Origin of the sequence: Rhodococcus sp. MS13 (assembly GCF_013277835.1) — a bacterium.
Taxonomy (GTDB): domain Bacteria; phylum Actinomycetota; class Actinomycetes; order Mycobacteriales; family Mycobacteriaceae; genus Rhodococcus_F; species Rhodococcus_F erythropolis.
Genome location: NZ_VBTL01000009.1, coordinates 1 through 56,566, shown reverse-complemented (window position 1 = coordinate 56,566; position 56,566 = coordinate 1). Strand labels below are relative to the sequence as shown.

The window sequence follows — 56,566 nt, the reverse complement described above, 5'->3', positions numbered from 1 at the left end:
ACGGCCCGGACGGGTCGATGCTCTCGCACGACGGCGCGGACTCGGTACTCGCCACTTCCGAAGCAACTCCCTCCACCGACTGGACCGTGATGTCCACCGGTGAATCGTTCGTTCTGACCGCGACCTCGAACGGCCGTCAACTGATCTCGCGAGATTTGATGCTCACGATGTCCGATCCCGGTGACGTTCCCGAATCTGCGTTCACGCTGATCCCGCGCGGTGGCTGCGCCGACTTCCCCGAAGCGGAGGTGGGCGCAAACGGCGTTCCAGCAGAAATCGGACCGAACGGTGAAGTCACCGGATTCATCGACACACACGTGCACATGAACGCTTCCGAGTTCATGGGCGGAAACCTGCACTGCGGCCGACCTTTCGACCCTCGGGGCGTCACCGCAGCGCTCGTCGACTGCCCGGACCATCAACCCGACGGGATACCTGCGCTCCTCGAAAACGTTCTGTCGTACGGCAATCCCTTCGAAACTCACGACACCACCGGCTGGCCGAGTTTCGCCGACTGGCCGGCGCACGATTCACTGACACACGAGCAGACGTACTACAAGTGGGTCGAGCGTGCCTGGCGTGGTGGTCTGCGAATCTTCACCAATCTCTTTGTCGCCAACCGTGTGCTGTGCGAGCTGTATCCGAGTAAGCGAAATCCCTGTGACGAGATGGAGACCGTCCGGATCCAGGCGCAGCAGACACGCGAACTCCAGGACTACATCGACGCCCAGTACGGCGGTCCCGGCCGGGGTTGGTTCCGCATCGTGAGCTCCCCTGAACAGGCCAGGCAGGTGGCCGCCGATGGAAAGCTGGCCGTCACCCTCGGGGTGGAGGTGTCCGAACCCTTCGGTTGCTCTGTGCGCAACGGTATTCCGCAGTGCACCGAGGACGACATCGACCGCGGCCTGGACGAGTTGTACGACCTCGGTGTTCGGCAGATGATCGTCACGCACAAGTTCGACAACGCCCTCGGCGGTGCCCGTTTCGACGGCGGCGTCACCGGAGTGGCCGTCAATATCGGCAACTACCTGGGCACCGGGGAGTTCTGGCAGTCGGAACCATGCACCGGCGTTGCCGAGGACAATGTGCTGCCCACCAAGGTCGACGGCGCACAGAATCTTCTCGCGGTACTCCCACCCGGAGTGACGCTTCCGGTGTACCCCTCTGGTCCGCAATGCAATTCGCACGGCCTGACCGACCTCGGCGCATACACGATCCGAGGTTTGATGGACCGAGGGATGATCGTGGACATCGATCACATGAGCGTCAAGACCGCCGAAGAAGCCCTCGGCATTCTCGAAGCAGCGAACTATTCCGGTGTTGTTTCCAGTCACAGCTGGAGCGACCCGAGCCTCTACAAGCGGATCTACGCGCTCGGCGGATTTGTCGCCCTGTACGCCGGGCAACTGGACGCATCGGACGACAAGCCCGAGGAGCGTGGGTTCATCGACCAGTGGCGCGACGCACGGGCAATGCGAAGCGAGAACTACTACTTCGGTTTCGGCTACGGCGCAGACACCAACGGCTTCGGGCCGCAGGCCGCACCGCGCGGTGACGCCGCCGAAAATCCGCTCCAATATCCGTACACCGCCTTCGACGGCACCGTCATGGACCAGCAGCGCGCCGGCACCAGGGTTTTCGACGTGAACACCGACGGCGTTGCCCAGTACGGGATGATTCCCGACTGGATCGCGGACATGCGTATTGCTGCGGGCGCCGACGGCGACACGATCATCGAGGACATGAGCCGTGGCGCCGAGGCTTACCTGCAGATGTGGGAGCGCGCGCGAAACTAGCTACGCTGGTGGACGGCTCCCGGGAGATCGGGGGCCGGTCCTAGATAGTCCGGCACCACCCGAAGGATTTTTTCGTGGCTGACTTCCAGTTCACCGTCGACAAGGCCCACGCCAAGTCGGTCAACGACACACTGGCCGACGTACGCCGCCTGCAGATTTCTGCGGTGATCTTCGCGATCGTCCTCGCCGCGGTCGGAGCCTGGCTGATCAGCATGGGTGAGGTGTGGTCCATCATCATCGGCGCGGTCCTCGCCATCGGTGCGGCCAGTTCACTGTGGGTCGCCTTGTGGGCACCTCGCAAGGTGGGAAGCGTCGAATCTCTGTATGCGGACAACCCACTGGTTCCCGCGATCGTCACCGAGGTTCACCCTCGAGCGGCGACCCTGACGGCACTGATCGACATCGCGAAGCCGGCGGCCGGAGCACCGAAGTACGCGCTCGTCAGCCGCAACGTTCGACTCAATCCGAAGTGGCGAGTCGGCGACCGCATTCCGTCGGTGGCACTGCGTTCGGATCGTTCCACCCGCAGCAAGGCTGACACGTGGCAGATGGTCAGCCCCATGCCGATCGAGTGGGGAACCAAGGACTCGGCAGTGCTGGCACGCGCGATCGCAGCTGTCAGTGCGAGCGAGTGGAACTTCCTGCAGAGCCGGATCCCCGACTCCGAAGAAGTTCGCACCCACCCCGATCGCCGGGTTCTGATCAACCCGGCCGATCTTCCTGACTCCCTGCGCTAGCCCTAACGGTTACGCAAGCGCGGGCAGCACTTCCTTCTCGAACATCTCGATTCCCGACGTGTCGTACGCGGCCTCGGGGAAGTAGAAGATTCCGTACTCGAGTCCCTGCGCCTTGAGCGCCGACAGGTTCTCGATGATCTGCTCGGGTGTACCTACGGCAGGCATTCCGCGGAACGCATCGAGCGACGCATCGGCGGCAGCTTCGCCGACCAACGGCGTCAGTCTGTCCTTCAGTGTCTCCAACCGCTGAGCCACCTCGGATTCCGTCGCGCCGATGGCCACGTTGTAGTTGGCCGAACGGACGATGGCATCGAAATCGGTACCGACGGTGTCGCAGTGCTTCTTCAGGATCTCGGACTTGTGCGCGAAGCCGGCCGGGGTGCCGTCGAAGTTTGTGTACTGCGCGTACTTGGCCGCGATTTTGAGTGTGACCTTCTCGCCGCCACCGGCAACCCAGATGGGAATTCCGCCCTCTTGCAACGGAAGTGGACGGCACAGCGCTCCGTCGACCTGGTAGTACTTGCCGTCGAGCGTCGAGCTGCCGGTCGACCACGCCTGCCGCATGATCTGGATTCCTTCGTCGAGGCGGCCCAGACGCTCACCGGCAGAGGGGAAACCGTAGCCGTACGCGCGCCACTCCTGCTCGTACCAACCGCCGCCGATGCCCATCTCGACGCGTCCACCCGTGATCAGGTCGGTGGTCGCGGCGACCTTGGCGAGGTACGCCGGGTTTCGGTAACTCATGGCGGTACACATCTGGCCCAGTCGGATACGCGAGGTCGACGCACCGAGTGCGGCCATCAACGTCCACGCCTCGTGAGTCGCTTCTTCCGTCGGTTGGGGAACGGTGTGAAAGTGGTCGTAGACCCACACCGACTCCCACGGCCCTGCCTCCGCGCGCAGCGTGAAATCTCGCATCACCTCCCACTGCTTCGCGGGGTCGATGCCGACCAGGTCCAGACGCCAGCCTTGAGGTACGAACAGTCCGAATCGCATGTAGCGAGCCTACCTACAGTTTCCCGACGCGCGACCGGGGTGAAACCCGCGGAGAATAGACCGGAATGAAGCGGAACATCATCGCCGCGCCGGCGAACGAAGTCGCGCCCAGTGCGGCAAATGCCCACCCGAGCGGGAACACCGCGGCGAGAAGACCGATCGCGAGCGGCCCACCGAACATGCCCGTGTCGTGCGTCAATCGCCATGCAGCGAGGAACTCGGCGCGCTCTTCGGGCGGAGCGATATCAGCACCGAGAGTCATGATCACGCCGTTGCCCAGTCCGTTGCCGATCCCCATCACGACAGCGACCACTGTCAATCCCACTGCGCCCGTCGAAAACGGCAACATCAGGTACGACACACCGATCACCGTCAGCGAAGGCACCGCGACCAGCCTGCGTCCGTATCGGTCCATGATGTGTCCGGCCGGATACGAGCACAGCAGGTCCACGGCCGCACCGATTCCGAAGATCACACTCACCTGGGCTGCATCCAACCCGAGGTGCAATGCCCACAATGGAAGAACGGCCTCGCGCGAAGCGCGGGCGGCGCCCATCAGAAGGGAGCCTGTCCCGAGCGTCGACAGAGCGGCACGATGACGGCGAAGGATCTCCGGGAGGGTGACGTGCCCGTGATCGCTGTTGCCCGCCTGCACCTTTCGTGGCGGGTCGGGAACGCGGGCCATCAGCGCCCCGGCGAGCACGACGCCCACCAACTGGACGAGGAATCCTCCGCGCGCTCCCACCAGGAGAATCACGCCGGCACCGATGAGCGGTCCCAGGAAGAAACCCAACCGCCACATCGCGGCGAACGACGACATTGCTCGGGCCCGAAGACCGAGTGGCACGGTCTCGGCGAGGTAGCTCTGCCGCGCAAGGCCCCACACCGCATTCGCCAGTCCGGTCAACAGTGCGCCGATACCGAGCATCCACGGAGTCTGTGCAAGCAGACAGATCACCACTCCTGTTGCACCCAAAGAACTTCCGCCGATGATCGATCTACGCTCACCGAAACGCGACACTATCCGGCCGGCAGGGAGGTCACCGAGTACGGCACCCAAGCCACCGAGCGCAACGATCAGGCCGGCGACGGCGACCGATGCACCCAGGTCGCGCGCGGTGACGGCCATGATGGGGGCAGCCGCACCCTGACCGACCCCGAAGATGGCCGCCGGCACGAAAACCGTTGTGACCAGTGGCTTGAGTCCGGCGATCGCCGGCTGTTCCTTGGGCAGTGTTTCCGTCACGCGCTCACTTCTGCCGCGTCAGCGGCCCGCGAGAACCGGTTCGCCGGACGATCGAGGCCGTAGTGGCCCCGCAGGGTCGATTCGGTGTACTCGGTTCGGAAGAGCCCACGCGCCTGCAGAATCGGCACGACCCGGTCGACGAACACCTCGAGCCCTCCGGGCAGATAGGGCGGCATGATGTTGAAGCCGTCCGCTGCGCCCTTGTCGAACCATTCGGTCAACTCGTCCGCGACCTGCTCCGGTGTCCCGGCAAATGTCCGATGCCCGCGGCCACCGCCGAGTTTGCCGATCAATTCACGGACGGTGAGGTTTTCGCTCTCTGCAAGATCTTTGACGAGCTGGTATCGACTCTTGTTCCCTTGGATGCGATCGATGTCCGGCAACGGTGGCAGCGGGGCATCCAGAGAATGCTCGGTGAGATCGACACCCACCATGTTCGAGAGCTGGCGCAGCGAATACTCCGGAGAGATCAGGTCCGTGAACGACTGCTCCAGAGCCTTCGCTTCTTCTTCCGTATCCGCGATGAAGGGCACGATGCCCGGCAGCACCTTGATCTCGTCGGGACTACGCCCGTACTTGATCAGCCTCGCTTTGAGATCGTTGTAGAAATCCTGCCCCTGCTCGAGGGTTCGTTGAGCGGTGAACACGGCTTCGGCATACCTCGCCGCGAAATCCTTACCGCTCTCGGAGGAACCGGCCTGTACAAGCAGCGGACGTCCCTGTGGAGACCTCGGCGAATTGAGCGGGCCAGCCACCGTGAATCGTTGACCGTCATGGTCGATGCGATGGACACGATCAGGATCGGCGAAGATTCCGGTCTCTTCGTCCAGGACAACTGCCCCCTCTTCCCAGCTGTCCCAGAGTCCGAGCGTCACGTCGAGAAACTCCTCGGCGCGCTCGTAACGACCGCTGTGCGTCGGTACCGCATCGAGGCCGAAGTTCGCGGCCTCGTCGGCGCCGGCCGACGTCACGATGTTCCACCCGCCTCGTCCGCCACTGATGTGATCGAGGGAAGCGAACTTCCTTGCAAGAGTGTACGGATCGCTGTAACTGGTCGACGCGGTTGCAATCAACCCCACCTTCTCGGTGGCCGCAGCGATCGCCGACAGCAAGGTGACGGGTTCGAAGATCGCCTGAGTGTTGTATTTGACCCGCGGGCCGACTGCTAGACCGTCGGCGAAGAACACCGAGTCCAGCTTGCCACGCTCGGCGATTCTCCCCAGTTCCTGGAAGTGCTTGACGTCCAGAAGGTTGGCCGCATTTGTGCGTGGGTGGCGCCACGCCGCCTCATGATGGCCGACGCCCATCAGGAAGGCGTTCAGATGAAATTGTCGTTCGGACATGAGTTCGCAGAATCTTTCCGTGAAAGTGTGGTCAGGTGGTGACGCGCCAGCGCGAGAGCCGACGTTCGATCAGGACCAGAATCGCGTTGATTGTCAGACCCAACAACGAGATCGCGACGATGCCCGCATACATGTTCGGGATCTGGAAGTTGAGTTGGGAAGCGGTGATCAGATACCCGAGACCGGCTTTGGCCCCGACCATTTCGGCGGCGATCAGCACGAGAATCGACGACGCGGCGGCCATGCGGATACCCGTGAAGATCGTGGGAACTGCGGCGGGCAGAACCACCTTCTGGAACAGCCGAATCGAGGAGAACCCCAGCGAGGCAGCGGACTTGATCAGCAGGGGGTCCACTGTTCGCACACCGGAGATCGTGTTGAGCAGAATCGGGAAGGTGCAGGCGTAGATCACCAGGGCGATCTTCGATTCCTCACCGATTCCGAGAATCAGCACGAAGACGGGAAGCAGAGCCAAGGCTGCTGTGTTGCGGAACAATTCGAGAATCGGGTTGAGGAAGTCGGAGACCGGGCGGTACCAGGCGATCGCGATTCCCAACGGAATCGCGATCGCAATGGCCACGAAGAATCCGGTCAGGGCACGCGTCAGACTGGCCGAAACATGCTCTTGCAATTGTCCGTTCTCGGCGAGAGTGAAGAATGCGGACACAACTTCGGTGAAAGGCGGGAGGAAGACCTTGTCCACCAGCCCGAGCCGAGGTGCCGCTTCCCAGATCCCGAGGAAGATCGCGATCGCAATCGACGGCTTGGCAATCCGCCAGGCGGTGGAACCAATGTAGCGCGCCGCCTTGCCGCCGGCCTGGCTCCGCTGCGCAATGTCAGGTGTTTTGTCGGGCAACGGTTTCGGGGTGGCGACCACCTCCGGCGTCGCCAATGCGCTAGACATGTGCAACCTCCTTGGCAGGATCGAGTTCGCCGGCCCGAGCGCGCTCGACTTCACCGTGCAGCAGCGTCCAGATCCGGTGCCGGAACACACGGAACTCCTCACCTGATCGCACGTCGTCGCCGGACCGGTCGATGTTGATGTCGACGATCGTCTTGACGCGCCCCGGCCTCGAAGTCAGTACTGCAACACGTTGCCCGAGGTAGATGGCCTCGTCGATTCCGTGGGTGATGAACAGGATGGTCTTGCCGGTGGCCTTCCAGATGCGCAGAAGCTCGTCCTGCAGCGACTCTCGCGTCTGTGCGTCCAGCGCTGCAAATGGTTCGTCCATCAGCAACACTTCGGGATCGAATGCCAAGCTGCGGGCGATCGCGACTCGCTGCTTCATTCCACCGGACAACTCGTGCGGATAGCGATCCGCGAAACCTTGCAGACCGACCAGTTCGAGGTAATGCTCGGCGAGCTCGCGCCGCTCGCTCTTCTTCACGCCCTTCGCTTCGAGTCCGAACTCGATATTGTGACGTGCAGTTCGCCATGGAAGTAGCGCGTATTGCTGGAAGACGATTCCCCGATCCAAGCCTGGGCCCGTGATCTGCTTGCCGTCCAGAAGGATTCGACCAGAAGTGGGCGAACTGAGTCCTCCGAGGAGGTCCAGCAGAGTCGACTTGCCGCAACCACTCGGCCCGACGAGGACCAGGAACTCCCCCGGCGCCACGTCGATGTTGATGTCCTCGACCGCGGTGAAAACTTCGTCGGTCCCACGAATGTCGAACTGTTTGGTGACGTGCTCGAGCCGTAGTTTCGGTTCTGTGCTCATTTTGCTGCCTCCAGTGCCTGTCCGTCAGCGCCGCTGTCGGGTGAATACGTTCCGTTGGCGTACGGGTTGAATTCGTTGGTGTAGATGTCCGACGGCTTCAACTTTCCTTCTTCGAGTTCACCGTTACGGGTGAGCCAGTCGATCCACGTGCTGATCTCGGTATCGGTGATCGTTCCGCCGGGACCGGCGACTCCTGGGCTCTTCCAGTAGCTGATGAGCTTGGTGTCCTCGTTGCGTCCGCGGCTGTTGATGATCGACGTCAGCTTCGCGATCACTTCTTCTCGTGGGTGCGTCTGGGTCCAGCGAATGGCCCGTGCTGTTCCCTGTACGAAATCGGCGACCGCCTCCTTGTTCTGCGCGATGTAGTCGTCACGGAACACCAACGTGCCGTAGGTGAACGAGCCGAACAGCGATTCGTCGGTGAACAGCTCGCGAAGACCACCGCGTTCGAGCGCTGAGTCACGGAAGACCGAGCCGAGGGTGGCGACATCGATCTGTCCCTGCCGCAGCGCCTGTTCCGTGTTGACCGGCGGAACGACGATCAATTCAACCTGCTTGATCTCGTCAGGCGTAAGTCCCTGCCGCGCAAGCCATTCACGGACGACGAACTCGTGGTGCGCACCGAGGGTGTTCATCCCGACCTTCTTGCCGATCAAGTCCTTCGCCGACTTGATCGGACTGTCGTCGAGTACGTAGTACCCGTTGAAGCTCTCCTTGTCGGAGCCGTAGTACCCGATGACCGAGGTGATCGGTGAACCGGCGGAAGCCAACTTCACCACCGCACCGTTGAACGCTCCACCGAACTCGGTTTGACCGGTCGCTGCGTTCTGAATGCTCTGAGGGCCGCTGGTCGTATCGCCGATCCAGTTGAGCTCCACGTCGTTGAAGTAGCCGAGGTCAGCGGCCAGTTCGGGGTAGATGACCTGTCCGGTGCTGCCCTCGTACCGCAGGACGGTCTTGCCGTCGGCGGTCTTGACGACTTCGTCGGAGGAGCCCGAGCAGGCAACGGCAAGGCTGGACAGAGTGACAAAGGCGACGGCCGCGGCTACCGAGCGCGCGAAACGAGGGCGAATCATGAAGTTGCTTCCTGTAGAAGATGATTGGTTCAGTTCTCGGCTACACCTGTCCGGAGCGCCGTGTGCGGCGCTCGGCACAGGCAGGTGTGGGGAATGTCAGTTCAACGACAACAGTTGAGCGACATGAGCGGGAAAGACCGAAACACGTGAGACTCCAATGAATGTGAAGACAGAATCGAGCCGTTAGTAGTGCCGAAACCATACGTCGGCACCCACTACCTGGGTCAACGGTTACATTCATGCCGGATTTAATGTGTGAGGTCCGTATCATGAGGGCATGCTTTCGCCGACGACTGCGCAGGACTTCGAGCAACACCGTGGCCACCTGACGTCGGTGGCCTACCGTCTCACCGGAAGTTTCAGCGACGCTCAGGATGCGGTGCAGGAGGCATGGATACGCTTGCAAGTCGCACAATCGAGACAAGGAAGCGACCTCGAGATCCGGGAGCTGCGCGGATGGCTCACCACTGTTGTCGGTCGGATCTGCCTCGATCATCTCAAATCGGCCGCAGTCAGAAGAGAAAGCTATGTCGGACAGTGGCTTCCGGAGCCGATCGTCACGCCCGTCGACGCCACCGCGGGCACACCCTCAGCGACACCCGATCCGCTGGAGTACGTCGTGACGCAGGAACAGAATCGTTTTGCGGCCCTCGTCGTCCTGGACACCCTTACTCCCGCTCAGCGCGTTGCCTTCGTCCTGCATGACGGCTTCGACGTGCCCTTCGCCGAGGTTGCGCGCATCCTCGACATCGAAGTAGCCACTGCCCGTCAGTTGGCCTCGCGGGCCCGTAAAGCCGCAGCGTCGGCGCCGGTCCCGGTCAGTAGCGAGGAGCATGCTGCCGCCGTCGAGCGATTGGTGACGGCTATCGCGAGTGGAGATCTGAACGCCGTGATCGATGCACTCGATCCCGATGCCGTCCTGATCGGTGACGCAGGCGGAACGACCCGCACGGCTGTCAACATTGTGCGCGGCAGCGATCGTGTGGCGCGGTTCTACCTGGGATTGGCCCGCAAGTACGGACCGGCAGCGGTGTTCTCGATGTCACCGGTTCTCGTCAACGGACGGCTCGGCGGTGTATTCGCCGGCTCACCAGGGGATGACCAGTACCCGAAGTTCGCCGCTCGCGTTGCCGGCTTCACTGTCCGCGACGGAGTTGTGTGCGCAGCCTACGACATTGCGAATCCAGCCAAGTTCAGCGCTGTGCCGATGCTCGATCACACCGAACCCGAACGCAAGTAACGAGACTCCCATTCCTCGAGGTGTGATCTGGACACCTGCGTTCCGAACCACAGTCGGTGCAGTACATCCGATCCCAGATGATGCAATTCGGTGTGCGTCCTCCACTGCTGCGACGCCCACTCGGGTTCGTTGTGGGCGGCGTCGATCCCGGCCATCGCGCTACCTCGCAGTTCGAAGTCCAGGTCCCGTCGAAGCTCCGAAAGCTCCGACCAATTCGCCTGTGGTGCATAGTGCCTCGCGCGGATTTCGGTCAGCAGCTTGAACAGGACGCTACTCGCCCGTTCGTCGACCCAGATCAGAGTGCGTCGATGCGCACCGCGCCCCACCGTCCACAGGACCACCAACGCCACGACGACGCCGATTGCAGTCTCGAGCATGCGGCTGAGGATCAGATGTTGGACGGTCCCGTGCGCACCACCGGCCGCGCCGAGGAGAATCGCGAGGGCGGTGATGAAGATGACGGCTATCCCGTAATTCCGCACCAGGAACAGCTCGATCCCGGCCATCAGGACTGCAAGTACCGCCACCAACCACAGACCGGTCGGACTCCAGGCGTAGATGGCACCCAACAGAATCAACCCGAGGACGGTTCCGCCGATGCGGTGAATTCCGCGATAGGTGCCCAGTATTCGATCCGGTCCTTGATGAAGGACCATCGCCGCGGCGATCACCGCCCAGTCTGGGCGATCGATGCCGAGCAGGACGGTGAGGGTTCCCGCGGCCATGCAGGCAATGGACAGCCGAAGTGCCGTGACCGACGCTCGGCTGGACGGATTGCAGGCGCGGAGGAACCGATATCGGATCGTCGGATCGGGCAGAGGCGGGTGAGCCCCGACCTCGTCGACGTCGAACGCGGGGTCCGCCATGAGCTCCGGATCGTGGTCGTCGGAGATCGCTCTGGCCATCGAGATCTGCGCTCGTTCGAGTTCACGGGTCAACGGATGGTCTTTCCCGACGATTGCGCCGCGGTAAAGGCACTGCCACGCGTCGTGCAGCCGAAGTGCTGCAGCGTGGCGTTTGTCTCGCGTGAGTTCGGGTGGGGCGTACGCCGCCTGAGCGTCCGTGTACTCCGCAACGGCCGATACGGCTGCCTGTACAGCGCTGCGTTCGACAGCTCTCGGTGCCCACAGGATTCCCGTCATCGAGACGACCACCGCGCTGATCCCACCGATTGCCGTCCACATCGCGACCTCGACCGGCGGCTGGCCGGGAGTGGCGATCACGGAGCTGATCTCGGTGGTGAGCAACAGAAAGAACGCGCCCGGTGGACCCAATCGAAGCGCGTCGACGGTGAAGGCGCAGGTCGACACCACGACGGCCATGATCAGCACGACAAAGACGAGCAGCACCGTCGGCGCTCCCTCGGCGATGGCTCGGTGGACGGGCTCACCCACTGATGCCCCGATGAAGGACAGGATCGTCAGCGCCGTCGCGGCGATACCGACTGCCTTCCACCTGCTCCGGTACGGACGACCCTCACCGTAGATCGATGCAAATGCACCGAGACCGACCAGGAGCGAAGCAGACCCGAATCCGAGCAGTGTGGCGATGGCCGCCGGAATCGCCAGGGCGAGGGCGACGCGAACCGCTCCGGGGTACCTGTTTCCCACCGGCGGCAATCCGAACAGGACGCTGCGCGCCGGCCGCGGAGCCGGGAGGTTGGACTCGTGACCCGCTGATGTTTCTTCGGGGTCCACTGCCCATCCTTCGCGCCGGCCTGTTCGTGTCTGTGTCCTCCCATTCTTGCGGGCGGCCGACGTGGAATTCGAGGCGGGTCCGGAGGTCGATTCGACTACCCCGTTATTGACACTCTGTCAACAGTGTGGATGATAGGTGGAGTCGGATCCGCTCGCGGGTCGCACTTCATCGATCGGGAGAATCACGATGACGCAAGGATCTACCGCAACCCGAACCACCGAACGCCGGTCCCCGTGGATGGACGACGAATTGGAGGCCGTGGCCGACCTGGCAAGGAACTTCTTCGCCAAACACGTCACACCGCATCAGAAACGCTTCGCGTCCCAGGGTTTTCCCGACAAATCCGCATATCGGGAACTCGGGACGCTCGGGCTCGCCGGCATGTCGATCCCCACCGAGTACGGCGGCGGAGGAGGAACGTTTGCGCACGACGCCGTGCTGTTCCACGAGCAGGTCATGGCGGGTGATCATTCACTCCAACTCGGCGTGCACTCGGGAATCGTGCCGCACTACCTCAATGCCTACGCCGATCACGAGCACAAACTGCGCTGGCTACCGAAGCTGGTGAGTGGCGAGTGGGTGGGCGCAATCGCCATGACCGAGCCCGGCACCGGATCCGACTTGCAGAACATCACCACCCGCGCCGTCCGCGACGGTGACGACTATCTGATCAGCGGCGCAAAGACATTCATCTCGAACGGTCGCAATTGTGATCTGGTGATCATTGCCGCCAAGACCGATCCCAGCCTCGGAGCGCGTGGAGTGTCGCTCATCGTGGCCGAGGTCGATGACAACACACCGGGTTTCGAGCGCGGGCGAATACTCGAGAAGGTCGGACAGAAGGGCCAGGACACCACCGAGCTGTTCTTCGACCGCTTGCGGGTGCCTGCAACAAACCTGCTCGGGGACCGCGAAGGCACAGGGTTTGCCCAGCTGATGCAGCAGCTACTGCCCGAACGATTGATCTGCGGAGTTGCAGCCACTGCGGCAATGGAGCGTGCCGTCGCCCTCACCGTCGAGTACACCAAATCCCGAAACATGTTCGGACAAACGCTCTTCGACCTGCAGAACACCCGCTTTGAACTTGCCGAGTGTGCGTCCATCGCTCGTATCTCACGAACGTTCATCGACGACTGCATCGTCAAATACCTTGCCGGGCAACTCGATGCGACTACCGCCGCGATGGCCAAGTACTGGCTCACCGATCAGCAGTGCGCCGTGATCGACCGCTGCGTGCAACTACACGGCGGGTACGGCTACATACTCGAATATCCCATCGCTCAGATGTACGCCGACGCTCGTATTCAGCGAATCTACGCCGGATCGAACGAAGTCATGAAAGACCTCGTGGCGAGATCACTCTGAGCAATCAGGAATCCGCCTCGCACGCCGGCAGAACGTCACGCACGATGGCGAGCAAACTGTGTACCAGCAGAAGGTGCACCTGTTCGCGGTCGAGCGCTCCCGTCACCAACCACTGCTTACTGGCGGCCTTGGCCAATCCTCCGTACGCCACGATCATCGAATGAACAGCAGCCTCGCTGCCTTCACTCGGTCGAATCTCGAGCGCATCCATCATGCGTCGCGCAGCAACGTCGTCAGCGTCCTGCAGGATCCGGTCCATCTCGGGGTCACGGCGGAGGTCGTCGGACATGACTGTCGAGATCCACATGTCGCGATGACGCCAGGCGACGTCGAGCCACCGATCGATCACGGCGCCGATCCGCTTCTCCTGGCTCGCCGATCGCGGAATGCGGTCCACCGCCACTTCGGGAATGAAGACGAATCGCCGCACGACGTCGAGGTACAACTCCCGCTTGGAGCCGAAGTAATGATTGAGCAGCGGACGACCGACCCCGGCCGCCTTGGCCAACTCGGTCATCGAGACGTCGGCAAAAGACTTCTCCTCGAAAACCTTTGCCGCGCTGACAATGATCTGCTCACGCCGGTCTTCAGGACCGAGACGCTTTCCGCCTGTGGCCGACGCGGACGTCATTCTTTTCTCGCGGGCGTGCTGTCGACCGTCGCCTGCGCTTCGACCATGAGCGAAATGTGTTCCACCAAACGCTTTCGAGAGATCTTGGAGGACGGGGTGTGCGCCTGATAGATGAACGCGAGGGCACCGAACAGCCCCACCGAATTGAGTTCGGAGTTCGCGGAGTCGGTTGCCTCGCCGCCGTACATCAGCTCGAGCGACGCGGAGATCGGATTGGTGAACTCCGCCATCAATTCTCGCCCTCGATCCCACAGCGCAGGTTCCGCCTGGGATTCGACGAACATGATGCGTCCACGGCGCGGATCCTTGAATACGTAGGTGGTGAAGGCCTTCACCACGTGACGGATCAGGGCCGACGGTTCGGAAGGCGCCGCCTCGAGAGCGTCCAGAATAGTGTCGCGTGCCCCGAGAACGACCTCGTCGAGCACGGCGACCAGCAGTTCGTCACGATTGGCGAAGCTCTCGTAGAAGTACCGTTCGGTCAGCGCAGCCTCGCGGCAGGTCGCACGCATGGTCGCGGCGGCCGCACCCTCGGTGCCCATGATCTGCAACCCGGCTTCGATCAGCTGTGCCCGGCGCGCGGCGCGGCGATCTTCTGGTTCCTGCCCACGCCACCTGCGCGGGCCGGTGCGCCGAGCCTCGGTATCCGTCATGTCCCCATGTTCTCACTGACCGGCAGTGCTCTCGACCTCAGGTTATCGCGGCGACCTCGGCAAGCGAACTGACATCGCACGATGTCAATCAATTCAATTCTGACATCAATCGCTGTTGACATCACTTGATGTCAGACTTACTCTTCGTTCAGTTGTTCACGCACCAATCAGGAGGCGTCACACATGGTCGACATCGACCCAACCTCGGGGCCATCGGCCGGTGACGAGGAAACTCGAACTCGCCGAACACGAGTCGTCGTCATCGGAGCCGGTTTCGGCGGCATCGGAACGGCTGTCCGCTTGAAGCAGTCCGGGATCGACGACTTCGTCGTTCTGGAACGTGCCGCGGAGCCCGGGGGGACCTGGCAGGTCAATACCTACCCCGGTGCACAGTGCGACATCCCGTCGATTCTGTACTCGTTCTCGTTTGCGCCCAATCCGAACTGGACGCGGCTGTATCCGCTACAGCCCGAGATCTACGACTATCTCCGGGATTGCGTCCATCGCTTCGGACTGGCCGGTCATTTCCACTGCAACCAGGACGTGACAGAAGCTTCGTGGGACGAGCAAGCCCAGATCTGGCGGATACACGCTGCGGAAACCGTCTGGGAGGCACAGTTCCTGGTCGCGGCCACCGGCCCGTTCAGTGCCCCCGCCACACCCGACCTTCCCGGGCTCGAATCGTTTCGTGGTCAGATGTTCCACACCGCGGACTGGAACCACGACCACGACCTTCGCGGTGAGCGGATAGCCGTGGTCGGCACCGGCGCCTCTGCGGTGCAGATCATCCCCAGACTGCAACCGCTCGCGGACACGTTGACCGTGTTCCAGCGGACACCGACGTGGATCCTGCCGCATCCGGATCAGCCGATGACCGGCTGGCCAAGCGCTCTCTTCGAGCGGGTGCCGCTCACCCAACGACTGGCACGCAAGGGACTCGACCTGCTTCAAGAAGCCCTGGTACCCGGATTCGTGTACAAGCCGTCACTGCTCAAAGGGCTGGCCGCACTCGGCCGAGCACACCTTCGCCGGCAGGTGCGGGACCCGGATCTTCGCGCAAAGCTGCTCCCCCACTACGCATTCGGATGCAAGCGTCCGACGTTCTCGAACACCTACTATCCCGCGCTGGCGTCACCCAATGTGGAGGTGGTGACGGACGGAATCGTCGAGGTGCAGGAGCGCGGAGTTCTCACCGCGGATGGCGCCTTCCGGGAAGTCGACACCATAGTCATGGGAACCGGCTTTCGGATGGGAGACAACCCGTCGTTCGACATCATCCGAGGCCAGGACGGCCGCAGCCTCGCACAGACGTGGAACGGCAGTGCCGAGGCCTTCCTCGGCACCACTATCAGCGGTTTTCCGAACTTCTTCATGATCCTCGGCCCCAATTCCGTGGTCTACACCTCACAGGTCGTCACGATCGAAGCCCAGGTCGAGTACATCGTGAGCTGCATTCTTCAAATGGACGAGCGCGGCATCGGCAGCATCGACGTCCGCGCAGACGTGCAACGCGAGTTCGTACGCGCGACAGACCGCCGACTCGCCACCAGCGTGTGGAACGCCGGTGGGTGCAGTAGTTACTACCTCGTCGACGGCGGTCGCAACTACACCTTCTATCCCGGATTCAACCGATCATTCCGGGCCAGGACCAAACGAGCCGACCTCGCTCACTACGCGCAGGTACAACCCGTCTCGTCCGCAGCACTCACCACTGCTCGAGAAACCGTGAGGAGCCGATAATGCTCGGCATCAACGCCTTCCGAGGCACACCCGTCGTCGCACCGTCCGGCGCTCGCCGCTACACCGACGAAGCACATGCGATCGCCGCCCGTGACGTCGAATTCGACTGGGACGGCGTACCACTGCATTACGTGCCGAACGAACCGATGGTCACCCACGTCATCAACTTCATGCATCTCGTGTTACCCGAAGGAGAGCGGGCCATGTCCGCAACGCTCGCCGAAGCACTCCCGCTCATCGAAGACACTCGCCTGCACGAAGAGGTGGTGGGATTCGTCGGCCAGGAAGCAACACACGCGTCGTCGCACAAAGGTGCACGCGAGCATCTTGCGGACCTCGGCATGGAGATGAAACCGATGTCACGCCGGATGGACTGGCTCGTGGACAAGATATTGGGCGACAAAGGATTGACCGGAAAAGCCAAGCACGCCTGGCTCTGTGAACGTCTCGGCTTGTTTGCCGCCATGGAGCACTACACGGCAGTGGTCGGGGAATGGCTGCTCACCGATCCCGCCCTCGAAGATGCCGGCATGCACCCGATGATGCTCGACATGGTGAAGTGGCACGGCGCCGAGGAAGTCGAACACCGCAACGTAGCCTTCGACGCCTACATGTACGTGGACGGCAGCTACGCCAGACGCGTTCGCACGGCGCTGCTGGCCAGCTTCACGTTGTTCGTGCTGTTCATCGCCTCGATGAACTACCTGTTCCGACAGGACCCGTCCACGACGAAGGGCCGACTGTGGCCTCTCCAACTGATAAGCGCCACCCGTCGTGGCCTGGTACCCAACATGAAATTCCTGATCACCGAGATTCCTCCGTATCTGCGGCCGAGCTTCCATCCTTCCCAGATCGGGGACATGGACGTCGCCATGCGTTACCTCGCTCGCTCGCCTGCTGCCAATCGTTCTTCCGAAGCGAGCGCAGGATGAACAAGACGACTGCCGACAGTTCCCACGACGCACCCGACTTCACACCGACCCGGTCGTTGAGGTTTGCCGCGCAAGCCACCGGCGCATACCGCCGAATCTTTGCAGCAAGTCCAGCAGCGCAAATACTTTCGCGCCCCAGCCCGGTCCGCTACAGCGGGTTCGACATGACTCTGGACGTGAAGTCCGTCCGGTCAGAGTGCGACGACGTCCTGAGTGTCACCTTGACCCCGAGGGAAGGAATCACCCTTCCGTCGTGGATTCCCGGCGCCCACCTCGACATCTTTCTCCCCTCGGGAAGGCAACGACAGTATTCGCTGTGCGGCGACCCCGACGACTTGTCCTCGTATCGGATCGCCGTCCGGAGGATCGACGAGGGTGGGGGCGGCTCGCGCGAGATACACGAGTCGCTGAAACCCGGCATGGTTGTGGACGTCCGAGGGCCACGCAATGCATTTCCGTTTGTCGCTGCTCCGTCGTACCTCTTCGTTGCGGGCGGAATCGGGATCACTCCGCTCCTTCCCATGGTGCAACGTTGTCACCGCCGCGGAATCCCGTGGCGTTTGGATTATCTCGGACGATCTCGGACGGCCATGCCATTTCTCGACGAGATCGAGGAATACTCCAGCGGCCGGGTAACCATCCGACCGGACGACGAGTTGGGCCCGACGGATATCGAAACACTGGTCACTGCTGCGGATCCCGGTGCCGCGGTGTACACGTGCGGACCGGCGCCGCTGATGAACATGGTGCGCGCGGCGACCTTCGCCGGCAATCCGACCGGATCGGTGCACAGCGAGAGGTTCTCCCCACTCCCGGTAGTCGACGGCAAGGAGTTCACGGTGCATCTGGCGCGCACCGGTCTCACCGTCGATGTGGGCGAGTCCGAAAGTGCTTTGGCTGCGATACGACGTGCACTTCCCGGAGTCGCGTATTCCTGCCAACAGGGCTTCTGCGGTACGTGCAAGGTTCGGGTGCTCTCGGGGAGCGTCGATCATCGAGACACCTTGCTCACCGAATCCGAACGTGCCGATTCGATGTTGACCTGTCGATCACGTTCCACCGGTGCTTCTTTGGTGGTGGACCTGTGAGGGGAAAATTCTCTCTTGCGGCAGCCGACGCAGACTTCGTCCGATCCGCGCCGCTGGTGATCACTCACCGGATCGAATCCGAAGCGACGTGCGAAAGCTTGTGGCAGACGTTGACCGCGGACGGAGCGCTCACGTCGTGGGCGCGCGGGATCACCGGAGCCGACTGGACCTCGGCCAGACCATTCGGCATCGGGACTACCCGAACCGTGCGCGCCGGCGCTTTTGCTGCACTGAACGAGAGATTCTTCCGCTGGGACGAGGGGCACCGAATGACGTTCTACGTGGAGTCGGCGTCACTGCCGGGGTTCAAACGCTTCGCCGAAGATCTGGTGCTGGAACCGACTTCGACAGGCAGCCGCCTCACCTGGACATTCGCCGTACAAGCGCAGCCGTGGTTCGCCCCGATTCTGGCTCTGTCCCGACCGATCCTCGAACGCGTCACTCGCAGCTGGGCCGACGGCGCCGTCCACCACACACTTCAAGGAACTCCACAATGACGGCGACCGAGATCGACACGACCACACAGGCGTCCGACGACACGGTGACACAGGCAGTGCGCGACGCCCGAACTGCTTCCGAGTGGTGGGCAGAACTGACATTCGAGCAACGCGCTCGTCGACTGGATCGGTGGCGTGGAATCATCGCTCGTCGAGCATCCGAACTCGCCGACGTCGTGCACCGGGACATGGGCAAGCCGCACCCTGACGCGATGCTCGAAATCGCCATGGCACTCGAACATCTCGCGTGGGCGTCGAAGAATGCCCGAAAGGTATTGGGCAGGCGCAGCGTCCGCTCCAGTTTGTTGACGGTCAATCAGGCCGCCTCGGTGGAGTATCGACCTCTCGGGGTGATCGGTGTGATCGGTCCGTGGAACTATCCGGTCTTCACCCCACTCGGTTCGCTCTCGTTCTCGCTGGCTGCAGGCAACGCCGTGGTCTACAAGCCGAGTGAGTTCGCGCCGGCAGTCGGGCAATGGTTGGTCCGAGCGTTTGCCGAGGTCGTCCCTGAACATCCTGTGCTGCAAGTTGTCACAGGCGACGGTTCGGTCGGCGCGGCACTGTGCCTGGCCGGTGTCGACAAGATCGGGTTCACCGGATCGACCGCGACGGGCAAGAAAGTTATGGCAGCGTGCGCCGGGACCCTCACACCGGTGTTGATGGAATGTGGCGGTAAGGACGCGCTCATCCTTGATGCCGACGGAAATGTTGGTGCCGCCGCGGATGCTGCGGTGTGGGGCGCATTGTCCAACTCCGGTCAAACCTGTCTGGGCGTCGAGCGTGTATACGTGCACGAACAGGTATACGACGAGTTTATCGACAAGACAATCACTTTGGCTGCCCGAGTTCATGCGGGCCCGGGGGCCGAAGACAAGATCGGTCCGATCACCATGCCCTCGCAAGTGGCTGTAATCCGGCGCCACATCGACGACGCGGTGTCTCGAGGTGGACGTGTCGTTCTCGGAGGGCTCGGCTCGATCTCCGGCCAGTATGTGCAACCGACCATCATGGTCGACGTCCCCGAAGACAGCCTCGCCGTCACGGAGGAAACTTTCGGCCCGACGATGACGATCACCAAGGTCGCCTCGATGGACGAGGCGGTGGAGTTGGTCAATGCGTCGCCATATGCATTGGGAGCAAGCGTGTTCGGCAAGGATGGAGTGGCTGTTGCCGATCGGCTCCGATCCGGAGGAGCGTCGGTGAACTCTTACGTGATGTATGCCGCGGTTCCCAACCTGCCACTGGGTGGGGTCGGAGCATCTGGTTTCGGACGCGTTCACGGCCCAGATGGTCTGAAGGAGTTCACCTATGCCCGGTCGATGACCAGGCAACGATTCCGTTCGCCCCTACCACTGACGACGTTTCGACGGACCGCCCGAATCGACTGGCTGGTCAAGGTTCTCATCCGCGCTCTACACGGAAGGCACTGAAGCAATGACGGGACGCATGTCCGCAATTGCGGGAACAGTCCGCGATCTGGGCATTCCACTGCCCGGACGCCGAATCGACTACGACGTTGCCGGAAAGGTCGTGCTGATCACCGGCGGAGGCGACGGTATCGGTTCCGCGCTGGCGCGCACTCTCCACCGGCGTGGGGCCACCGTGGCGCTGGTCGACGTCAACGAAAGTTCATTGGCAACGGCCGAGCGCTCATTCGAGTCACAGCGAGTCGTGACGGTGACGGCCGATGTCCGAGATCGGGACGGCATGACAGCAGCCGTGCAAACGATCATCGAGCAGCTGGGCAGAATCGACGTCGTGGTTGCCAACGCCGGAATCACCCCTCCCCCGGCAACATTGCGCCAGATCGATCCCGACGCCTTCGATCGTGTGCTCGACGTCAATCTCACCGGCGTCTTCAACACCGTGCATCCGACCATCGACGAGGTGATCCGCAACAGTGGGCACATCGTCGTCGTGTCATCGGCGGCGTCGTTCGCCCCCGGTTTGGGCGGCGCTTCGTACATGATCAGTAAGGCTGGGGTCGAAGCGCTCGGCCGGGCGCTGCGTCTCGAGGTTGCCGGCTACGGCGCCACTGCCGGCATCGCGTACTTCGGGATGGTGGATACACAACTTGCACGCGCCACACTCGACGACGACGAGATCGGGCGCAAACTCGACGCTCGACTACCCGGTCCCCTCCGTCATCGAATCTCCCCGGACCGTGCCGCCACGGTGATCGCAGACGCGATCGCGCGCCGCGCCGCGCGGACCCTTGCCCCCGCTGCCTGGGAACCCTGGGCGTGGGGACGCGGATTCATCAATGTCCTGGCCGACGGCTATCTGGCCAGGGACAAACAGGCACACGACCTGATCCGCGAACTCGAAGACAGAACCACCGCTGCGGCCCCGACGAATGTATCAGCCCTGACAAAGGCATCCAGGAGATCATCATGACCACGTTGTGTGCAGCCTTCCAGCGAGTGTCGGCGGTAGCGCCCGACGCGGTGGCCCTGCGAGACATCGGCGATGCGCGAACACTGACGTGGCGCGAGTACGCCGAACAGGTCCGCGAGGTTGCCGCGGGATTGGCCGGAATCGGCGTGGGACACGGCGATACGGTTGCCTTGATGATGAGTAACCGCATCGAGTTCTATCCGATCGACGTCGGTGCCCAACATCTCGGCGCGACGTCCTTCTCCATCTACAACACGTCGGCACCCGAAGCCATCCGTTACATCCTCGCCAATTCCGGTGCACGGGTTCTCGTCTGCGAAGACCGGTACGTGGATACGGTCCGCCGCTCGGGCGCCACACTCGAGACGATCGTCGTCGTCGACGCGCAATCGCATGTCCACCAGCCCGGCACCGTGACCCTGGAGCAGATGAAGAATTCTGCCGCATCGGATTTCGATTTCGAGGGCACCTGGCGTGCGGTGAAACCGAACGACGTCGCCACGTTGATCTACACCTCCGGCACGACCGGCAACCCCAAGGGCGTCGAGACGACTCATGCATGCCTGTTGTTCGAAACCAACGCCGTAAGCGCTGTACTCCCCGTCGAATTCGGTGACCGCATCACCTCGTACATGCCGTCGGCGCACATCGCCGATCGGCTCACCTGCCTGTACATGCAAATGGTGTTCGGCACCCAGATCACTGTCGTACCGGATCCGAGCCAGGTAGCGGCCGCGCTTCCGGACTGTCGTCCCACGATCTGGGGCAGCGTCCCCCGTGTGTGGGAAAAGCTGAAAGTTGCAGTCGAATCGGCTGTCGCCAACGAACCGGACGACGCGCGGCGAGCGGCGTTGCAGTGGGCACTCGACGTCGGTCGCACTCGTCTCGCACACTTGCGAGCCGGTGAAACAGTCCCCGCCGAACTGGAAGCGGACTACGCCCGAGCCGATACGATGGTCCTGTCCGCTCTGCGTGCGAAACTCGGCTTTGCCGAACTGAAGTGGGCCATCTCTGGCGCCGCACCGATTCCGCCGGAAACCTTGGCATTCTTTGCGGCCCTGGGAGTTCCGATCTCGGAGATCTGGGGAATGTCCGAGCTGACATGCATCGCAAGCACCGCGCCGGCCGAGCCGACCAAGCTCGGAACGGTCGGAAAGTTGCTCCCAGGCATGGAAATGCGCATCGAGGCGGACGGCGAGCTACTGGTTCGAGGACCGTTGGTCATGAAGGGGTACCGCGGCGAACCCGCAAAAACGGCCGAAGCGATCAGTGCAGACGGGTGGCTCTCGACCGGAGATGTCGTCACCGCCGACGCGGACGGCTACCTCACGGTGATCGATCGCAAGAAGGAGTTGATCATCAACGCGTCGGGAAAGAACATGTCACCGGCTGCCATCGAGACGGCAGTGAAGACGTCGTCGTCGTTGATCGGCGAGGTCGTGACGATCGGAGACGGCCGAAAGTTCAACACAGCGTTGATCACTCTCAGCGCCGACGCCGCGGTCGGAGCGGCACGCTCACTGGGACTTGCGGCCGAGGCCGCGGTACTCGCCAAGGACGCTCGGATCGTCGACGTCGTTGCAACTGCTGTCGCCGAGGGAAACTCGCGTCTGTCGAGGGCCGAGCAGATCAAGCGGTTTCACGTACTCACCATGTTCTGGGAGCCAGGCGGCGACGAGCTGACACCGACGATGAAGCTCAGGCGCAAGCCGATAGCCGAGAAGTACGCGTCCGAAATTGCAGCCCTCTATGCGGATTCGGTCGTTGAGGACGTCTACGAGCCTGCACCCTGCGCATAGATCAGCGTCTCGGTGGCCTTGACCACAAACGTAGCGGCCGACCCCGGAACCAGATCGAGTTCGGCCGCTGCGCTCGCCGTGATGTCGGCAGACAAGCCCGGCTGGCCGGCTTCGTCCTCCGCTCGCACTCGGACGACATCGCCTCGGTTTTCGATCTCCGCGATCGTGACCGCAAACGCATTTCGTGGGCTGCCGTGCGGCGGATCCAGGAAGACCGACACTGCTCGCGGCTCGAAGACCGCCACGGCGGCACTGCCGGCCGGTAGGTCGGTCTCCGTCTGGCCCGCGATATCCACCCCGACCGGACTTCTGAGCACTCCGTCTCCGGCCATCGTGCCGCTGCGCAAGTTGATTCCGGCGATGCGTGCTGCGAATGCACTACGCGGGCGGGTCAGAACTGTTCGTACGTCACCACGTTCGACGACCCGGCCACCGTCCATGACGACAACCGTGTCGGCCAGCGCAAGTGCGTCCAGAGCGTCGTGCGTGACGAGTACGGCAGTGCGATCGCCGGTCCTGAGCACTCGGCGCAGTAACGACCGCAGCGCGGGGGCGGAGGCGACATCGAGCGCGGACATCGGTTCGTCGAGTAGAAGCAGTTCGGGTTCAGCAGCCAATGCCCTCGCCACTGCAACCCGTTGCGCTTGGCCACCGGAGAGTTGTGAAGGCTTGCGGTCAGCCAAATCGCCGGCGTCGACTGCGTCCAGCCAATGGCGCGCGGACTCGGCGGAATCGCGACGCGACCGCCCTGCACTGCGCGGCGCGAACGCCACGTTCGCAGCCGCACTGAGATGGGGAAAGAGAAGTGCCTCTTGCGCGAGTAGGGCAGTGCCGCGCCGATGGGGTGCCAACACGACTCCCCTACGGGTATCGGTGAGAACGCGGGAATTGAGTTCGATCAACCCGCGCCGCGGATGATGCAGTCCGGCAACCGCCGCCAGTACCGTCGACTTGCCGGCGCCGTTCGGCCCGAGGATGGCGGTCACCTCGCCCGCCGCTACGTCGAACGTCGCAACGACGTCGCGCTCCGGAATCTCGATGTCGACGTGGAGGCCACTCACAACGAACCCGCCGATCCGCGTCCACGCACCGCAACCACGATGACCACCGCGACTACAACCAGCACCAGCGAAAGCGCCACCGCTGCATCCGGATCGGTCTCACGCTGGAGATAGATTTCCAGCGGCAGGGTACGCGTCACCCCTTGCAGACTTCCCGCGAAGGTCAGCGTCGCACCGAATTCCCCCAGCGCTCGAGCGAAAGCCAGAACTGCCCCTGACACCAGACCGGGAAGCACCAGCGGCAGAGTCACCCGGCGAAGCACAGTGGTCGGGCGGGCTCCGAGCGTCGAGGCAACGGCCTCGTATCTTGTACCCGCAGTGCGTAGTGCACCTTCGAGGCTGACGACGAGGAACGGTAGCGCAACAAACGTCTGCGCCAGGACCACCGCGGTTGTCGAGAATGCTATCTGGATGCCGAGCACTTCCAACTGCTCACCGATCAACCCTTTGCGCCCGAACGTGTACAGCAACGCGATACCGCCCACCACGGGCGGCAGAACCAGCGGGAGCAGAATCAAGGATCGAAGAACGGACAGTCCCCGAAAATGACTGCGCGCCAACACCGCGGCCATCGGTACCCCGAACAGGATGCACAGCAGCGTGCTCATTGCCGCTGTCTTCAAACTCAGTTTCAACGCGGCAACCGACGATTCGGAAGTCACGAGTTCCCAGAACTGCGACCACTGCACGGTGGCCAGCATCGCCGCCAAGGGCGCGATGACAAACGCTCCGCCGATCAGCGCCGGAAGGTAAATCCATACCGGCAACCCGAGCGGAGCCCGGACTGCCGGTCTTAGGTGTGTCACGGGGCAGCGAATCCCGCGTCACTCAGAACTGCCAGGCCCTTGGGCCCCTTGACGAGATCGACGAACTTGGTTGCCGTTTCCGAATTCTTCGAATCCTTCAGCACCGCAATCCGGTACAGGTTGACCACCGTGGTGGCTTCCGGGAACGCGACCGTCTGCACCTTGTCACCCGCGGACTTCGCGTCGGTGACGTAGACGATGCCGGCATCGGCCTGACCGGACGTCACCTTGTTGAGAACGTCGGTCACCGACGATTCCTCACTGACGGGCGAGAGGGTCTCACCTGTGGCCGTCTCGACCTTCTTCGTAGCCGCGCCACACGGGACCTGCGGAGCGCAGATCACCAGTTGTGTCCCCTCCTTTGCCAGATCGGCGAAGGACGCGATGCCCTTCGGATTGCCAGGCGGTACAACGATCGTCAAGGTATTGCTCGCGAAATCCGAGGGCGACCCCGCGACGACACCGGCATCGGTGGCCTTGGTCATGTTGGCGGCGTCAGCCGAGGCGAACACGTCAGCCGGTGCGCCCTGGGTGATCTGGGCGACGAGATCCGAGGACCCGGCAAAGCTGAATGTGACCGATGAACCGGGGTTCTCGGACTCGAACTCCTTGCCGAGTTCGGTGAAGCTGGTCTTGAGTGACGCCGCCGCGAAGACGGTGATGCTTCCCGTGGCACTGTCACTGGAAGTGGTCGTGGTCGGAGCGGCCGACGACGTCTCCGACGACGAATTGTCGGAGGAACTACAACCGGTCACCAGGGCAAGCGAAAAGGCACCTGCTGCAACAAGTCCGACTACACGCTTCACGAATTTCCTCCAGTATGTTCAGAACTACGGCGTTTCCACGATGACCGTGGTGGCCTTCACGATTGCGACTCCGATACTCCCGACCTCGAGTCCGAGCTCCCGAACCGCGTCGGTACTCATCAACGAGACGACAGTGAAGGGCCCACACTGCATTTCGACCTGGGCCATCACCTTGTCGGTGACGACCTTGGTGACGAGGCCGGCGAACCGGTTGCGGGCCGAACTCGCACCCGCGAGCGGATCGGACGGTGCGGGTCCGGCGTTGGACCGGGCGAAGCCCGCCAACTCGGCACCGTCGATGACCTTGCGGCCGGAGTCGTCCGTCCTCGCGGTGAGAAGCCCACCGTCGACCCACCGTCGAACGGTGTCGTCACTGACACCGAGCAGACCGGCAGCTTCGCGGATTCGAATGTTGGGCACCAGGTGATCGTAGGTCGCAAGTGCGGACCTAACAAGCCGAAATACTCCGCAGATGCGTGAACTAGTCAATCATGATCACGTATCTGCGGAGCATTGTCGATAGTTGCCGTAGACGAGTCAGCGCATCATTCTTCGGCCCAGGGCACGCGGCAGGAGTCGGTGCTGAACCCTTGCTCGGTGATCCCCAACGCCGAATACATCCGGGCGCGCATGTTTTCGAGCCCGATCTGATAGGTCAGTTCCACGACGCCCGCTCGCCCGAACCTGCGCTCGAGATCCGCGACCTGCTCGTCCGTCACCCCGTTCTCCCCGTGCGGGTCACCGGTCATGGCATCGGCGTAGGCGATCGCGGCCCGCTCGTCCTCGCTGTACTTCGGTGAATCCCGGTAATTCGCGATCCCTTTCAGCTTGTCGATGTCCAAACCGTCCAGGCGCGAGAGCATCGTCCCGAAGTCGACACACCACGAGCAGCCGACAGTCCAGGCGACGCGATAGACGGCCAGTTCACGAATGTTCGACGGCAGCACCTTCGACGCCTTCTGCACGGCCATCTCGTGACGGGCAGCCGCGACGAACAATTTCCGATGGTTGGCCAGGACGGCAAAGGGCTCGGGGACTTCGTCGTACTGCCTGGCGGCGAATTTGTATGCCACTTTGATCAACGGACTGGCTTCTGACGGTGTCACTGCGGGAATGCGAGTCATGGCAAGCCTCCGTATGTTCTGGGGCACCGGATTCGATGCTCTCTACAGAGTTGGACGATGGCGGCGATTCAAACGTGACAAGCACCGCGTCCGAGCGGATGTGAGGATGCGGTGTCAGCCGACTAAGCTGCAAAGATGCCTTCGACGCCCCGCAACCGCACCGTCTCGCGTCTGCAGCCGTTCGCATCCACGATCTTCGCCGAGATGACAGCGTTGGCCACACTTCACGACGCGGTCAACCTCGGTCAGGGCTTTCCGGATACCGACGGTCCTGCGGCCATGCTCGAAGTAGCGCGCCGAGCCATCGCCGAGGGCGTCAATCAATACCCGCCCGGTCCGGGCATGCCCGTCTTGCGTCAGGCCATCGCGGAGGATCGGCGCGTCCGTTACGGACTCGACAGTGATCCCGACTCCGAAGTTCTAGTCACCGTCGGCGCCACCGAGGCGATCAGTGCTGCGATTCTCGGACTGGTCGAACCCGGCGAAGAAGTAGTGCTGATCGAGCCGTACTACGACTCCTACGCTGCATCCGTCGCATTGGCAGGCGCTGTGCGTCGCACAGTTCCGCTGGTTGCCGCGGGAGACGGATTCGCGGTCGATCTCGATGCATTGCGCGGCGCGATCACCGCCAAGACGAAGATGCTGATCGTCAACAGTCCTCACAACCCCACCGGCACCGTATTCACCGATCACGAACTTCGAGCGATCGCCGAACTCGCGTGCGAACGCGACCTGATCGTGTTGAGTGACGAGGTCTACGAGCACTTGGTCTTCGACGGCCTCACCCACACACCGATGGCGTCGCTCCCGGGCATGCGTGAGCGCACCGTCACTGTGTCCAGTGCCGCAAAGACTTTCAATGTCACCGGCTGGAAGACCGGCTGGGCGATCGGCCCCCGAGAACTCATCGACGGAGTCCGTGCCGCCAAGCAGTTCATGTCATTTGTTGCCGGTGCACCATTCCAACCGGCCGTTGCCTACGCGCTGACCAACGAACAGCCGTGGGTCGTCGAACTTCGACAGAGCTTGCAGGGCAAACGGGACGTACTCGGAAAAGCTCTGACCGAGGCCGGTTTCACGGTGCATTCCGGCGGCGGCACGTACTTCCTCCTTGCCGACATCAGACCGTTGGGTGAAACCGACGCGGGAGATTTCTGTCGCGCCCTACCCGAGCGTATCGGCGTCGCGGCCGTACCGGTCGACGTGTTCGCGGACAACCGCGACGATTGGAAGCACCTGGTGCGCTTCGCCTTCTGCAAGCAGGACCACATTCTTTCCGAAGCTGCACGCCGTCTCCACCTGCTCCAAGGAACAGCGCACCCATGACAGCGCGGACCATCCCGACCGCATTCGTCCACCGCTACCTCGCGTTCTCGCCGGACAACGACGTCGATTTGTCTGGTGCACTGCGAGCTGCTGGGATCGACCTGGAGACATTGTCGGACGCTCGCGCGCGGCTGACCCCAACTCAGGTCACCACCTTCATTCAAACCACCTGGCAGATCACCGACGACGAATTGTTCGGCCTCGGATCCGCCCCGGTCCCCCGTGGCACTTTCCGATTGATCTGCCTGACGTTGATCCATTGCCCTGACCTCGGATCAGCGTTCGCTCGAATGTCCGACGTGATCCGTGCGCTACCGGCTCTGGCCCCACTGGCGATCGAAAAGGGCGAGGAAAGCACGCGGGTGAGCTTCGCAGTCCGAGCTCGCGAGGGCGTCGCCGAACCTGATGTCGCAGAACGTGTCACAACCGATTTTGTCCTGATCTTGCTGCACCGATTTTCCGCGTGGTTGATCGGAAAGCGCGTCCGACTTCGGGCAGTCGAATTTCCGTACTCGGCACCGGATGCGCGGTTGGCGCAGGACTACGACTACATCTTCGGAGCGCCGGTCACCTTCGGCGCGCGGCGAGCGGCACTGGAGTTCGACAACTCCGCAATGCGTGCACCGATCATCCAAACCGAGGAGACGTTGGAGGAGTACCTCCGAGAATCTCCGATTCAGCTCATGTCCGAACGCGATTACGACAGCACTGCGTCGGCGCAGGTGCGACGGGTCCTCGAACTCGGAGTGAAGGGGCGAACCTCCACGGCCGAGGAGATCGCCGAGATGCTCTCGATCAGCGTTCCCCATCTGCGTCGACTGCTGCGGCGTGACGGAACATCACTGAATCAACTACGCGAGGAAGTGCTCCGCGACGTAGCCATCGCTGGTTTGCGGCGCGGAGAATCCGTCGAAGTACTCTCGGCGCGATTGGGGTTCTCCGAGCCGAGCGCGTTCCGTCGGGCCTTCAAACGATGGACCGGCGACACTCCGAGTTCGTACCGCTAGCTGACGCAGAACTCGTTTCCTTCGGGATCGGTCATCGTGATCCACACGCTCGGCCCCTGCGCTCCCCGGTGCAGGATCGTCGCCCCCACCGTCTCGAGGTGCGCTGCGACATCCTCGCGCTTGTCGCCCACTCGTATGTCGAAATGGAGCCGGTTCTTCACCGTCTTCGATTCCGGAACCAGTTGGAACAGAACGCGGGGACGTTCGGGATGCTCCGGATCGCTGATGGCCGCACCTTCGCGCCAGACGAGAACTCCCTCGAAGGTCGTGGTGTCAGATTCCTTGGCGTGACCAGCAGCGACGAGGCCCCTGATGAAGTCTTCGTCGCTGGGCTCCGCTGCCCACCCGAGTGCTGCGGCCCACCACTTCGCCTGTTCGTGCGGGTGTGCCGAATCTACTGTGACTTGAAATTCGTATCCCATGTTCCGACGTTAACGCCGACCACCGACACCTAGTGAAGGTTCAGCCGAGCCCGGGCATCAGTCGACACTCTTGATGGTCTTCATGGTGATCAGCGATGTCACCCGCGAGACAGCCGGAAGCCCGCTGAGCTTGGTGACCATGAAGTTCTCGTAGGTCGCGAGATCTTTCACCGCGACCCGAATGAAGTAGTCGGGAATTCCGAACAACCGCCGACATTCGATCACTTCGTCGAAGGCGGCGACCTGGGATTCGAAGTCCTCGATGGTCGCCTGGTCGTTGACTCCGATCTCGGCGGTGACGATCACTTGAAATCCTCGGCCAAGCGCTTCCTGACTGACGATCGCGCGGTACCCGGTGATGATTCCGTCGGCTTCGAGCTTTTTCACGCGGCGCAGGCAAGGGGACGGTGTCAGACCCACCAGATCCGCCAATTCCGTGTTCGTCAGACTCGAGTCCTGACGGAGGTGAAACAAAATTGCGTCATCCATGGCATCCATCGCACTATTATTGCGCACTGTTCAATATGTGGGCATTCTGAGCAATCGATAACCTCGATCTTTGTTATAGATTTGCGTCGTGATCGAACCAGCATCGTCGACGGCCGCGCCTGCCGTCGAACTCTCGCCGCGAACCCCGGCGTGGCGGCACGCCTTCCAACTGTCGCTGCCGGTCGGATTCGGCCTGCTCCCACTCGGGATAGCCCTGGGCGTTCTTGTGGTCCAACAGGGCCTCAACCCTTGGTGGGCAGTCGCTTTCACCTCGCTGATCTACGCCGGATCGCTGGAGTTTCTCGCCGTCGGAATGGTCGCGGCCATGACACCACTGCCGTACGTCGCTCTGACCGCACTGCTGGTCAACTTTCGACATGTGTTCTACGCCTTGAGTTTTCCGCTGGAAAAGATTCGCAACCCCTTCGCCCGCTTCTACAGCATGTTCGCGCTGACCGACGAGGCCTATGCGATGTCGGTAACTGCCGATCCCAAGGCACTCACCGGACGCGTCATCGTCTACTCCCAGCTGTACCTCCACGGCTACTGGATCGGTGGCGCGATCCTGGGCGCGACGGCAGGACAGTGGATTCCAGATTCGATAGTCGGTCTCGACTTCGCTCTGACCGCACTGTTCGTCGTCCTCTCGATCGAGGCAATTCGCGCACAAAACGGATTCGCGGTGCCGGTCGCTGCGGTCACCTGCGCTCTGGTCGCCCGGCTCGCAGCCCCGGATCACATGCTGCCAATTGCAATGGGCGCCTTCGTGCTCTTCCTGATCGGCCGCTTTGTCTACGACTCACGAAAGGCGAAGATCGATGCCTGACACCTCGTACATCTTTGCGGCGGTCGCAGTCATGGCCGTGGTCACCTTCGCGCTGCGCGCAATCCCCTTCGCCGCGCTCATGCCGCTGCGCTCCTCCGCCCTGGTCGGCTACCTCGGCATCTACATGCCGGCCGGCGTCATGCTGATCCTCGTGATGTATTCACTCAAAGGGGTGTCGATCACCGCCCCGTCTCACGGCCTCCCCGAACTGATTGCAGTGTGTGCCACGATCGTCGCGCACCTGTGGCGAAAGAATGCCGTCCTGAGCATCGTTGTCGGAACGACGATCTACGTTGCGCTGGTCAATACCGTGTTTGCCTGAGCAATTCCCATCCGGGAGCAAAGCAGCTTTACTCCCGGATGGGTGATTTGTAACCTCCAGGCGCTTATCTGAACAGTTGAACACTTATACGATTTCAGTAGGGTGGCCGCCGGCCGCGACTGAAAGATCGGTGAGGTTCGATGTCCACGACAATGACCACGACGGGCACCCGAATCGCCGGCGCTTGGCACAGTCTGGATCGAGGCCAGCGTCGAAGCATCATCGGAATGACCGTCACCGTCGTTGCACTCAACGTCGTCGGGTGGGCAGTTCTTCTCGGTCTGGTTGTCCCCGGCCACTACACGATCGAAGGCAGTGTCTTCGGCATCGGACTCGGTGTCACGGCGTACACGCTCGGCATGCGCCATGCTTTCGACGCCGATCACATCGCCGCCATCGACAACACCACTCGGAAGTTGGTGGCGGACGGCAAGAAACCGATGTCCGTCGGTTTCTGGTTTTCACTCGGACACTCCACCATCGTCTTTGTTCTCGTCGCACTTCTGGCGTTGGGTGTGCGGCAACTTGCCACCAGCCTTTCCGACGACAACTCAGATCTGGAAAAGTGGACCGGCTTGTTCGGCACAACCATTTCCGGAACGTTCCTGATCTTGATCGGCCTCCTGAATCTTTTCTCTCTCATCGGGATTCATCGGGTGTACACGAAGTACAAGGCCGGAACCTTCGACGAGGAACAACTCGAGAAGGAACTCGACAGCCGCGGCGCCCTCAACAAGATCCTGGGCCCGGTGATGAAGATGGTTCGCAAGCCCTGGCACATGTACCCGGTCGGCCTACTGTTCGGACTGGGATTCGACACCGTCACCGAAGTGGGACTGTTGGTGATCGCCGGCGGCGCGGCAGCGACAGGGCTCCCGTGGTATTCGATCCTCGTTCTACCGATACTCTTCTGCGCCGGGATGTCTCTGTTCGACTCGATCGACGGATCGTTCATGAACTTCGCTTACGGTTGGGCATTTGCCCAGCCGGTACGAAAGATCTACTACAACATGGTGATCACCGGACTCTCGGTGGCAGTGGCACTGCTGATCGGGACCCAGGAAATCATCTCGATCTTCACCGACAAACTCGACATCCACGACGGGATTCTCGGCGCCATCGGGAACTTGGATCTCGGCGCGATGGGCTTCATCATCGTCGGACTCTTCGTTGCCACCTGGATGATCGCCCTCCTCGTGTGGCGGTACGGCCGCATCGAAGAACGGTGGCAAGCGCAGTCCGTTGCCGCCGCACCTCGATCGACCGCTGAATAGTTTGGCAATCCGAGTCTTCTACGCACATTCAGTGCGTTTCCCACATTTATCGAAAGACGCATCCCGCGGAGTTGGCGAGATGCAATAGTGGAGTTCGAACGGGGTGAGCCCCGGCTAGGAGAAAACGGTGCGGATACGTCATGCGGTAGTGGGTGTGGCAATCACGGGACTTGTTCTTGCAGTGGCCGGCTGCGGTAGCGGCGACGGCGAAGCTGCCGAAGGACCAGGCATCGCCGTGGCGGCGGAAACCAAGCAAGTTCCCGACCGGGTGACCGTGCATCGACCTGGCCTCATCGACACCAGCATTTCCCCGTTCGACGTGCCTGAATGGCCAGGGCCGCACCCCTCCGAATTCCTCGAGCCCAACCCGCCGTCGGGCGAGAGCGGTGAGATCGCCGGCGACCAAGCTGCGGCAACGTACGCGGCCTCGCTCGACAACCCCGATGCACTATGGAATGTCGGTGGCACGGTGGAGTGGCTGGTTGTCGATCCGTTCCGTGAAGGTCTTCCACCGAGGTCTCCGCACTGACCGGATCCAACGATCGTTGCGAATTCAGTTCGGCCCCAATGCAGCACAGAACTCGCCGGGTTGATCGACATGCAACCGCAGCCCACCGATCGTGGTGGGACTGGCCTTCGAGAGCCGTTTCGGGAGCGTGACCGAGAGCGGCCGATCGAAGTCTATGTCCACGACAGTGCCGTCGGGCCCCGGCAGAACCAAGCGATCGTCGACAATCACATTTGCTGTCTCACCGAACCTTCGGACCATGCTCGCCCGCGAAATCCGTGATCGGTCCACCTCGACTCGAATGCCCGTGCCGGATCGAAACACTACCGTTCGAGCCGAGACGAGGTGCGGGTGCACGACGCGTCCGGCAAGCCAACCGCCAATCGCAATCAGCGACAACACCGTTGCAACGAGCAGCACGACGCGAAGCCACTGCCACGGCACCAGGAAGTGAATCGCTACGGCCTCGATCACACTCGCCGCAACAAATGCCACCGGTATCGACATTGTCCCCCTCGCGTAGCCGAAAGTCGCTGTATCACTGGAACCTCCGTCTCTCCGACCCGTCGAGAGCAACCACAGTGATCGGATCACGCCGTACCGCCTGACATGAGACGTGTTGCGACGCGCGCGACCACTTCACGTTGCGCTGGATCGGGCACCAGGTCCGCGATCCCAACCGAGAATCCCACACCTGCGGAGTCTCCGTCTGAGTACACATCGCCGAGCACCCCGTCCAGTGATTCCTCCAGTTCGTCCGACAAGTACGCGATCTCGTCTGCAACCTCGGCTACCTCGCGCCCAGACAGAGCGGCGAAACGACGGTACAGATCGACAATTCTCTTCCGGTCGCCCTCGTCGGACAGCAATCGCGCAGCCGTGGAGAACAGTTCGTGTGGCGCTGCTCCCGAGATCGCCACCAATTCCCACATGTCGCGTTCACGCTCGAACAGACGCCGAACCGAATCCGTCGGGGACGACGCGATCAACTCGTCGAACGCAGACAGCAACTCCACCGGAAGCGGCGAGACCACCCGGCCGGCGCCTCGCGCCGAGAGCATTTCCTGGAGGCGCACTCGCTGGTCTGCGAGGACGCGCTGTTTCCGGTCTATCTCCGCGATCAGGGAGGAAAGATCTTCGGCGAAGTCGTCCGGTTCTCGTGCATCGATCGGCTTCGGTTCGATCATCGCGGCAATGGATCCGAGTGGAATGCCGGCGGCGGAGAGCCAACGAATGCGCATCAGCCTGACCAGATCGGGAAGTTCGTAAGTTCTGTAACCGTTGGACAGTCGTCTCGGCTCGGCCAGCAGCCCCAGTCGGTGATAGTGCCGAACGGTCCGCGGAGTGGTGCCTGCCGCACTGGCCACGTCGCTGATTCGCATACGAACAGCATCAACTATGACGCTACGTCATAGTCAAGGCCGACATGCCGGCCTTGAGGCCTAAGGTCCTGTTCTGCCTGCCAATAGTTTCGCAGACGAATTTCGCGGGTATTGATCACTTGCGGCGGCGATTTCCAGAGCGAGGGGTCAGCCGCGCAAGGTCTGCCCCCGGCTGTCACTCGCCGGGTGGCGGGCCGCCAAAACCAGCGGGCCGCCGAAAACAATCTGTGCCAGGCGATGATTTCGATGCAAACGACACGACTCGACACCATCCTGATTCTGATCGTCGGGACGGCAATCGGACTGAGCGTCTGGCTGGCCACGCAGAAACCATTCGCGTCGATCGGACTCGGAATCGCAACGGTGGTGATCTGCTGGATCTCTTGCTCGATGATCCACGGCTTCCCACACCGATCGACGAAGGACATGCGTCCGCGCGAGAACCAGGATCGCGAGTCACCGAAACGGCGCTGACGCCGCGTAGGGATGAGGCCGACCGTGGAGGCCCGGACACAGCGAAGTGAGTGGTTCACCTGTCGCAGGTGAACCACTCACTTCGGTCAGAGGATCACACCTCGTCAGGTCGCCAGGTCGCGACGGCCCAGATCACGGCGACGTCGAGGGCGATGATCACGATCGACCACAGCGGGTAGTACGGCATCCACAGGAAATTCGCCACGATCGAGAGCGCCGCGATCACGAAGGCCATGCCGCGGGCCCACGTCATGCCGACGAACAATCCCAGCGACACCGCGATGCCGATGATTCCGAGCACGATGTGGATCCAACCCCATGTCGTGACATCGAATTCGAAGGTGTAGTTGACTCCGACGATCAGCAGGTCGTTGTCTGCGAGAGCCGCGATGCCCTGGAGCAACGCGACGATTCCCGCGACGAAGAGCAGGCAGGCTGCCGCCACCGTGGTCCCGATGGCAAAGCCCTGTCGGACAGGATGGTTCGCATGAGATTGGTGCGGAGCAGTCATGACGTCCCCTTCTTCGGCGAAATAGCGTGAGAACAGTATTCAAAGGTTCACGCCGACGGACATCACCCAGCAAGGATGAACAGCCGTCCAGCACTCCAATCAAAATTCATGGGAACATATGTTCGATTTCGGTGTACGGTGGAGCCTATGACCGCCACGATGCAACCGTCTCTGTTCGACAACGGTGACCTCGGCGTTTCTTTGGCCGATCTCGACGGCACGGTGCAGCGACGTGTTCTCACCGCCGGCGCATGGGTCGACCATCGCCCGGCCTGGCTGACCGGATCGGAGGCCGTGTTCGACAATCTGGAGGCTACGGTGCCGTGGCGTTCCGAACGGCGTCAGATGTACGACCGCGTTGTCGACGTCCCTCGTCTGGTGTGTTTCTACGCAGAGAATCAACCACTGCCGGACGCGCTTCTCACCGAAGCCAAAGACGCGCTGAGCAGTCACTACTTCGACGAACTCGGTGAACCATTCGCCACGTCGGGTCTGTGTTTCTATCGCGACGGTTCCGACAGCGTTGCCTGGCACGGGGACGACACGGGACGAAGTCGCACCGAGGACACGATGGTGGCCATCCTGTCTCTCGGTGCGGCTCGCCCGCTCCTATTGCGCCCTCGTGGGGGCGGCGAATCCATCCGCTTCAATCTCGGACACGGAGATCTACTCGTCATGGGCGGATCCTGCCAACGCACGTGGGAACACTGTGTCCCGAAGAGTGCGCGCGCCCTCGGGCCGAGAATCAGCGTTCAATTCCGCACTCGCGGAGTTAGATAGCGTCGCGGAGTTCGTCTCGCAGCGCCTTCCGATTGAGCTTGCCGACGGCCGTCTTCGGTATGGATTCTGCGAAAACAACCCGACGCGGTTTCTTGTACGACGCCAGTCGTTCGCCGACGTGCGCGACCAATGATGCTTGCAGTGCGTCGTTTTCGACGGTCCCGTCCTCGAGTACCACCACAGCCGTGACCGCCTCCACCCACTTGGCGTCGGCGGTACCCACCACGGCGACCTCACGGACAGACGGATGCGTCAGGAATGCATCCTCGACTTCACGGGGGTAGACGTTGTATCCGCCGCTGATGATCATGTCCGAAGCTCGGTCCTTCAAGAACAAGAATCCTTCGGCGTCGAACTGACCGATGTCACGGGTGTGAACCCAGCCGTCTTCGGTGAAGGTGTCCGCATTCAGTTCCGGTGCATTGAAGTATCCGGCGATCGCCGATGGCGAGCGGATCACGATTTCACCCGGTTCTCCCTGGGGCACTTCGTTTCCCTCGCCGTCGAGCAGCCTGATCTCGACGTCGATGGCGGGCTGACCACAGGACAGCAGGCGATCTTCCGTGTGATCTTCGGGCCGTAAGACTGCAATACACAGCGGTGCCTCGGTCTGCCCGTAGTACTGGAGAAAACGGTGTTGCCCCCACGCCTGCATTGCACGTTCGATAGTGGCCAGCGGCATCGGCGACGCACCGTAGATCACGGATTTCAGACTCGAGATGTCTGCGCTCGCAAAATCAGGGCGTTCGAGGAGCATCTGAATCATCGTCGGCACCAGATTGATTGCCGTAGCCCGATGCTCGGTTATCGAGTCCAAGAAGGTCGACGGGTCGAATCCGGGAAGGATGACGGTCTTGCCGCCACGCAGCCAGAACGGAAGCACGAAGACACCGCTGGCATGAATCAGTGATGCCGCGTGCAGCATCGTGTCGTCCTGAGTCGCCGGAAGCAGATTGAGCAGAACATTGCGGCAGATGCCGGCGTAGCTGCGCTGAGTGTGCTGCGCGGCCTTCAATGTTCCCGTGGTCCCGGAGGTGAACAGCGTCAGGATCACATCGTCGGGAGCTAACTCGACGTCCGGTGTGTCCGAAGGCATGCTCTGTGCTTGGTCGAGCAGCGAACGCTGCCGCGCCGAACCTGTTTCCAGCCCGATGAACGTACGTTCGGGGAACCTGGCGGACAGTTCAGCGGCGCGGTCGGCGAGGTCACTACCGAAGACGACGTGCGAGGTGTCGGTGTCCTCGAGCATTCTCGCGTGCTCGTCGAGCGAGAGACGCGAGTTGAGCGGAACCCTGTTGATGCCGGCTTTGACACAGGCAAAATCGACGGGGACGCTGGCAAGAGAGTTGTTGACCAGCAATGCAACCCGTGCACCACGCCCGATACCGAGGGCGATGAATGTGTGCGCCAATCGGCTGCTGAGTTCGTCCACTTCCGTGAACGTCATCGATCGATCGCCGAAAACGACGGCTGTTCGCGATCCGTGCTGTCGCGCACCACGGGCGATCAGGTCTCTGGTTATGGGCATCATGGTTCAGTTTCCTCGTTCGAATTCGGGTTGTTCTCGAACCGGCCGTGCCGGCCGGCGCCCGCGGCGAACGCAGCAGCGCCGCGCACACCTTCAGCGATGACAATGGGATTTCCCGCGACGCCCTCGGCCCGCAGTGCTTCGGCAAGTGGTAGATCAAAAGATCGGTAGGCCGACGCGCGATCCGCGAGCATGCAGAGTTGAGGGAAAGCGGACAACTGGTGCGCAAGCTCCTTGGCTGCCTGGAGTGACTGCCCCACTGGAACAACACGATTGGCCAGTCCGAAGGCCAGCGCCTCCGGAGCGTCGACCGGGCGACCGGTCAAGATCATGTCGAGCGCTCGCCCCTGCCCGACGATTCGCGGCAGTCGCACGGTCCCACCATCGATGAGAGGAACTCCCCAGCGCCGGCAGAAGACTCCGAAGACGGAATCCTCCTCGCAGATCCTCAGGTCCGCGAGCAATGAAAGCTCGAGCCCTCCTGCAACCGCGTATCCGCTGACGGCGGCGATCAATGGCTTGGACAACACCAACCGACTCGGCCCCATCGGGCCGGTGCCGCCGCCTTCCGGATGCAACTCGTGCACGCGGGCGGGGTCGGAGACTGCGGTCAAATCCGCACCGGCACAAAATGTGCCGCCCGCGCCCCACAGAATCGCCACCTTCTGACTCTCGTCCGATTCGAACTCCAGGAAGGCATCACGCAACTGCGCCGCCATCGGCCCGTCCACCGCATTCTTGCGATCAGGGCGATTCATCACGATGACGGTGACGCCACCGTCACGCTCCACATAGACATCGCCACCTGGTCGATCGGAGTCGGTCACGATATTTCCTCACTGCTCGCGGATAAGGTTTCCCGGTACCCACCATGCCACTTGTAACAGAATTTGTCAGGAGTTGTTCAAAAGTTGTTACAAACTGATCGAGGAATGTCCGCAACCCGAGTTGTGCTGGACCTCGCAACGGCGAGTCCGGACACCGAGTTCAGCACTGCAGTGCTGACCCGGGCCGGCGAGATCGTCGGTGTCAGCGCATCGAGCGTTCGCGTGGCAACGGGCCGCCTGTGCCGCGAGAACAAACTGCGTCGCACCGCTCGTGGAACGTACGTCCTCAACCCGGACGGCATCCCCACCTACAGCGAGGTCGAGGGGTGGCGAACTCGTACCGATCGCATACGCCCCTGGGACGGCACGTGGATAGCCGTCGAGCACTCAGCGCTCAAACGAAGCGACCGCACAGCCGCCCGAAGACACGATCAGGCGCTGCGCCTGGCGGGCTACGAGGAGTGGAAGCCCACACTCGCCGTCCGCCCGAACAATCTGCTCGGCGGCACGGACAGCGCCCGCCGCACTCTCCGCCGACTCGGCGCCGCCCCCGAATCGGCTGTCATGGAAATCGCTCACCTTGCCCCCGAGGATGATTCGACAATCCGCACACTCTGGAACTCGGAAGCACTGTTGGTCGACATCGCCGAGGCCCGTGAAGCACTCACACAGGCGCAAACACGCCTGGCGACAATCAGTCGCGAGGAGGCTGCCCGTGAATCACTTGCCTTGGGCAGCGCGGTGATCGCGGTCATCGTGCGCAATCCGCTCCTTCCGGAAGAACTCGAACCGACGCAGCCACTACGTGAACTGATCTCGCACATGCTCGAGTACCAGGACGCATCTCGCGAACTGTGGCAGTCACTGCTCCAGTTCTGATCGACTTCTTCCAGAAGGTAATTCAGTACGTTGCGCGGCCACCGCTGGCGTCGTACACAGCACCCGTCGAGTAACTCACCGCCGACGACGACAGCCAGGAGATCAATTCGGCGATCTCGTCGGCCCGCCCCATCCGCGCCATCGGCGTCAAAGACTGCGAGCGGGCGAGGATGGCCGGATCGGTGCCGGCATTCATAGGACTTTCCACGGCCGCGGGAGCAATCGCGTTGACCAGCACACCGGCGGTGGCGACCTCTTTGCCGAGCGACTTCGTCAGCGCGACGACTGCCGCTTTGGACGCGGAATATGCACTCTGATTCGGGTTTCCGTCCTTGGCAGCAATACTCGCGAGATTGACGACCCGCCCCCACCCGGACGCAACCATCCCCGGCACGAACGCCCGGCACATCAGGAATGTCCCTTCGACGTTGATGCGGAACGTACGCCGCCAAGCCGCGAGGTCGACGTCGACGAGTGGCGCTGATGGTCCTACGATTCCCGCACTGTTGATCAAGATGTCGACTCTGCCGAGTCTGGTTCGAAGCGCATCGACTGCTGTCGGATCACTCACGTCGAGTTGTTCGTCCGCACCCTCGGCAAGATCTGCCGTTACCACCCGAACTCCCCTCTCCGTCAACAGCTTTGCACTGGCGGCGCCGATTCCGCTCGCACCGCCGGTAACGAGCGCGGTGACACCCTCTGGGTAACCCTGCATCGCATTCACTCCTGAGTTTCTGTGCGCTACGCACTCAATTTATGTTGCAAACAGGCATAATTGCCATCACACTGTGTAGAAATTCTGAATATATGGCGTTTGTTGTCAACGTCAAATACCTGGAGGCCTTGGCGATGGAAACCCGCTGGTTGCACGCGTTTGTCGCGGTTGCGGAAGAACTTCACTTCGGGCGGGCCGCATCACGGCTCCAGATGGCCCAGTCGCCGCTCAGCCAGATGATCCGAAAGCTCGAAAAGGACATCGGCGTCAAGTTGTTCGAACGAAGCACTCGCAGCGTCGCACTCACGTCCGGCGGACATGCCTTTCTCCCCCACGCCTATCGCGTCATCGAGAACATGGAGACGGCACGACACGCTACGCGTGCGTCGTCGGGAGGCGTCTACGGACGAGTCACGATCGGGTTCACCGGAGTGCTCAACTATCAAGCACTTCCGCCGCTCACCCGCGCGTTGCGTCAGCGCTATCCGGAAGTCGAACTGACACTCCTCGGCCGGATCATGACGCGCGACGCGGTCATTCAACTCGAGAGCGGCGCCCTCGACCTCGCCTTCGTCGGACTACCGGTGGAATCCGCATCACTGTCTACCCGGCTGATCCGACGGGAGGCGTTCGGCGCCGTACTTCCGATCGACCATCCCCTTGCCGAGAGGGACGCGATCGATCTCCGCGAATTGGCCGACGACGGATTCGTGACCACCCCGCTCTCAGCCGGCTCCGCCCTCCAGGAAACCGCGATGCGCGCCTGCATGAACGCAGACTTCAGGCCTCGCGTCGTCCAGGAGATCACCGATCCGTACATGATCCTCATGCTCGTTGCCGCCGGCGTCGGTGTAGCGCTGATGACGTCCGGCATGGCTGCTATCACCCCACCTGGCAGTGTGTTCGTCCCACTCACCGGCGAGCCGACGTTCATGAATCACGGAATTGCCTGGTCACCCCGGCATATGACCGATGCACTCGCCGTCGCGCTGGAGACGTCCGAGGAGATTCTGCCGACGCCGGAGATTGAGACCAAAAACGTCATTATCTGAGACTCATTTAGTGTTGGACGCGCCATAGTCCTTCGTGGCACTGTCGTCTCAGCCGCCGAAAGGTGAGGGACGTCACCGATGCGTGGTGCATCACCAAACGTGCCGCCACGGCCGGCCCATCGGGACGAAAGGACTTCACATGGCACCACCGATCAACTCCACCGGTTCCACGCACTCCACTGCGGAGCACCCGAATTCGAATGCGCGCCGCGCTGCCGTTTCGGGCTTCCTCGGCAGCACCCTCGAGTACTACGACTTCTTCATCTACGGCTCCGCAGCCGCGCTCGTGTTCCCCAAGATCTTCTTTCCTGGCGGCGGCTCGACGGCAACGCTGCTCTCGATCAGCACCCTGGGCGTGGCCTACGTCGCCCGCCCACTCGGCGCAGTGCTGTGGGGACACCTCGGCGATCGGTACGGACGCAAGAACGCGCTTCTCGCCTGCCTGCTCCTCATGGGTGTTGCGACGGTCATCGTCGGTTGCCTGCCGACCTACGACCAGATCGGCATCGCCGCGCCGATCATTCTCGTCTTGCTTCGCCTTCTTCAAGGGCTCTCTGCCGGCGGTGAATCACCCGGCTCTTCGGCACTGACGCTCGAACACGCGCCGGATCACCGTCGTTCGTTCTTCACCTCGTTCACCATGAGCGGGATCATGTTCGGCATCGTCGTCTCCAGCCTGGTATTCATCCCAGTGGCGAGCCTGCCCGACGAAGACCTCTACTCGTGGGGTTGGCGAGTTCCCTTCTGGCTCAGCATCATCGTGACCGTCGTCGCGCTGTGGCTACGTCGCGCCCTGGATGAGCCCGAGGTATTCGAAGAACTCAAGGAACAGGACGAGACGGCCGGAATTCCCGTCGTCGAGATGTTCCGCTCGCACTGGCGCACCGTGATCCGTATCAGCATGAGCTCGACCTTCGCGATGATCAACACCATCGTCAACGTCTTCGCCCTGGCGTACGCCGTCGAATCCGGCTTCGAACGCTCCACGATGCTGTGGGCCATCGCGACCGCCAATTTTGTTGCCGTACTGACTCAGCCGCTGTTCGGCATTCTCTCGGATCGCTACGGACGTAAGCCCATCTTCGTCGTCGGCGCCATCGGAGCCGGCCTGATGATCTTCGTGTTCTTCCATTCGATCGGAACCCAAAGCGTCCCCATGGTCTTCGCTTCGGGAATCGTCATGATCGGAATCTTCTACGCGATGCCCAACGGCACGTACCCGGCATACTTCCCGGAACAGTTCCCCGCGAAGGTCCGATACACCGGAATGGCCGTCAGCCTCATGCTCGGACTCCTTGTCGCTGGCTTCACACCGGCTATCGCCCAGGCGATTTCGGCCGGAGACAAGAGCAACTGGACACCGGTTGCATGGATGTGCCTGGGCTTCGCCGTCATCTCCGCCATCGCGGCAATGACCGGACCGGAAACGTACCGCACGCCCACAGCAGAACTGGGCCAACCGAAGCCGAGCCTGCCGATCAAGCAGGACTCAGAGCTCACCAGCAACAACGCTTGACCGGACCGGCCCCTCGCGCTGAATTGCCGCGAGGGGCCGTCCCCACTTATGCAGGAGAATGTCATGACTACCGAATACACACGTCACCGTATCGGCCTTGTCGGGTCGGGTATCGCCACCTCACTCTCGCCCGCGTTGCACGCACACGAAGCAGCAGCACTCGGACTCGACGATTACAGCTACGAACTGATCGATCTCGAGAACCTGAACATCTCGGTCGAGAAAACCGGTGAGGTGGTGCGTGGCGCCGTCGCGGGCGATTTCACCGGACTGAACATCACCCACCCGTGCAAGCAGGTTGTCATGGACGCGCTCGACGAGCTGTCCGACAACGCGCGATTGCTCGGTGCCGTCAACACGGTTGTGGTCGACAACGGCCGTTTGATCGGCCACAACACAGACCACAGCGGATTCCTCACAGCACTGCAGCGCGGTTTGCCCGACGCCGCCTTGGACCGAGTGGTGCTTGCCGGGGCAGGAGGGGCGGGTTCCGCTGTGGCACACGCACTCGCCGCCGCCGGTACCACGGATCTTCGCATCGCAGATATTGATCCCGATCGCGCTGCCGATGTGTGTTCTCGCGTCACCTCGGCCTTCCCTGGCACGCGCACAACGGCTTTGGCGATTGATGAGATCGCCGTCAACCTGACGACGTGCGACGGCGTCGTCAACGCATCTCCGATCGGCATGGTGGGTCACCCCGGAACTCCCTTCGACCCTGCGGCGTTGCATTACGGATTGTGGGTCGCTGACATCGTTTATCGACCGATGAGCACCGAATTGCTCGACGCTGCAGCTGCTCTCGGATGCGCGGTTCTCGACGGTGGGCAGATGCTGGTGGCTCAAGCCTCTGACACCTTCACACTCCTGACCGGTGTCGAAGCCGATACGGATCGCATGCGCAGCCATCTGAGCGAGCTGCTCTCCGAGACGGCATCCGCATGAGCACAACCGAACACCTACTTTCTCGCGAAGTACCAGGAGCACTGATGAATGTGACTGCGCCTTTCGCCGAACCTCTCGACATGGGCAGCGTCCGCCTCCGGAACCGGTTCGTGTCCGCCCCGATGGAACGCAACTACTGCGAAGTCGACGGCACCATGACGGACGAGTACATCGCGTACCTCGCCCGCCGCGCCGAAGGTGGTGCTGCACTGATCTTCACCGAAGCGAGCTACGTGCGTGCCGACGGCAAGGGACGCATCCGGCAGATGGGCGTCGACGTCGACGAACGGATTCCCGGCATCAAGAAGATGGCCGACGCGATCCACGCTCACGGCGCCCTCGTCGGAGTCGAACTCAACCACGGTGGACGTACGGCGCAAGGTTCTGTCAGCGGGTTTGTTCCCGTTGCCCCGACACCGATTCCGTGTTTGGTTGTCGGCGGCGAGATGCCAGAACAACTCGACGGCGACGACATCGAGCACATCATCGAATGCTTCGGTGAGGCTGCCGCACGGTGCCAGCAGGCCGGCGTCGACGTCATCTCCCTGCACGGTGGCCACGGGTACTTGATCCACCAGTTCCTCTCCCCTGCTTACAATCACCGCGACGACGAGTGGGCCGACCCCACCTTGTTCGTCAACAAGGTCATCGCCTCCGTCCACGATCATGCTCCGGGAATCACTCTGGGACTTCGATTCTCAGCCTTCGAAGGCATTGACGGCGGACTCGACGCCGAGACGACCCGCTCTCGCATCGACGCCATCGACACCGACCGACTCGATTTTCTCGACGTCTCGGCCGGCAACTACGAAGCGGGACAGTGGATCATCCAGCCCGGTGAATGGTCCCGCGGACTCCTCGCGCCGTACTCCGAGCAGTACCAGCGCGACTTCGACATCCCGGTGGGTGTGGCCGGACGCATCACGTCGCCGGAGATCGCCACGCAGATCATCGAATCCGGTCAGGCGAACTTCGTCAGCATGGCCCGTACGTTGCACGCCGACCCGGACTTTCCGAATCGCGCTGTCGACGGTGGCCGCTACCGCCCCTGCATCGCCTGCAACTACTGCATCGACAGCCTGGCCGCCGGCCCCATTCCCTGTTCCGTCAACCCGTGGGTCGGACGTGAACTGGATCAGCCCACGAAGCCGGCTGATGCCACCGTACGCGTCGCCGTCATCGGTGCCGGTCCGTCCGGAATGGCCGCTGCCCGCGACCTCGCACTTGCCGGTCATCGCGTCGACCTGTACGACGAACGACCCAGCCTCGGTGGCGACTTCGCTCTGGCATCGAAGCTGCACGAATATCCCGAATACGGGCGTATCGTGGACTGGTACCTCGCGGAACTGGCCGAACTCGGGGTGCAGTGCCACACTTCGACCAGAGCTGACGCAGCATTGCTCGCAAACAGTGACTTCGACGCGATCGTCCTTGCTGCCGGTGGGCACGGTCCCGTGACTGACCTCCCCGGCGCGCAGACCCGAACCGTCCGTGACGTGCGCGAGTTCCTGGTTTCCGGAGATCCGGCCCCCGAAGCAATCACCATTTTCGGCGCCGACCGCGAGGCTGCTGCCGTCGCAGACGATCTGCTCCAGAAGGGCACCCAGGTCGTCATGATCGGGCCGCAGGAAACCATCGCGCACGACGTCGGCCGGCGCGGCAAGATCGTACTGCTGCCGCGCCTGGCCGCAAGTGAGAACCTCACGACCTACCTGAGCTCGATCGTCACCAAAGTCGACGCCGATCGGGTCACGATCTCGACAGGCGGTGTACTGAGCGAAGTCGACGCCCCCGGCGAGCTGCTGATTTCACAGGGCGTCGAGCCGCGCTCGGAGCTTCTGGCCGAACTACGTTCACTGGCACCACGACTCGGGGTCCATGCCGTCGGCGACGCGAGCGGTGACGGCGGATCCATCCATGCCGCACTCGTGACCGCAGCCGACGTTGCCGTCGCCATCACCGCCGCCGCTGCGGCCCGTCAGGAGGTTCACGCATGAGCGCACACACAGCCGCACCGGTGGCAACTGCGTTGCCACCCATCGGACTCGGAACCTGGCCACTGGTCGGTGCCGACGCCACGAAGTCGGTTCTCTCCGGCATCGAGGCCGGGTACCGCCTCATCGACACCGCCGCGATCTACGGCAACGAGGACGCCGTCGGCGTAGCGTTGGCGGAGTCGGGCCTACCGCGAGAAGAACTGTTCGTCACCACCAAACTTCGTGGAAACGACCAGGTTTCCGGTGACATCCGCGGAGCGCTCGAGCAGAGCCTGGAACGACTGGGACTGGATCAACTCGATCTGTTCCTGATCCACTGGCCGCTCCCGCGAATCGATCGTTACGTTGCGTCGTTCGAGGCGATGCTTGCCTGCCGCGACGCCGGACTGGTTCGGTACGTGGGTGTGTCGAACTTCCTGGAGCACCACGTGCGCCGCGTCGTCGCCGAAACCGGCGAGGCACCGGCAGTCAACCAGATTCAGATGGACCCGTCGCTCGCGCGAATTCCGGTGCGCCGCGCCAACGACGAACTCGGAATCTTCACGCAGTCGTGGAGCCCGCTCGGCCGGGGTGATGTGCTCGACAACGCCGTGATCGGGGAGATCGCCGGTCGAATCGGTTGCACACCAGCTCAAGTGGTCCTCGCTTGGCACGTCGCGCAGGGTGTGGTTCCGGTCGCGCGATCAGCGAACCCGACGCGTCAGGCCGAGAACCTGGCAGCACTCGACGTGACCCTCTCCGGCGAGGACATCGAAGCACTGAACAGTCTCGACCGCGGCGAGTCTGCGGCGCGGGACGTCGAAGCAGAGGAACATTTCTGATGACGTTGAAAGTCGGAATCGTCGGCTGCGGCAAGATCGCCGGCAACCATGCCCGAGCCCTGCAACAAGTCCCCGGCGTCGAGGTAATCGGCTGCTGCGATCCCGATCTCGGACGCGCCCAGGAGTTCGCGGCAGCGCACGGCATTCCCGCAGCCGTGAGTTCAGTGGAGCAACTTCTCGCCCTCGGACTCGACGCCTGCACCGTTTGCACGCCGCACCCGGTACATGAAGAAGTAGTTGTGGCCGCTGCCGAAGCGGGTGTACATGTGTTGTGCGAGAAGCCCATCGCGGTCGATGTTGCTGCCGCCGACCGCATGATCGAAGCCGCCGACCTCGCCGGTATCACCTTCGGCGTCCTCTTCCAACGCCGCTTCTGGCCGGCCGCGCGTCGGATCCGGGACGCCATCGACGACGGCCGGATCGGACTGCCCACGCTCGGCGAGGCGTCGGTGATCCTGCACCGCCCATCGAGTTACTACTCGGCCGACGCGTGGCGCGGACGCTGGGACACCGACGGCGGTGGCGTGCTCATGACGCAGGCGGTGCACCAGATCGACATGCTGGCCTGGTTCATGGGCGAGGCCGTCTCGGTCAGCGGCTTCATCCGCACCCACACCCACGGTGAGCACATCGAGACCGAGGACAGTGCGTCAGCTGTAATTTCCTTTGCTTCGGGCGGCACCGCCACCGTCACCGCGACTACCGGTGCCAATCACAATCTGGGCAACCGCGTGACAGTGATCGGGCGCACCGGCGCCATCGCCAGCGTCCTCGAATTTCCTGAAGGGCACGAGGGTGTCAACGAAATCTGGACCGCGCCCGGCGAAGTGGAGTTCCAGTCGCCGTACTCTGCCGACATCGACGCCAATCTCGATGTGGGAGCGGTCAATGCGGCACTGACCGACTTCCACACCCTGCAGGTTCAGGACTTCGCCGACGCGGTCCTGACCGGGCGCGAACCCGCCGTCACCGGCCGGGACGCCCGCGCATCACTTGCCATCATCGCCGCAATCTACGAATCGTCACGAACCGGGAAGGTTGTCGATCTGACATCGACACCGACCCTCGCAACAACTGCCAAGGAGCAGAAATGAGTAGCAGTACCCCCCTCACCTACGACGTAGTTGTCGTGGGCTCCGGCGCAGGCGGGCTTTCCACAGCAATTGCCGCAGCACATGGCGGCGCGTCGGTACTCGTTGTCGAGAAGGCCGACACCTGCGGCGGCGCAACGGCCTGGTCGGGCGGGTGGATGTGGACCCCGCGCAACATGTTTGCCATCGCCGACGGGGTTGTGGAGGATCGTTCGGCGCCGCGGACATATCTGGAGAACCGACTCGGCGACAACTTCGACGCTGCCAAGGTGGATGCACTCCTCGACGGCGCACCGGAGATGGTCGAGTTCTTCGAACGCAACACTGCACTGAAGTTCGTTCCCGGAGCCAAGATCGCCGACATTCACGGCGACACACCGGGAGCCGGCACGGGTCATCGTTCCGTCGGACCGAAACCGGTGAGCTTGCGAAAGCTCGGACCCGACGTCGCGACGCTGCTCCGTCGACAGTTGTACGAGACGTCATTCCTCGGAATGGGCATCATGGCCGGCCCCGACCTGCAGGCATTCCTGCACTCGACTCGATCGCCGAAAGCATTTGTGCACTGTGGCGTTCGCGTGACAAAGCACATGTTCGATCTCGCCACCAAGCGCCGTGGCCAGCAACTCGTCAACGGCACTGCGCTTGTCGGCATGATGCTTCGCTCAGCGCTCGATCTCAGCGTCGAGATTCGGGTGAAAACGTCGGCAACATCGCTGCAGACTGACGATGACGGTCGCGTTGTCGGTGTCCGCCTCGAAGGTCCGGATGGTGCGTACTCGGTAACTGCCACGCGCGGCGTCGTACTGGCCACCGGCGGCTTCGCCCAGGACATCGACCGCCGACGTGAACTGTTCCCCCGTACCCCCACCGGAAACGAGCACTGGTCACTCACTCCGAAGACAACCACCGGCGACGGCATCACCCTCGGCGAATCCGTGGGTGGTCGCCTCGACCGCACTCTTGCCTCCCCCGTCGCGTACTGCCCCGTCTCCATCGTTCGTTATCGCAACGGCAAGGAAGGGGTGTTCCCGCACATCCTCGACCGCGGAAAGCCCGGTGTCATCGGAGTTCTCGCGAACGGCAAGCGTTTTGTCAACGAGGCACTCGGCTACCACGACTACACACTCGCGATGGTCGAGCAGGTTCCTGAGGGCGAAGAAGTGTGCTCGTGGTTGATCGCCGATCAGCAGTATGTGCGCTACCTCCCGCTGGGCATGGCCAAGCCCCTGCCGATCCCGATCCAGCCGTACCTGCGCTCGGGATACCTCACACGTGGTCGCACCGTTCGCGAACTGGCAGAGAAGATCGGCGCTGATCCGACGCAGTTGGAGAAGACAATCGAGGCATTCAATGTCGGGGCCGTGGCCGGTGAAGACCCCGAGTTCGGTCGCGGTACAACACCGTTCAACCGGGGTTCCGGCGATACCGCCAACCCCTGGCCGAACCCGTCGCTCGCTCCTTTACAGAAGGGTCCGTACTACGCGGTGAAGGTGGTGCCGGGCAGTTTCGGTACCTTCGCCGGGCTTGTCACCGACTCGTCGTCGCAGGTTCTCGATGACAACGACCGCCCCATCGAGGGATTGCTCGCCGTCGGCGTCGATCAGGCCAGCGTGATGGGCGGGCACTACCCATCGGGCGGCATCAACCTCGGCCCGGCTATGACGTTCGGGTATCTAGCAGGTCGGGAACTGGCCGGAGCCAAAACAGTTGGAGCGCACGCATGACACTCACACTCGGGCTGGCAGCCCTCACGGTGCTCGATACCGCACCGATGCAGCACGTCGACTTGGCCGAAAAGCACGGCTTCGACACCATCGGTATCCGTCTGATGCCCGCGGCACCGGGCACTACGGCGTACCCCCTGCACGAGGACAAGCAGGGGTTGAACGAATTGGTGCGTCGACTAGGCGATTCACCCGTTGAGGTATTCGACCTCGAAATCATCCGTCTTGCAGCCGACTTCGACCCCGCCGACTATGTTCCGCTTCTCGAAGCGGGTGCACAGCTCGGAGCCAAAGCCGTTCTGGTGGGCGGCGACGACCGCGACCGCGCTCGGCTCACTGACTCCTATGCCCGCCTCGCTGAACTGTGCGCGAACTACGGCATCGTCGCCTCGCTCGAATTCATGCCGTGGACTGCGGTGCCCGATGCGCGTGCTGCCATCGAGATCGTCTCGGCGGCAGACGGTCCGGCTCGTAGTGTCCTGGTCGACGCACTCCACACCGACCGCTCGGCGACCACACTGGAGGATCTTGCGTCCATCCCGCGCGAGTGGCTTCACTACGCCCAGATGTGTGACGGTTCGATCCCTTTTCCCACGGAGGACGCAGAGCTGATCCGTCACGCCCGAGAGGAGCGTCTGGTGCCAGGCACCGGCGGCATCGCCCTGGCCGACATCTGGTCGACCCTGCCTTCCGGACTGCCGGTCAGCATCGAATTGCCCAACGAGCCGCTGCGTCAGGCCGTCGGCACGGACGCCTGGCTGAAGCGCCTGGTCGAGGCCACGCGAGCAGTGTTGGCCTAGCGGCCCTGTGCGCGTTTAGCGAGTCCAGGCACTCCCTAAACGCGCACGGGGGCGTCAGCCCCTCCGAGCCGCAACGGCCTGCGCCAGACGGTCCAACTGCGCTGCGGTGGTGGACCAGTCGATGCACGCGTCGGTGATCGACTGACCGTAGGTGAGCTCGTCCGCCTTACCCAAGGTCAGGTCCTGACGGCCGGCCTCGATGAAACTCTCCAACATGACGCCGGCGATTCCCTGCTCACCCTCGGTCAGACGTCGGGCAATGTCGTCCAGCACGATGACCTGACGCTCGTGGTCCTTGCTGCTGTTACCGTGACTCGCGTCGATGACCACGCGCTCGGGCAGGTTCGACTTACGCAGGCGAGCAAGGGTATCCGCGACGGTCTCGGCATCGTAGTTCGGTCCGTCGCTGCCGCCACGAAGAATGACATGGCAGTCCGGGTTGCCCGCGGTCCGAATCAAGGCAGCCTGGCCGTCGAGATCCGTTCCGGGGAACACATGGCTCGCCGCCGCAGCGCGGGTACCGTCGACGGCTACCTGCACATCACCTTCGGTGGAATTCTTGATGCCGACGGGCATGGACAGCGCGCTGCACAGCTGACGGTGAACCTGACTGGCGGCGGTCCGGGCGCCGATTGCACCGTAGCTGACCAGGTCGGCGATGTACTGCGGCATGATCGGATCAAGGAACTCGCAGCCGACAGGCAGGCCCAGACTCGACACGTCGAGGAGCAACTTGCGGCCGATACCGAGCCCGGTGTTGATGTCGAACGTGCCGTCGAGGTGGGGGTCGTTGAGCAGGCCCTTCCACCCGAGAGTGGTACGCGGCTTTTCGAAGTAGACGCGCATGACGATGTGCAGATCGTCCCGCAGTTCTTCGGCCTTGGCGGCCAACCGGCGGGCGTAGTCCATCGCCGCTTCCGGATCGTGCACGGAGCACGGACCGACAACGACGATCAAACGATCGTCGTCACCGTTGAGGATGTTGATCGTGTCGGCCCGACCGGTGCGCACGGTTGCGGCCGCGACCTCGTCCGGAGCGTGCTGAGCACGAACAGTCGCCGGTGACACGAGCGGACTGATACTCACAGTGCGCTGATCGTCGAGGCTGTCCGAAGCTGCGGTGGTGTCGATGGTGACAGTCATGGGGTTTTCGGTTTCCTGTTCTCAGGCCGACCCCAGAGATGAAGAGAAACTCCAGCGAGCCGGTCTGTAGTCCGGCTCTTGGGTGGAGGTTGTCAGCGCGTGGTTACGCCGGCAGGCCCACCCGGGGCCGGCCTGCTAAACCAGAAATAGACGCGCTGCATGACGGCCACGATACCTCGAGTTCGGATCAGATGGGCGCGCCCCTCCACAACAAGCCGAATCCGAGGGGCGAGTCCCGTGGCACGAGTCCGTGAAGAATGGCCAAATCCGCTGAGCGGTTGGCGCTTTCGAGTAAGGCTCCGGCTGCGAAGTTCGAATACGTTGGTTAGGCACCTGCCAACGCCCGGAACATCAGATGGAGCTGCGCCTTCTCATGCCTGTGATCGAATCGACCAAAACCTTCCACCCGACGGTGTCCCCTTCTGCGACCGAAACCCCCTTGCAGTCGACAAAAGATGTGGACGACGAATTCAGCCGTCTGATCGATTCCTTGACACGACGCGGGTTCCTGAGCGGTGCGGCGGCGCTCGGTGCACTGGGCGCACTGTCTGCATGTTCGAGCGAATCCAGCGGCACCGAAGCCTCGGACGAGTGGGTCGACATCGTCGTCGCAGACCAGACCTACCGCCTCCCGCGGGACCCCAAGCGTGTCGTGGTGCTCGAAGCCCGAGGCGCCCTCGATTTTGCACTACTGGCCGAGTACCCGATCGTCGCGACCAATTGGGATCCGAAGTCTCAGCTCATGCAACAGGTACCCGCCGGCGCAGCTCGCCTCGGTGGGACGAACAACGAACCGAATGCCGAATCGATACTGAGCTACGACCCCGATCTGTTGGTTGTCGGGAAAGGCTGGTGGGATTACTACCAGGACAGGGGCCTGCTCGGCACTGACATCGCCCCGGTGCTCGTCGTTGACGAGGGCACGACGGGCTCGTCCTGGAAACAGGCCATGACCGCGCAGCTCACGGCGCTCGATCGCCGCGAAGACGCCGAACGCGTCATCGCCCGATACAACGCAGAACTTGCTCGAGCGCGGGCCAAGATCGGTGGTCTCCTCGAAGGCAAGTCGATTGCGATCGCCGGTGCAGACAGCGGTCAGATCTGGCTGCAGAACAACACGTTCGCCGTGTCGGTTGCACAGGACCTCGGCCTGAACGTCTTGACTGACGCCGCCCATGCCGCACCCGATCGGAAGGATTCGACTTTCTACAGCCTCGAGGAGCTCGCGATCTTCGACCAGGCCGACTTCGTACTGCTACAGAACCCCGACGCCGTCGAAGCCGAGTCGCCCACGTGGAGACGAGTCCGCGCTGTCCAGGACGGACATGTCGGACAACTGCGATACGACCTCAACAACGGCCTCGCGCTGACTGCGATGGCCCTGGCCGCTGATATCGCCGAACAGGTACAGGTCATGCGCTGACATCCGTGCGGGCATTGGATCGGTACTGGAGTGACCCCACCACACCTGGTGGGGTCACTCACGCCTCCAAGCGGAATTCGCCTCGCACCTGGCGTACACCGTTGATCTGCACTTCGACGGCATGGTCGCCGGCGTAGTACTTCCGGGTACTGATCGGTTTGAAGGAATGCCTCTTCGCGATGCGGGCCGGCACCCCAGGCTCGAGCGTTCGTGTTGTCAGTTTGAAGACCTTCGGCGTCGTGGTCCCGTTGGCCTTCACGTGGTGGACGATGTAATCGATCACGACGGTGACGGACTCGCTGCCGTTGTTCGTGACGGCGAAGTCGAAGGTGAGTTCTCCACCCGCATCGACTATTTCGCGGTCGATGACGAACCCTTCGACCACGACATCGGTGGGCGGCGAGAACCCCAGAAGAGACAGAGCATCTGGGTCGCCGGCCTTGATCAACGTCCGCAATGCATGTTTGACGATTTTCAGTGTGTTGGAATCCGGTGTCTGTAACCAACGCTTCGCAGTCGACACGGCGAGCGCTGCGTCAGCACGACTGAGATCGTTGAGATGGTTTGCGACCGAGCGTCGTACATATTCCGAATCATCCCGATACAGCTCGTCGAGAATGGCGATTGTCGACTCGGGACGCGCCGTCAATTCTTTCACTCGTCTTCCCCAGGGCAAACGAGTACGAGTGCCTTCGGTCGCCAAGCGCCGGACGTGTTCGTCTTCATGGCCGGTCCAGGTGAGTGCGATCGCCAGCGAACGGTCAAGGTTCGTTTCGAGAAATGTGCGAATTGCGAATTCGGCCGTCAGACGCGACGTCAGCTCGGCAAGGAGAGCCATTCCCTCGTCGAAGTCCGACTCGGAGCCACTTCGTGTCGCCGTGACGGCGACGGCTTCGGTCACCGGCCAGATCATCCAACCAGTGAAGGTCTCCTCTGAAAGCGCACGGCGGATGATCTCGGCGAAGGCCGGAAGATCCTGAGGCAGTTCGGCAGTCATCGCGTCCCGCACGACGCGGGTACGTTCGCCGAGACTCATACCGTCGAATTCGGATGTACTACCCCGAACGAGGGCGAGGCGTGTGTGACCGGAGGCTCGCTCAAGGCAGCCTGCCAGATCGGCGACGACGGATTTCCCGAGCAGTTCGTCAGCGGTGGGCATCAGGGGCACACCGTGAGAGCGGAAATCCGATCACCGTCGAGAGAAAAATGGTGATGCAACTGGACGGGGCTTCCGGGAAAATCACCCTCGACCTTCACCGACACGACAACGGCCGAGCCTGGGGTGTTGACCGACTCGATCTTCTGGGTGAAGGTGAACGCCGTCGACACGGCGGACTTCCACGCCACGATTTCTTCGATCCCGACATACGTCCGGCCGTCGTCACGCACCACGGCGTCTTCGGTGAACACGTCACGGACGTCTCCGCCGTCGAAATATGCGCGCGCTGCGCCTGGCACCTTCGCTGAGTCGATCATTCGCGAAGAGTACTGCTGGGGTCCGACAGGTTCGGCGAACTCACTGCGCGAGCGGACGCCGCCAACTGAATCTCCATCAACAGCCTCGTCGAGGGCTCGGACAGGTCGGTATCTGTTATCTCCTCGACCCTTTTTATCCGATACCTGAGTGTGTTCGGGTGAATGCGAAGCTGCTCGGACGCGCGTCGGACATCGCCCGAATGCGCGAGGTAAACGGACACGCTTTCACGCATGTTCGACCCGTTACGCCTGTCGTAGACGTCGAGCGCGTCGATTCTCGGATCGTGCAGTTGCTCGTCGGCCGCAATCGCGTCCATGATTTCGCCCAGCAGCACCGGAGTGCGCGAGTCCGCGAGGGTGGTCACACGAACATCCCCCGACGTTCCGTCCAAGACCCGATCCACTTCGGCGCGAGCCCTAGCCACCTCAGTGAGCGTCGAAACCGGCGACGAGACTGCGGCCCGTAAACCCGAGGGCGACACCTTGTCCAAACGCGCGACAACTTCACGGGTCCACGAGACTGTGGATTTCACGGATTGGGTTCGCGGAAACAGCACATAGATCCGGGCGCCGAATGCACTCACCAGCGATTCACGGTGAAAGGCACTGGCGTGCAGGCGCAACGACGACACGAGCTCACCCGAAGCCGACAACACGCTGCCCCCGACACTCGCCACGCCGATCACCATCGCGGGTCCGGACATCGGGATGGACAACGAGGCCGCCAGAGAAGGAACATCGACGCCGCCGCCGCGAACCCCGAGCAAGCGCTGAACCTGTATCGCCTCGTTACTCGGCGCGTCTCGGATGCGCGAAATCAGCCGAGCTGCAATGGCCGCGGCACCGCGGAGCACTCTGTCGGCATCGCCGGCGATGGGAAGCGGGCCTTCCTGAACCCAGATCGTGCCGAGCAGATCAGAACTGAAACCGCTCTCCCCCTTGACGTTCTCGGAAATTCTGCGAATCGGAACCACCAACCGTCGCCTGATCGCGAGGTCTTCGTGCGCAGGCACCTCCACTACGTCGTCACTTCGCCGCAAGCTTTCGAAGACGCCCCACTCCTGCAGCTTCCGGAGGTATTCCCGAGGTCCTTCACGGCCGAGGATCGATTGCCGGCGGAGCTCGTCCGCAGCATCCCCTGATGCCGAATAAGCCATCACGTGGGAACGCTCGTCCTCGATGCTGACCATCCCCTGGGTGAGTGACGCGACGTTCTGCGCCAGCTCGAACAAGTCTGTGTCACTGCCGAATACAACGTCCTCGGAATCCTGACGGGATACCGAATGATCGAGCACGCCCCGGATCGTGGTGAACAATCGATCCCAACGAGCGTCCGGATGGACTGCTATCAAGGCGATCCCGGCGCGCTGTGCCGCCGCGCGCACCGACGTGTCCGAGGCCTCCTTCGACATTACGGCCCGAGGCGCTGATCCCTTCTGATCGACGCGGTTCAGCCAGGCTGCCAATTCTGCTGCGCCGATACCGACAGCGAGCCAGAGCTCAGAGGATTCGACGTCCGCGGTTCCGGGGCGTGTGAGGTCCCCGACCTCCGCGAACACCACGGAGTCGACGAAGACGTCATCACCTGACGGCGCGAAGACGAGCTCGACAAAGGCTCCGCCCAGCGCCCGAAGGACCGCGTCGAGCCTGACCTCACGGATAGCCACGTACCACCCACTTTCCGGACCGTTCCAACGCCTCAATTTCGAGAATAGTGCATTTTCCTGCGGAGATGGTTCAGCCGATCGAACAAACAGCGTCCGAGAAGTTTGGCCGATCAGCGGATTACTCGCCGACTCCTTTCGGCTTGACTGATGACGACACGACAACTGCCCCACCCATCAGTCTGCCGAAGGATCGTCATGGACGCCGTCACCAATGTCCCCCACCCAGCCAACGAACCGGTCAACAATTACGGGCCGGGAAGCCCGGAACGATCACGCCTACGCACCAAACTGACCGAACTGGCCGAGACACCCACCGACATCCGACAGGTCATCGGGGGCGTCCACCGAACTGCGGAAGGCAAGCGGGAGAACGTAGTTCAACCACACCGTCACAGCTCGGTCATCGGATCGTTTGCGGGCGCAACGCACTCGGATGTTCGTGATGCCATCGACGCCGCTACACTCGCCGCCCCGGCCTGGCGCGACCTCTCGTTCGACGACCGCGCGGCGGTCTTCCTCCGCGCCGCCGATCTACTCTCCGGCCCGTGGCGCGAAACCATCGCCGCCGCAACAATGCTCGGTCAGTCGAAGACCGCATATCAGGCCGAGATCGATGCCCCGTGCGAACTGATCGACTTCTGGCGTTTCAACGTCGCGTTCGCTCGTCAGATACTCGCCGACCAACCCGTTTCCGCTCCGGGAGTCTGGAATCGCGTCGAATATCGACCACTCGAAGGTTTTGTCTACGCGATCACCCCCTTCAATTTCACCGCCATCGCCGGAAATCTCCCCACCGCGCCGGCCCTGATGGGCAACACCGTGATCTGGAAGCCGTCACCGACGCAGGCCGTCGCGGCGTACCTGACAATGCAACTACTCGAAGCCGCCG

The 56,566-nt window shown here is 62.4% G+C and carries 56 protein-coding genes (1 of these 56 cut by a window edge); 30 read left to right on the top strand and 26 right to left on the bottom strand.

Annotated elements, in window-relative coordinates; genetic code table 11:
- Together FEZ59_RS17695 and FEZ59_RS17690 are read left to right on the top strand one after the other, a co-directional pair.
- Positions 1-1,796: the 3' portion of a peptidase gene (locus FEZ59_RS17695; RefSeq protein ID WP_172932965.1), read on the top strand. The gene continues 283 nt to the left of window position 1, outside the view; the window shows 1,796 of its 2,079 coding nt (coding positions 284-2,079); the start codon falls outside the window, past its left edge; the stop codon is at positions 1,794-1,796.
- A gap of 74 nt (positions 1,797-1,870) precedes the next feature.
- The gene (locus FEZ59_RS17690) at positions 1,871-2,533 is read left to right on the top strand and encodes a DUF3239 domain-containing protein (protein WP_020970500.1); all 663 of its coding nucleotides are present in this window, start codon (positions 1,871-1,873) and stop codon (positions 2,531-2,533) included.
- A 9-nt stretch (positions 2,534-2,542) separates the two neighbouring features.
- On the opposite strand, the gene FEZ59_RS17685 is transcribed toward FEZ59_RS17690, so the two are convergent.
- From FEZ59_RS17685 to FEZ59_RS17660, 6 genes are read right to left on the bottom strand one after another with little or no spacing between them, the layout of a single operon-like run.
- Entirely contained in the window at positions 2,543-3,529 is a 987-nt protein-coding gene (locus FEZ59_RS17685; RefSeq protein WP_080909102.1) for an LLM class F420-dependent oxidoreductase, read from the bottom strand.
- Between the two features lie 13 nt (positions 3,530-3,542).
- Positions 3,543-4,775: an MFS transporter gene (locus tag FEZ59_RS17680; RefSeq protein WP_020970502.1), complete on the bottom strand. Its 1,233-nt coding sequence runs from the start codon at positions 4,773-4,775 to the stop codon at positions 3,543-3,545.
- A complete protein-coding gene (locus tag FEZ59_RS17675) occupies positions 4,772-6,118 on the bottom strand; it encodes an LLM class flavin-dependent oxidoreductase (RefSeq protein WP_019744952.1) in 1,347 nt (448 codons plus the stop codon). The genes FEZ59_RS17680 and FEZ59_RS17675 overlap by 4 nt, the downstream gene beginning before the upstream one ends.
- Positions 6,119-6,149: 31 nt before the next feature.
- A complete protein-coding gene (locus FEZ59_RS17670; protein ID WP_019744953.1) occupies positions 6,150-7,022 on the bottom strand; it encodes an ABC transporter permease in 873 nt (290 codons plus the stop codon).
- Positions 7,015-7,836 (bottom strand): ABC transporter ATP-binding protein, encoded by an 822-nt coding sequence (locus tag FEZ59_RS17665; protein ID WP_019744954.1) that lies wholly within the window; start codon positions 7,834-7,836, stop codon positions 7,015-7,017. The genes FEZ59_RS17670 and FEZ59_RS17665 overlap by 8 nt, the downstream gene beginning before the upstream one ends.
- Positions 7,833-8,912, bottom strand: a complete 1,080-nt coding sequence (locus FEZ59_RS17660; protein WP_019744955.1) for an ABC transporter substrate-binding protein — start codon at positions 8,910-8,912, stop codon at positions 7,833-7,835. Before FEZ59_RS17660 ends, FEZ59_RS17665 begins: the two co-directional genes overlap by 4 nt.
- Positions 8,913-9,189: 277 nt before the next feature.
- Between FEZ59_RS17660 and FEZ59_RS17655 the strand changes: the two genes are divergently transcribed.
- Complete coding sequence (locus FEZ59_RS17655; protein ID WP_060938147.1) at positions 9,190-10,152, top strand: sigma-70 family RNA polymerase sigma factor; 963 nt, start codon at positions 9,190-9,192, stop codon at positions 10,150-10,152.
- On the opposite strand, the gene FEZ59_RS30430 is transcribed toward FEZ59_RS17655, so the two are convergent.
- On the bottom strand, positions 10,128-11,849 hold the full coding sequence (locus tag FEZ59_RS30430; protein ID WP_029256036.1) for an FUSC family protein: 1,722 nt from the start codon (positions 11,847-11,849) through the stop codon (positions 10,128-10,130). The genes FEZ59_RS17655 and FEZ59_RS30430 overlap by 25 nt on opposite strands.
- Positions 11,850-12,036: 187 nt before the next feature.
- On the opposite strand from FEZ59_RS30430, the gene FEZ59_RS17645 reads away from it, so the two are divergent.
- Complete coding sequence (locus tag FEZ59_RS17645; protein ID WP_046380016.1) at positions 12,037-13,215, top strand: acyl-CoA dehydrogenase family protein; 1,179 nt, start codon at positions 12,037-12,039, stop codon at positions 13,213-13,215.
- A 4-nt stretch (positions 13,216-13,219) separates the two neighbouring features.
- Here the strand turns inward: FEZ59_RS17645 and FEZ59_RS17640 are convergent, their stop codons facing one another.
- Together FEZ59_RS17640 and FEZ59_RS17635 are read right to left on the bottom strand one after the other, a co-directional pair.
- On the bottom strand, positions 13,220-13,846 hold the full coding sequence (locus FEZ59_RS17640; RefSeq protein ID WP_019744959.1) for a TetR/AcrR family transcriptional regulator: 627 nt from the start codon (positions 13,844-13,846) through the stop codon (positions 13,220-13,222).
- Positions 13,843-14,499 carry a TetR/AcrR family transcriptional regulator gene (locus FEZ59_RS17635; protein WP_070385585.1) on the bottom strand — a complete coding sequence of 219 codons (657 nt, stop codon included), beginning with the start codon at positions 14,497-14,499 and terminating at the stop codon, positions 13,843-13,845. Before FEZ59_RS17635 ends, FEZ59_RS17640 begins: the two co-directional genes overlap by 4 nt.
- A gap of 183 nt (positions 14,500-14,682) precedes the next feature.
- Here FEZ59_RS17635 and FEZ59_RS17630 point away from each other — a divergent pair, with 183 nt between their 5' ends.
- Genes FEZ59_RS17630 through fadD11 form a run of 7 tightly spaced genes read left to right on the top strand, consistent with a single transcriptional unit; the run spans position 14,683 to position 22,952 of the window.
- Positions 14,683-16,239, top strand: a complete 1,557-nt coding sequence (locus FEZ59_RS17630) for an NAD(P)/FAD-dependent oxidoreductase (protein WP_042952734.1) — start codon at positions 14,683-14,685, stop codon at positions 16,237-16,239.
- Positions 16,239-17,171, top strand: a complete 933-nt coding sequence (locus FEZ59_RS17625; protein ID WP_172932964.1) for a metal-dependent hydrolase — start codon at positions 16,239-16,241, stop codon at positions 17,169-17,171. The genes FEZ59_RS17630 and FEZ59_RS17625 overlap by 1 nt, the downstream gene beginning before the upstream one ends.
- On the top strand, positions 17,168-18,259 hold the full coding sequence (locus tag FEZ59_RS17620) for a PDR/VanB family oxidoreductase (protein WP_021332197.1): 1,092 nt from the start codon (positions 17,168-17,170) through the stop codon (positions 18,257-18,259). The genes FEZ59_RS17625 and FEZ59_RS17620 overlap by 4 nt, the downstream gene beginning before the upstream one ends.
- Positions 18,256-18,756, top strand: coding sequence for an SRPBCC family protein (locus FEZ59_RS17615; protein WP_021332196.1), 501 nt, complete (start codon positions 18,256-18,258; stop codon positions 18,754-18,756). Before FEZ59_RS17620 ends, FEZ59_RS17615 begins: the two co-directional genes overlap by 4 nt.
- Positions 18,753-20,186: an aldehyde dehydrogenase family protein gene (locus FEZ59_RS17610; protein ID WP_046379078.1), complete on the top strand. Its 1,434-nt coding sequence runs from the start codon at positions 18,753-18,755 to the stop codon at positions 20,184-20,186. Before FEZ59_RS17615 ends, FEZ59_RS17610 begins: the two co-directional genes overlap by 4 nt.
- 4 nt (positions 20,187-20,190) lie before the next feature.
- The gene (locus tag FEZ59_RS17605) at positions 20,191-21,153 is read left to right on the top strand and encodes an SDR family oxidoreductase (protein WP_031330876.1); all 963 of its coding nucleotides are present in this window, start codon (positions 20,191-20,193) and stop codon (positions 21,151-21,153) included.
- Positions 21,150-22,952: a fatty acid--CoA ligase FadD11 gene (fadD11, locus tag FEZ59_RS17600; RefSeq protein ID WP_153211764.1), complete on the top strand. Its 1,803-nt coding sequence runs from the start codon at positions 21,150-21,152 to the stop codon at positions 22,950-22,952. The genes FEZ59_RS17605 and fadD11 overlap by 4 nt, the downstream gene beginning before the upstream one ends.
- On the opposite strand, the gene FEZ59_RS17595 is transcribed toward fadD11, so the two are convergent.
- From FEZ59_RS17595 to FEZ59_RS17575, 5 genes are all read right to left on the bottom strand, one after another.
- On the bottom strand, positions 22,928-24,013 hold the full coding sequence (locus tag FEZ59_RS17595; RefSeq protein ID WP_021345303.1) for an ATP-binding cassette domain-containing protein: 1,086 nt from the start codon (positions 24,011-24,013) through the stop codon (positions 22,928-22,930). The genes fadD11 and FEZ59_RS17595 overlap by 25 nt on opposite strands.
- Positions 24,010-24,819 (bottom strand): ABC transporter permease, encoded by an 810-nt coding sequence (locus tag FEZ59_RS17590; RefSeq protein ID WP_020970514.1) that lies wholly within the window; start codon positions 24,817-24,819, stop codon positions 24,010-24,012. Before FEZ59_RS17590 ends, FEZ59_RS17595 begins: the two co-directional genes overlap by 4 nt.
- Positions 24,816-25,625: a molybdate ABC transporter substrate-binding protein gene (modA, locus tag FEZ59_RS17585; protein ID WP_020970515.1), complete on the bottom strand. Its 810-nt coding sequence runs from the start codon at positions 25,623-25,625 to the stop codon at positions 24,816-24,818. Before modA ends, FEZ59_RS17590 begins: the two co-directional genes overlap by 4 nt.
- 24 nt (positions 25,626-25,649) lie before the next feature.
- Positions 25,650-26,045, bottom strand: a complete 396-nt coding sequence (locus tag FEZ59_RS17580; protein ID WP_172932963.1) for a TOBE domain-containing protein — start codon at positions 26,043-26,045, stop codon at positions 25,650-25,652.
- 125 nt (positions 26,046-26,170) lie between these two features.
- Positions 26,171-26,749 carry a carboxymuconolactone decarboxylase family protein gene (locus tag FEZ59_RS17575; RefSeq protein WP_020908828.1) on the bottom strand — a complete coding sequence of 193 codons (579 nt, stop codon included), beginning with the start codon at positions 26,747-26,749 and terminating at the stop codon, positions 26,171-26,173.
- A gap of 135 nt (positions 26,750-26,884) precedes the next feature.
- Between FEZ59_RS17575 and FEZ59_RS17570 the strand changes: the two genes are divergently transcribed.
- Both FEZ59_RS17570 and FEZ59_RS17565 read left to right on the top strand, forming a co-directional pair.
- Positions 26,885-28,075: a pyridoxal phosphate-dependent aminotransferase gene (locus tag FEZ59_RS17570; protein ID WP_172932962.1), complete on the top strand. Its 1,191-nt coding sequence runs from the start codon at positions 26,885-26,887 to the stop codon at positions 28,073-28,075.
- Complete coding sequence (locus tag FEZ59_RS17565) at positions 28,072-29,082, top strand: AraC family transcriptional regulator (protein ID WP_092763002.1); 1,011 nt, start codon at positions 28,072-28,074, stop codon at positions 29,080-29,082. The genes FEZ59_RS17570 and FEZ59_RS17565 overlap by 4 nt, the downstream gene beginning before the upstream one ends.
- On the opposite strand, the gene FEZ59_RS17560 is transcribed toward FEZ59_RS17565, so the two are convergent.
- Together FEZ59_RS17560 and FEZ59_RS17555 are read right to left on the bottom strand one after the other, a co-directional pair.
- Positions 29,079-29,504, bottom strand: a complete 426-nt coding sequence (locus tag FEZ59_RS17560) for a VOC family protein (protein WP_003940409.1) — start codon at positions 29,502-29,504, stop codon at positions 29,079-29,081. The two genes, FEZ59_RS17565 and FEZ59_RS17560, sit on opposite strands and share 4 nt — an antisense overlap.
- A 57-nt stretch (positions 29,505-29,561) precedes the next feature.
- Positions 29,562-30,002, bottom strand: a complete 441-nt coding sequence (locus tag FEZ59_RS17555) for an Lrp/AsnC family transcriptional regulator (RefSeq protein WP_020970517.1) — start codon at positions 30,000-30,002, stop codon at positions 29,562-29,564.
- A gap of 79 nt (positions 30,003-30,081) precedes the next feature.
- Between FEZ59_RS17555 and FEZ59_RS17550 the strand changes: the two genes are divergently transcribed.
- The 4 genes from FEZ59_RS17550 (at position 30,082) to FEZ59_RS17535 (ending at position 32,944) form a co-directional block, all read left to right on the top strand.
- The gene (locus tag FEZ59_RS17550; RefSeq protein ID WP_020970518.1) at positions 30,082-30,819 is read left to right on the top strand and encodes an AzlC family ABC transporter permease; all 738 of its coding nucleotides are present in this window, start codon (positions 30,082-30,084) and stop codon (positions 30,817-30,819) included.
- Positions 30,812-31,141: an AzlD domain-containing protein gene (locus tag FEZ59_RS17545; RefSeq protein WP_070385591.1), complete on the top strand. Its 330-nt coding sequence runs from the start codon at positions 30,812-30,814 to the stop codon at positions 31,139-31,141. Before FEZ59_RS17550 ends, FEZ59_RS17545 begins: the two co-directional genes overlap by 8 nt.
- Before the next feature lie 140 nt (positions 31,142-31,281).
- On the top strand, positions 31,282-32,415 hold the full coding sequence (locus FEZ59_RS17540) for a HoxN/HupN/NixA family nickel/cobalt transporter (protein WP_037119767.1): 1,134 nt from the start codon (positions 31,282-31,284) through the stop codon (positions 32,413-32,415).
- A 127-nt stretch (positions 32,416-32,542) separates the two neighbouring features.
- On the top strand, positions 32,543-32,944 hold the full coding sequence (locus FEZ59_RS17535; RefSeq protein WP_020908832.1) for a hypothetical protein: 402 nt from the start codon (positions 32,543-32,545) through the stop codon (positions 32,942-32,944).
- A 24-nt stretch (positions 32,945-32,968) separates the two neighbouring features.
- Here FEZ59_RS17535 and FEZ59_RS17530 read toward each other — a convergent pair whose 3' ends face one another.
- Positions 32,969-33,430, bottom strand: coding sequence for a hypothetical protein (locus FEZ59_RS17530; protein ID WP_020970521.1), 462 nt, complete (start codon positions 33,428-33,430; stop codon positions 32,969-32,971).
- A gap of 83 nt (positions 33,431-33,513) precedes the next feature.
- The gene (locus FEZ59_RS17525; RefSeq protein WP_024487274.1) at positions 33,514-34,305 is read right to left on the bottom strand and encodes a MerR family transcriptional regulator; all 792 of its coding nucleotides are present in this window, start codon (positions 34,303-34,305) and stop codon (positions 33,514-33,516) included.
- Positions 34,306-34,551: 246 nt separating this feature from the next.
- Between FEZ59_RS17525 and FEZ59_RS17520 the strand changes: the two genes are divergently transcribed.
- The gene (locus FEZ59_RS17520; RefSeq protein ID WP_242459846.1) at positions 34,552-34,779 is read left to right on the top strand and encodes a hypothetical protein; all 228 of its coding nucleotides are present in this window, start codon (positions 34,552-34,554) and stop codon (positions 34,777-34,779) included.
- 94 nt (positions 34,780-34,873) lie between these two features.
- Here the strand turns inward: FEZ59_RS17520 and FEZ59_RS17515 are convergent, their stop codons facing one another.
- On the bottom strand, positions 34,874-35,290 hold the full coding sequence (locus tag FEZ59_RS17515; RefSeq protein ID WP_003940106.1) for a hypothetical protein: 417 nt from the start codon (positions 35,288-35,290) through the stop codon (positions 34,874-34,876).
- A 147-nt stretch (positions 35,291-35,437) separates the two neighbouring features.
- Here FEZ59_RS17515 and FEZ59_RS17510 point away from each other — a divergent pair, with 147 nt between their 5' ends.
- A complete protein-coding gene (locus tag FEZ59_RS17510; protein ID WP_134999118.1) occupies positions 35,438-36,070 on the top strand; it encodes an alpha-ketoglutarate-dependent dioxygenase AlkB in 633 nt (210 codons plus the stop codon).
- On the opposite strand, the gene FEZ59_RS17505 is transcribed toward FEZ59_RS17510, so the two are convergent.
- Together FEZ59_RS17505 and FEZ59_RS17500 are read right to left on the bottom strand one after the other, a co-directional pair.
- Positions 36,063-37,601 (bottom strand): AMP-binding protein, encoded by a 1,539-nt coding sequence (locus FEZ59_RS17505; protein ID WP_134999117.1) that lies wholly within the window; start codon positions 37,599-37,601, stop codon positions 36,063-36,065. The genes FEZ59_RS17510 and FEZ59_RS17505 overlap by 8 nt on opposite strands.
- A complete protein-coding gene (locus tag FEZ59_RS17500; protein WP_019744984.1) occupies positions 37,598-38,425 on the bottom strand; it encodes a crotonase/enoyl-CoA hydratase family protein in 828 nt (275 codons plus the stop codon). Before FEZ59_RS17500 ends, FEZ59_RS17505 begins: the two co-directional genes overlap by 4 nt.
- A 105-nt stretch (positions 38,426-38,530) precedes the next feature.
- Here FEZ59_RS17500 and FEZ59_RS17495 point away from each other — a divergent pair, with 105 nt between their 5' ends.
- Positions 38,531-39,304, top strand: a complete 774-nt coding sequence (locus tag FEZ59_RS17495; protein ID WP_019744985.1) for a hypothetical protein — start codon at positions 38,531-38,533, stop codon at positions 39,302-39,304.
- A gap of 22 nt (positions 39,305-39,326) precedes the next feature.
- Here the strand turns inward: FEZ59_RS17495 and FEZ59_RS17490 are convergent, their stop codons facing one another.
- Positions 39,327-40,019 (bottom strand): SDR family NAD(P)-dependent oxidoreductase, encoded by a 693-nt coding sequence (locus FEZ59_RS17490; protein WP_029256054.1) that lies wholly within the window; start codon positions 40,017-40,019, stop codon positions 39,327-39,329.
- A gap of 134 nt (positions 40,020-40,153) precedes the next feature.
- On the opposite strand from FEZ59_RS17490, the gene FEZ59_RS17485 reads away from it, so the two are divergent.
- The 8 genes from FEZ59_RS17485 (at position 40,154) to FEZ59_RS17450 (ending at position 49,968) form a co-directional block, all read left to right on the top strand.
- A complete protein-coding gene (locus FEZ59_RS17485) occupies positions 40,154-41,071 on the top strand; it encodes a LysR family transcriptional regulator (RefSeq protein ID WP_020970528.1) in 918 nt (305 codons plus the stop codon).
- Between the two features lie 139 nt (positions 41,072-41,210).
- A complete protein-coding gene (locus FEZ59_RS17480) occupies positions 41,211-42,587 on the top strand; it encodes an MFS transporter (protein WP_020908842.1) in 1,377 nt (458 codons plus the stop codon).
- A gap of 63 nt (positions 42,588-42,650) precedes the next feature.
- Positions 42,651-43,532, top strand: coding sequence for a shikimate dehydrogenase (locus FEZ59_RS17475; RefSeq protein ID WP_134999114.1), 882 nt, complete (start codon positions 42,651-42,653; stop codon positions 43,530-43,532).
- Between the two features lie 44 nt (positions 43,533-43,576).
- Positions 43,577-45,529, top strand: a complete 1,953-nt coding sequence (locus FEZ59_RS17470) for an FAD-dependent oxidoreductase (protein ID WP_172932961.1) — start codon at positions 43,577-43,579, stop codon at positions 45,527-45,529.
- Positions 45,526-46,350 carry an aldo/keto reductase gene (locus FEZ59_RS17465; protein ID WP_134999113.1) on the top strand — a complete coding sequence of 275 codons (825 nt, stop codon included), beginning with the start codon at positions 45,526-45,528 and terminating at the stop codon, positions 46,348-46,350. The genes FEZ59_RS17470 and FEZ59_RS17465 overlap by 4 nt, the downstream gene beginning before the upstream one ends.
- A complete protein-coding gene (locus FEZ59_RS17460; protein WP_134999112.1) occupies positions 46,350-47,444 on the top strand; it encodes a Gfo/Idh/MocA family oxidoreductase in 1,095 nt (364 codons plus the stop codon). The genes FEZ59_RS17465 and FEZ59_RS17460 overlap by 1 nt, the downstream gene beginning before the upstream one ends.
- On the top strand, positions 47,441-49,168 hold the full coding sequence (locus FEZ59_RS17455; protein ID WP_172932960.1) for an FAD-dependent oxidoreductase: 1,728 nt from the start codon (positions 47,441-47,443) through the stop codon (positions 49,166-49,168). The genes FEZ59_RS17460 and FEZ59_RS17455 overlap by 4 nt, the downstream gene beginning before the upstream one ends.
- Positions 49,165-49,968, top strand: a complete 804-nt coding sequence (locus FEZ59_RS17450) for a TIM barrel protein (RefSeq protein WP_134999111.1) — start codon at positions 49,165-49,167, stop codon at positions 49,966-49,968. Before FEZ59_RS17455 ends, FEZ59_RS17450 begins: the two co-directional genes overlap by 4 nt.
- Positions 49,969-50,022: 54 nt before the next feature.
- Here FEZ59_RS17450 and FEZ59_RS17445 read toward each other — a convergent pair whose 3' ends face one another.
- A complete protein-coding gene (locus FEZ59_RS17445) occupies positions 50,023-51,111 on the bottom strand; it encodes a 3-deoxy-7-phosphoheptulonate synthase (protein ID WP_003940571.1) in 1,089 nt (362 codons plus the stop codon).
- 373 nt (positions 51,112-51,484) lie between these two features.
- On the opposite strand from FEZ59_RS17445, the gene FEZ59_RS17440 reads away from it, so the two are divergent.
- A complete protein-coding gene (locus FEZ59_RS17440; RefSeq protein WP_037136774.1) occupies positions 51,485-52,534 on the top strand; it encodes an ABC transporter substrate-binding protein in 1,050 nt (349 codons plus the stop codon).
- Positions 52,535-52,592: 58 nt separating this feature from the next.
- Here the strand turns inward: FEZ59_RS17440 and FEZ59_RS17435 are convergent, their stop codons facing one another.
- From FEZ59_RS17435 to FEZ59_RS17425, 3 genes are read right to left on the bottom strand one after another with little or no spacing between them, the layout of a single operon-like run.
- Positions 52,593-53,693, bottom strand: a complete 1,101-nt coding sequence (locus FEZ59_RS17435) for a DNA alkylation repair protein (protein WP_021332171.1) — start codon at positions 53,691-53,693, stop codon at positions 52,593-52,595.
- The gene (locus tag FEZ59_RS17430; protein ID WP_020908852.1) at positions 53,693-54,010 is read right to left on the bottom strand and encodes a nuclear transport factor 2 family protein; all 318 of its coding nucleotides are present in this window, start codon (positions 54,008-54,010) and stop codon (positions 53,693-53,695) included. The genes FEZ59_RS17435 and FEZ59_RS17430 overlap by 1 nt, the downstream gene beginning before the upstream one ends.
- The gene (locus FEZ59_RS17425) at positions 54,007-55,677 is read right to left on the bottom strand and encodes a helix-turn-helix domain-containing protein (RefSeq protein WP_172932959.1); all 1,671 of its coding nucleotides are present in this window, start codon (positions 55,675-55,677) and stop codon (positions 54,007-54,009) included. Before FEZ59_RS17425 ends, FEZ59_RS17430 begins: the two co-directional genes overlap by 4 nt.
- 195 nt (positions 55,678-55,872) lie before the next feature.
- Between FEZ59_RS17425 and FEZ59_RS17420 the strand changes: the two genes are divergently transcribed.
- Positions 55,873-56,566 (top strand): aldehyde dehydrogenase family protein (locus FEZ59_RS17420; protein ID WP_172932958.1); only part of this gene is annotated, 694 nt, incomplete at its 3' end.

Excerpts from the sequence above, each read along its gene's own strand:
- FEZ59_RS17575 (WP_020908828.1), bottom strand. The coding sequence starts at position 26,749 with ATGACTCGCATTCCCGCAGTGACACCGTCAGAAGCCAGTCCGTTGATC.
- FEZ59_RS17665 (WP_019744954.1), bottom strand. The coding sequence starts at position 7,836 with ATGAGCACAGAACCGAAACTACGGCTCGAGCACGTCACCAAACAGTTC.
- FEZ59_RS17440 (WP_037136774.1), top strand. The coding sequence starts at position 51,485 with ATGCCTGTGATCGAATCGACCAAAACCTTCCACCCGACGGTGTCCCCT.
- FEZ59_RS17530 (WP_020970521.1), bottom strand. The coding sequence starts at position 33,430 with ATGTCGATACCGGTGGCATTTGTTGCGGCGAGTGTGATCGAGGCCGTA.
- FEZ59_RS17515 (WP_003940106.1), bottom strand. The coding sequence starts at position 35,290 with ATGACTGCTCCGCACCAATCTCATGCGAACCATCCTGTCCGACAGGGC.
- FEZ59_RS17565 (WP_092763002.1), top strand. The coding sequence starts at position 28,072 with ATGACAGCGCGGACCATCCCGACCGCATTCGTCCACCGCTACCTCGCG.
- fadD11 (WP_153211764.1), top strand. The coding sequence starts at position 21,150 with ATGACCACGTTGTGTGCAGCCTTCCAGCGAGTGTCGGCGGTAGCGCCC.
- FEZ59_RS17475 (WP_134999114.1), top strand. The coding sequence starts at position 42,651 with ATGACTACCGAATACACACGTCACCGTATCGGCCTTGTCGGGTCGGGT.
- FEZ59_RS17610 (WP_046379078.1), top strand. The coding sequence starts at position 18,753 with ATGACGGCGACCGAGATCGACACGACCACACAGGCGTCCGACGACACG.
- FEZ59_RS17620 (WP_021332197.1), top strand. The coding sequence starts at position 17,168 with ATGAACAAGACGACTGCCGACAGTTCCCACGACGCACCCGACTTCACA.
- FEZ59_RS17445 (WP_003940571.1), bottom strand. The coding sequence starts at position 51,111 with ATGACTGTCACCATCGACACCACCGCAGCTTCGGACAGCCTCGACGAT.
- FEZ59_RS17635 (WP_070385585.1), bottom strand. The coding sequence starts at position 14,499 with ATGACGGATACCGAGGCTCGGCGCACCGGCCCGCGCAGGTGGCGTGGG.
- FEZ59_RS17640 (WP_019744959.1), bottom strand. The coding sequence starts at position 13,846 with ATGACGTCCGCGTCGGCCACAGGCGGAAAGCGTCTCGGTCCTGAAGAC.
- FEZ59_RS17490 (WP_029256054.1), bottom strand. The coding sequence starts at position 40,019 with ATGCAGGGTTACCCAGAGGGTGTCACCGCGCTCGTTACCGGCGGTGCG.
- FEZ59_RS17505 (WP_134999117.1), bottom strand. The coding sequence starts at position 37,601 with ATGATGCCCATAACCAGAGACCTGATCGCCCGTGGTGCGCGACAGCAC.
- FEZ59_RS17430 (WP_020908852.1), bottom strand. The coding sequence starts at position 54,010 with ATGATCGACTCAGCGAAGGTGCCAGGCGCAGCGCGCGCATATTTCGAC.
- FEZ59_RS17455 (WP_172932960.1), top strand. The coding sequence starts at position 47,441 with ATGAGTAGCAGTACCCCCCTCACCTACGACGTAGTTGTCGTGGGCTCC.
- FEZ59_RS17465 (WP_134999113.1), top strand. The coding sequence starts at position 45,526 with ATGAGCGCACACACAGCCGCACCGGTGGCAACTGCGTTGCCACCCATC.
- FEZ59_RS17470 (WP_172932961.1), top strand. The coding sequence starts at position 43,577 with ATGAATGTGACTGCGCCTTTCGCCGAACCTCTCGACATGGGCAGCGTC.
- FEZ59_RS17540 (WP_037119767.1), top strand. The coding sequence starts at position 31,282 with ATGTCCACGACAATGACCACGACGGGCACCCGAATCGCCGGCGCTTGG.
- FEZ59_RS17435 (WP_021332171.1), bottom strand. The coding sequence starts at position 53,693 with ATGCCCACCGCTGACGAACTGCTCGGGAAATCCGTCGTCGCCGATCTG.
- FEZ59_RS17525 (WP_024487274.1), bottom strand. The coding sequence starts at position 34,305 with ATGCGAATCAGCGACGTGGCCAGTGCGGCAGGCACCACTCCGCGGACC.
- FEZ59_RS17685 (WP_080909102.1), bottom strand. The coding sequence starts at position 3,529 with ATGCGATTCGGACTGTTCGTACCTCAAGGCTGGCGTCTGGACCTGGTC.
- FEZ59_RS17660 (WP_019744955.1), bottom strand. The coding sequence starts at position 8,912 with ATGATTCGCCCTCGTTTCGCGCGCTCGGTAGCCGCGGCCGTCGCCTTT.
- FEZ59_RS17560 (WP_003940409.1), bottom strand. The coding sequence starts at position 29,504 with ATGGGATACGAATTTCAAGTCACAGTAGATTCGGCACACCCGCACGAA.
- FEZ59_RS17450 (WP_134999111.1), top strand. The coding sequence starts at position 49,165 with ATGACACTCACACTCGGGCTGGCAGCCCTCACGGTGCTCGATACCGCA.
- FEZ59_RS17545 (WP_070385591.1), top strand. The coding sequence starts at position 30,812 with ATGCCTGACACCTCGTACATCTTTGCGGCGGTCGCAGTCATGGCCGTG.
- FEZ59_RS17675 (WP_019744952.1), bottom strand. The coding sequence starts at position 6,118 with ATGTCCGAACGACAATTTCATCTGAACGCCTTCCTGATGGGCGTCGGC.
- FEZ59_RS17460 (WP_134999112.1), top strand. The coding sequence starts at position 46,350 with ATGACGTTGAAAGTCGGAATCGTCGGCTGCGGCAAGATCGCCGGCAAC.
- FEZ59_RS17520 (WP_242459846.1), top strand. The coding sequence starts at position 34,552 with ATGCAAACGACACGACTCGACACCATCCTGATTCTGATCGTCGGGACG.
- FEZ59_RS17625 (WP_172932964.1), top strand. The coding sequence starts at position 16,239 with ATGCTCGGCATCAACGCCTTCCGAGGCACACCCGTCGTCGCACCGTCC.
- FEZ59_RS17630 (WP_042952734.1), top strand. The coding sequence starts at position 14,683 with ATGGTCGACATCGACCCAACCTCGGGGCCATCGGCCGGTGACGAGGAA.
- FEZ59_RS17480 (WP_020908842.1), top strand. The coding sequence starts at position 41,211 with ATGGCACCACCGATCAACTCCACCGGTTCCACGCACTCCACTGCGGAG.
- FEZ59_RS17570 (WP_172932962.1), top strand. The coding sequence starts at position 26,885 with ATGCCTTCGACGCCCCGCAACCGCACCGTCTCGCGTCTGCAGCCGTTC.
- FEZ59_RS17655 (WP_060938147.1), top strand. The coding sequence starts at position 9,190 with ATGCTTTCGCCGACGACTGCGCAGGACTTCGAGCAACACCGTGGCCAC.
- FEZ59_RS17485 (WP_020970528.1), top strand. The coding sequence starts at position 40,154 with ATGGAAACCCGCTGGTTGCACGCGTTTGTCGCGGTTGCGGAAGAACTT.
- FEZ59_RS17555 (WP_020970517.1), bottom strand. The coding sequence starts at position 30,002 with ATGGATGCCATGGATGACGCAATTTTGTTTCACCTCCGTCAGGACTCG.
- FEZ59_RS17510 (WP_134999118.1), top strand. The coding sequence starts at position 35,438 with ATGACCGCCACGATGCAACCGTCTCTGTTCGACAACGGTGACCTCGGC.
- FEZ59_RS17495 (WP_019744985.1), top strand. The coding sequence starts at position 38,531 with ATGTCCGCAACCCGAGTTGTGCTGGACCTCGCAACGGCGAGTCCGGAC.
- FEZ59_RS17605 (WP_031330876.1), top strand. The coding sequence starts at position 20,191 with ATGACGGGACGCATGTCCGCAATTGCGGGAACAGTCCGCGATCTGGGC.
- FEZ59_RS17670 (WP_019744953.1), bottom strand. The coding sequence starts at position 7,022 with ATGTCTAGCGCATTGGCGACGCCGGAGGTGGTCGCCACCCCGAAACCG.
- FEZ59_RS17645 (WP_046380016.1), top strand. The coding sequence starts at position 12,037 with ATGACGCAAGGATCTACCGCAACCCGAACCACCGAACGCCGGTCCCCG.